A 57,671-nucleotide genomic window follows, 5' to 3' on the forward strand; every position below is an offset into this window, starting at 1 on the left:
GTCCTCATCTTCACCCGCGACGCCGTGCACGCCGGTTTCGGCCTGTGATAGGTCCACAATCCCTACGAAAGAGTAAAGATATTCCGACAAACACCCTGGCGAGGGATAATAACTGGCGATATTTTTGAGCGAAAGCAGGGTCAGCCCTGCCTCTTCGATCATTTCACGGCGCGCGACTTCCTCGACAGGTTCATCCCCATCGCAGCGCCCCGCCACAGGTTCCAGCACCCAAGGGCAACTGTCCCCCCGCACATAGGCGGCGGGGCGGAATTGTTCTACCAGCACCACCTGATCCAACTTGGGATCATAGGGCAACACTGTCACCGCATCCGCCGATCGCATGACCGTACGATCAATCGGGGGTGACATGCCGCCGTCAAAGCGGGGATGGCGCAGGGTCAGATCCTCGACATCGAAATAGCGCGCATAGGGCAAGCTGCGGGATAAATCCTGCACCTGATCGGCGCGAAAGCCCCGCCGTTGTGCAACAGGCACATGGCGTTGGGACTGTTCCGCCCGCACATAGGATCGCGCCCGCATCACCAGGCCCGCACGTACAACAGGTGTGTTTTGGGAGGTGGAATCGCCTAAAATCCGTACAGTATCTGCGGCGACCAATTCCTCGGTCCGTCTGGCTTGGGCAGTAAAGTCTGCTTTGGTGTTTGCAGGGGCAATTAAGGCAAAGGCAGTGCCGTCCTGCAAAGGAACTTGTTTCACGTCACCTAACAGGCCGTTGAAATAACTTACGAAAGGCTCTTGCAAGGGATCTGACACTTTCGCTGAAACGCCATCACATCCCCCCGCATCCGGCACCAAGGCACCCTGTCCGTTGGGCTGAAACCCCGAAATCCGATCATCGCGCCACTCGGCCGTTGGCAGCAAAGCTTGGGCTACGGAACGATCCGTGAGAAAAACACGCATGGATTAGCATTACCGCCAGCGAAAGCTGGCTTGATAGGCTGCAACACCTGACAACAGGCCGCCAATCAACAAGGTCGCGCCCACATTGGGGGTCAGGGCCAGTACCACATATTCAAAGGTGGTTTGAATCCACAGCAAGGGAATTTCAATAGGATCGCGATAGCGGAATTGCCCCAGATTGTTCAACACGAATTGCCCGCCAAAAACCATACCGCAGCCAATCAACAGCATCACCAGCGTGCGCAGCCCGCTCATGGCGCCGGATATGTTACTGTGACCAGGATTGCGCCCGAGTGAATACCAACCCGCGAAAAATCCGACAACCGCGTTGCCCAGTACAAATTTTAACCCGATGGGCATTTCGCTATGTTCTAAGATGAAAACACAGGCCGCGATGGCAGCCGTCAGCGCCAAAGCCAGACCCGCCATCAATTTTGCTGCTGTTGGCATTCCCGCCCCTAGTTATTTTGGTCTTTGCACAGTCACTTGCGTCACATCCGTTGTGCCATAGTGAAAGCCCGAAGCACAACTCGTAAGATAGAAATCCCACATGTTTTTAAACCGTTGGTCGAAGCCCAGCGGCACGATGTCGGGCCATGCGTTGTTAAAGGTCTCATACCAGCGGCGCAGTGTGATGGAGTAGCTTTCGCCGAACTCGCAGGATTTGACATAAGACAACCCAGCCCGCTCGACCTCGGCGCGCAGGGCGTTGGTGCTGGGCAACATGCCCCCCGGAAAGATGTGTTTCTGGATGAAATCCACGGTTTTGCGATATTTCGGGAACAGCTCGTTTGCGATGGTAATAATCTGCAAACTGGCATTTGCACCGGGCTTCAGACGGTCGTGAACCGCGTTGAAATAGGTGGGCCAGTATTTTTCGCCCACGGCCTCAAACATTTCAATCGAAGCGATTCCGTCATAGCTGCCCCGTTCGTCGCGGTAATCGCGCATCACCACCTCCACCCGATCGGCCAGCCCTGCCTTGAACATCCGCTCTTTGGCATAGTCATGTTGTTCTTGGGAAATGGTCAGGCAGGTCATTTTCGCCCCCCGCGTGCCCGCAGCATATTCCGCGAAACCGCCCCAACCACAGCCGATTTCCAGCAGGTGATCGCCCTGTTTCATGCCCATTTCATCACAAAGGGAAGCGTACTTCTGGATTTGCGCCTTTGCCATATCCTCTTGGCCCGTTAGAAACAAAGCGGAAGAATAGGTCATGGTTTCATCCAGCCATTTGGAATAGAAATCATTACCCAAGTCATAGTGGTAGGATATATTCTTGCGGGCCTGTGCTTTGGAGTTGCCCCGCAACCAATGGCGCAGACGCTCGTAATATTGCACCAGAAACCCGCCCGGAAACCCGTGGCCCAATTCTTCGTTATTGGCAAAAACCAGATCCAGAAAGGCCTGCAAATCCGGCGAGGTCCACCAGCCCTCTAGGTAGGCATCCGTGAACCCCATGTCCCCCTCGCGGGCCAGTCGGGTAAAGACGTCCGGGTTCACAATTTCAACCCGCGCAAATGGTCCGGGGTTGGTTGCTTTGATCTGGAACACCCGCCCGTCCGGCAACACCATATCCAACCCGCCATTGCGGATTTTCTGCAACTGCGCAAAAGCCGCCCCAAAATAACGCGGCAGGTCTTTTTGCCCCTCAGTGGATGTAAGCACGTGCATCCAACACTCCTTGTTCTATCACGAAAGCCTAATACAAGGTTTTTTCCCTGCCAAGCCCCCTGTTAACCCCGTATTAACTGCCGCTCTTGGCGTTGGAATATGCCTCCAATGCGCGAAGACGGCCTTCTTTTAGGGTCAGGGCGGGCTCCGGATAGGGTGTGGCCGCCGTAATCTGCCAACTGCGTGGAATAGCTTGATAAAAATCCGCACTCGGGCAGCGGCCTGCAGCATCCAAGCCTTCGCTAAGATACAAATCGCGGTAGCGTCCCTGCCCGTCGAATTTCACCCCTTGTGTTTCGGGATTGAATACGCGGAAATAAGGCGAGGCATCCGGCCCGCAGCCCGCAACCCACTGCCAGCCCATGGCATTGGCGGCAGGGTCCCAGTCGATCAGGGTTTGGGCAAACCAATCCTGCCCGATGCGCCAGTCTGTCAGCAGGTGTTTGGTCAGGTAAGACCCCGCAATCATCCGCAGGCGGTTGTGCATGGTGCCCGTGACAAACAATTCCCGCATGGCGGCATCGACCATAGGCACGCCCGTCATCCCCCGCCGCCAGTTTTCGGCATCAGTATTATCACCGCGCCAGCCAAACCCGTCCCATTCCACCCGCCAGTTGCGGGTCAGCATATGGGGGGTGTGATAGGCCAGATGATAGGCAAACTCGCGCCAGACCAGTTCTTTCAGGAAATGTTCCGCCCCTTGCGCGCCTTCCATCATGGCTTGGCGGGCTGCATGCCACAGCCTGCGGGGGGCGATTTCCCCGTAGGTCAGGTTTTCGGACAGGCGCGAGGTAACTTGTCGGTCCGGAAAATCACGCCCTTCGCGGTAGTCTGTGATGGCGTCCTCTAGAAACTCTGCCAGCCGCGTTTGTGCCGCCGTAGCCCCCACATTTGTGTAAGGCAGCACCACATCCGCGCCGCGGTTCATGGCCGCGCCCATTTGCCAATCTGCCAGTCTATCGCTGGCAGGCCAATGATCGGGCGCAGGCAAAGATGTGGGCGCAGGCAGGCAATCTGCCACGGGATTGTCCCGCACAGCCCGCCAATACGGGGTGTAGACTTTGTAATAGCCGCCGACTTTGGTTTTCACCTGCCAAGGTTCAAACAACAGATGGCCTGCAAAACTTTCTGCCCCGATGCCTAGGTCTTTGAGCGCGGTTTTAACCGCCGTGTCCCGCGTGATGGCATCAGGATCATAAGCCCGAGACCAGACCACGGATTTTGCGCCGGTTTCCCGCACCAAATCCGTCAGAACATCCACTGCCCGCCCCCGCCGCAGGGTCAGGCGGCTGCCCAGACGGCGCAGATCGGCGTCAAGGGCGTCGATCCCCAGCCCCATTCGCCATTTCGGCGCGGCCCCCAGACCGGCAACGGTCTCGTCATGGATAAAAACAGGAAGAACCGGCCCACCAGATGCAATCGCATGGGCCAGCGCGGGATTGTCGGCCAGCCGCATATCGCGCCTGACCCACCAGAGAGTTGTGTAAGTGTCTGTCATATCCGAAAGAATACGCGCGACCCTTTGGTTTAGATCACAAAACCTGATCCAAAGCTGTGATCAATTTATCCACCTCGGCTTTTGAAGTGTAATGCACAAAGCTGACCCGCAAAACCCCGTGATCCGGATCAATCCCCAGCCCTTTCAGGCAGCGTACCCCGTAGAAATCGCCGCCCCCCGCCATAATGCCCAGCGGGGCCAGTTCTTGGGCCAATTGCTCCCCTGATTTTTGCGACAACATCGCCACCGTCGGCGCTTTGGCGCGAGCTTCGCGCGGGCCGATCAGGCGGACAGAGTTCTTATCCCCGAGGTAATCCAGCAAAGGCTGCAACAATTCCACCTCATGGCTGCGCATCAGGTCATGTACTGCCTCGCCCCGTGTGGCCGCGCGGGCGTCCACGCCGCCGTGATGGGCATAAACTGCGTCGATGTAATCGGCGATCCCGGCACAGGCGGCAATTTGGGCGTGATCTGGCCCGGCAGGTGTAAACCGTTTGTAGAGCGCCTCGCCATTGAAATAATGCCCCTGATTGGGCAGTTCCATTCCTAAACCTTCGCGCATCACCATGATGCCTTGGTGGGGGCCATAGGTTTTATAGCTGGAAAACAGATATACATCCGGTCCCAGCGCGCCCACATTGGGCAGGCCGTGGGGCGCATAACTGACCCCGTCTACACAGCTATAAACCCCTGCATCCCGTGCAATGGCGCAGATTTCGCTGACGGGGTTGATTTCACCGACCACGTTGGAACAATGGGGGAAACACAGCAGTTTCACCTTATCGTCCAGCAGCGCGCCCAGCCCGTCCAGCGGCAGGCTGCCGGTTTCAGGATCAACGCACCATTCACGCACCTCGATGCCCCGATCCGCCAGACGCCGCCACGGGCCTGTGTTGGCCTCGTGGTCTTGATTGGTGACGATGATGGCATCGCCTGCTTTCAGCCATTGCCCGAAAGCTTGCGCCAGCACATAGGTGTTCTGGGTGGTTGAGGGGCCAAAGGACAATTCCTTTGTAGCCACGCCCAAAATGGCCGCAAGCCGTGTGCGGGCTTCATCCATTTCTTCACCGCCAAGGCGCGAGGCTTCGTAGGGCGCATAGGGTTGGACTTTGCGTTGGGTGTAAAAGCGGGTCAGACGGTCGATCACCTGTTTGCAGGTATAAGACCCGCCTGCGTTTTCAAAAAACGCCTGTCCTTGCAGCGATGGTTCCGAAAAAGCCGGAAACTGGCTGCGAATGAAATCAATATCCAAGGTCATGTGTCTGCTCCCTATTCCCATGGCACAGCAGTGCCGCACCCACAGTAGAGCGTCAAGCCGCAAGAGGGGCCAATTCCCTGTTGCCAGCATTTGGCAGCACCCCCCGTTTATGCAGGGAACACGCAAACACATAGGAGCATTTGCCATGACCTTTACCCCGCAGAATTTTGTTGTCTGGGCCGAAATCCCCACCACAGATATGAAGCGCGCCATGACCTATTACGCCAAGGTCACGGGGGCCAAGCTGACGCTGGACGATACTGGCCCCAACCCCATCGCGATCTTTCCAACGGATAATCCGGCCCGCGCAGTGGCAGGGCATATTTACCCCGGCACCCCAGCAGCTAAGGGCACAGGCCCAACGATCCATCTAGCGGCTTATGGTGGGTTGGAACAAACCTTGGGCCGTGTGGCGCAAGCGGGTGGCCAAGTGCTGTCAGAGCCGATCAGCATTCCCGCAGGGCGGTTTGCCTATACGATTGACCTTGATGGCAATTCTATCGGCTTTTTCGAAACCCTATGAAGGGGGTAAAACGGCAAAAGCCCCACCAGTTTGGCGGGGCTTTTGTATTTTAATCTGAAAAAGCGGGGATCAGGCGTTTACGTCTACAACAACGCGGCCTTTGACCTGACCTTTCAGGATGTCTTTGCCCAGTTGTGGCAAGTCAGACAGAAGCGCCGGCTGGACCATCGCTTCTAGCTTGTCCATCGGCAGATCGCTGGCAATCCGTTTCCACGCCCGCAGACGGTTTTCATAGGGCTGCATCACGCTGTCGATGCCCAGCAGGTTCACCCCGCGCAGAATGAACGGCAGCACGGTCGCAGGCAACGCAGCGCCCCCCGCCAGACCAACCGCAGACACGGACGCGCCGTATTTCATCTGCCCCAGAACCCGCGCCAGCATATCACCGCCAACCGCATCGACACACCCTGCCCAAGTTTCCTTTTCCAACGGACGTTTGGTGGTTTCGTTCAATTCCTCACGGGCAACAATCTGTGTCGCACCGAGGGATTTCAGGTATTCCGCCGTTTCAGGGCGCCCCGTTACACCCGCAACTTCGTGACCCAAAGCCGCCAGCAGCGCAACGGCCACAGAACCAACGCCCCCCGCAGCCCCCGTGACCAGAACCGGCCCGTCACCCACTTTCAGACCGTGATCTTCTAGCGCCATCACAGACAACATAGACGTCAAACCGGCTGTACCAACCGCCATTGCCTGACGTGTCGTGATACCTTCTGGCAGGGGAACCAACCAATCCGCATTCACCCGCGCCTTTTGGGCATAGCCGCCAAAATGGATCTCGCCCACGCGCCAGCCAGTTAAAACAACCTTGTCGCCCGCAGTGTACCGATCATCATCAGAACTCTCGACAGTGCCAACGAAATCAATCCCCGGAATATGGGGGTAATTGCGCACCAGACCGCCCCCTGATCCAAGGCAAAGCCCGTCTTTATAGTTCACGGTGGAATACTCTACCGCAACGGTCACATTGCCTTCGGGCAAACGGTCCAGATCAATCTGCTGAACTGACGCCGAGGTTTTGCCCTCGTCGTCCTTTTCCACGATAAGTGCGTTAAACATGGTATTCTCCTTATTATAGCCAGAATTTTTCCCTGACAGTTGCTTCGCGCAATCCGTCGGGTGTTTGAACGTGAACCGATGTGTCCGCGTCCCAATGGGTCATGCGCACCATGCCTATGGCGACATTTGTGTTGAAATCGGGCGACCAAGCCGCCGAAGATACCCAACCGACCCGTTTTTCGCCCGCCAGAACCGGCCACCAGCGATCACAACCGCCAACGGCAGGGCCGTCGATGGCGATGGAGCGGATTTGTTGGATCGGGCCTTCTTTGGCCACCCGCAGCAGGGCATCGCGCCCGATGCAGCCGATGGCGGTTTGGGTGTCGCAGAACCGTCCCAGCCCACATTCATGTGGGGTGTTATCGTCGGTCATGTCGTTGCCGTAGGACAGTAAGCCGCCCTCAATCCGCTCGATCAGGTTCGGGCAGCCAGCGTGCACATCCAGATCGCGGCCTGCCTCCATCAAGGCATTCCACAGGGGCATGCCGATGTCGCTGCCCTCGACGTAGATTTCATAGCCACCCTGTTTGGAATAGCCCGAACGCGCGATAACCAGACTGCGGCCCTGAAAATCAAACCAGCCAAAGCGGAAGAAGCGCACATCTTTAACGCTGTCGCCAAACACCCGCGCCATCAAAGTTTCAGCCTGTGGCCCTTGGATCGCAAGCGGCGACACGTCTGGTTCATCCACCAGAACATCCAGCCGCCAGCCGTTGGCGATGCCTTTGACCCAGTATAACAAATCACTGTCAGCGATGGAAATCCACCAACGATCTTCGGCCAGTTTGACCGCCACGGGATCGTTCAGCATCCCGCCGGTTTCATCCACAATCGGCACATAATAACACTGGCCCGCCTGCATGCCGCGCAAATCCCGAGGGGTCAGCATCTGCATCAGCTTGCCCGCATCCGGCCCGCGCAATTCCACCTGCCGCTCGCAGGCTACATCCCAGATCTGCACGGCAGATTTCAGGTGGTGGTAATCCTCTTGGACAGAGCGGAACACCGTAGGCAACAACATGTGGTTGTAAACCGTATAGGCTTTGACGCCAGCCGCTTCGACTCCGTCGGAAAATGGCGTGCGCCGCAAGCGGCGGGACTGTGAAATCAAGGCCATTACATCTGCTCCATATAAAACAAATCCGTATCAGTTGTGGAAACACCCGCGGCGGTCAGCATGGCATGAACCTGCCCGCGGTGGTGGGTTTGGTGGTTGAAAAAATGGGTGAAGACCATCTCTTTGGGCCGCACCACATCAGCCTTCATCAGGCCCGAATACCATGTGATGTCCCCCGCGCATTGCGCCGTATCCATTCCGTTGGCCCAAGCCTCGATCCGCGCGTCCATTGTACGGCGTTCCGCTTGATATTCGGCCCAATCCGAAAACAGCGCCGCACTCGTTGCCCCGCTGCCCTTGGGGGACGGGCCGCCGTCAAAACGCCCCATCCACATTTGATCTGCCCATAATATGTGACTGAGCGTACCCGCAATTGACCCAAAGAACGCGCCGCGATCCAGATGCCGCGCGGCATCGGACAACCCGTCAGCGGCGGGAATCATCCAGCCGTTTTGCCAGGAATTATACCGCGCCATCATGCGCAGCCAGTCAGGGGACAATGCCATCGCTTTCGTCCCTGTCGGGCTTACGGACCGGACCATTCAATCGGGCAGATTTCCGCAGACTTGCCGCCGAAATCCCAAGCCCGACCGTGGTCACGCACCCGAGAGCGCAGGCCAACAGCAGCGATAATATCGGGGCCCATCCAGTATTTGGAATTCTTAATCACCACGGCTTCTTCGGGATTGGCCCCGCCCAAAGTTTCGATTTCGCCGTTGATCTTTTTGCCGATGTTGATGCGACGGCGGCGGCCATCGGTTTCAATTTCCACTTTGGTGCGTTCGGCGTGGATGATGGTGGACACCAGCATGGTGAACAACCCCGTAGTGCCCCCCGCCGCGCCCGAGAAGATTTTCAACAACCCGTCATAGGCTTTCTGCGTGGCCCGTTCATCCACATAGGCGGCAACCTTCCAGTCGCCCTCGGCCATGCGGCCCGGAATATCGGCCAGAAGACCCACATTCAGACCACCAATGTCCTCGCCTTCAAAATGGCCCTCGTCAATGCGAATGGCCATCCATGCGTGGCAATATCCTTCGGTGGGTTTATATTTACCCAAGGACACAACGCAGGGGCAGAACACGTCACAGGAACAGTTCAGAAACAGCTCACCCTTCAGTTTCCAATCGGTGGGTTCCTTGCGGCGGCGCGTGGGCGTCATCCGCTGGTCCAGCTTGTTCATGACCTCTATGCGGTCCGCCGCAGCCCTTGTCTTTTTCGTCGCCATCTGATGGCCTCCCTTTAGTAAATTCCCGCAGCCCGACCCGCCAAAGCAAGCCCCGCTGCAATCAACAATGCCCCCACAGGGCGCATCACGTAATGCGCCACTTGCGGCAGTTTTTCCAAAACCATCAGGACAGTCGCAAGACCCATCCACAACAGGTTCATCGCCCCGCCCGCAAAGCCAAGCGCCATATAGCCCCAGCAGCAGACCACACAATAGGCGCCAAGTCCAAGCCCCATGCGCCAGCCACCTGCCCCACCCGGACGCCAGTTGCCCAGAAAATATTGCATCGGTGCATGGCAGACCCCGTGGCAGACTTCTTTCAGCCAAGTGAACTGGAACCGGCCGACCACGATCAACAGCAGTGAAGTGGCCCAAATAGCGGTGGATTGGCCGAACATATCGAGCCAACCCAGGCGCATCAGCCCCGCCTGCACCAGCGCAATAGCCACCGCAAACCCGACCCAGACAAGGAAATAACCGCCCACCACACCGAACCACCCCGCCCAACTGCCGTTGGCGGATTTGATCAAGGCTTCATAGGTGGTGAGTGTGTGCACAAAGGTCGGCCCCATCATGGCCACCATCATCACCGCCCACATGGGCACCAGCATACGCAGGCTGTCCATCGGCGGCATACCCGCCATATCCATCATCCCAACCCGCGCGCCGTACCAGTTCAGCCCCATCTGCATGGCCATCGCATACATCATCCACCACGACATCAGAATCGCCACAAAAAAGGCAACCCACAGGGTAGATCGGATCAGGTGATGGGAATTCGCCAGCAAATCGCACCTATTTACAGGGTTCATTTTCAGGTCCGGCACTTGTGTCACAGGTGCTTTGGGTTACATTGGGTCTACGGGAAAATCAAATGTCTGACAATTAATTTCTGTAAATGTCTGACAATTAATTTCCACACAGCCTAAATGCGCCTGAAACGGGCCTACAGACCGGAAAAATGATGAAATACGAACTTGATCAGGCACAGGAACTTTCCGCCCAAATCGCACAGGCTATCCGTGACGGAATAATGGAGGGCAGCTTGATTGTCGATCAGCGCCTGCCCTCTGAAAGCGATCTGTGCGAGCAGTTCCAAGTCTCGCGCCCGACTGTGCGGGAGGCGTTGAAACGACTGGCCGCGCAAAACCTGATCCGCACCCAGCGGGGGGCCTCTGGGGGCGCGTTCATCAACCGGCTTAGCTTTGAGGACGCCTATGGCCAGCAGATCACAACCTCGATCCTGTTGCTGTCGATGAATGCGGTCAGTTTTGAAACTGCCTGTGAAGCCCGTTTCGCGCTGGAACGGGCCTGCGTCGCGCTGGCCGCCCAGCGCCGCACCCCCGATCAACTGGCCGCCATGCGCGCCGAAATCCACCGCCAGTCCCAGCCCGGCCTGTCAGACGAAAGTTTCTGCGCGTCCGATGTGGCCTTTCACCGTGCCCTAGTGGATGCAGCGGGCAATCCGGTGATGTCTTATCAATTGGCAGGCGCGGTTGAAGCGATTGAGCCTTTAATGAATATGATCACCTTTACCGCCCGCAAGCGGGAAAAGATCGTGGAATTGCACACCCAGATCGCTGACGCATTAGAGGCGCAGGACGGGGCCGCTACCGAATCCGTTTTGGCAGAACTGGCCGCCCATACGCTGGAACTGGCCCGAGAAGTGGCGGCAATGCGCAAGAACAGGGCGCAATAACCGCGACTATAAGATAAAGTCTCCGCCATTCAGTCCGCCAAAATCGTTGAGGGTGATTTTCATATCCGCAAGCCCATCGCCGTTGCTGTCTATCTGGACAATGGTATCCCCGCCGTCCCTGACAAAATTCACCTCTTTTCCTGCACCAGTGAAGGCCGCTTTATGCAGGAAGGTAAAGGTGCCCTCTAGCTTTGACAGGTCGATCACATCCCTGCCCCGCCCGAAATCGGTGATTTTGTCGATACTCGAGCTCGTGCTGTCCGACGGGCTGTTAAAGGCAAATACATCTGCACCTTTACCCCCTGTCATCACTTCGCGTCCTGCACCGCCAATCAGGGTGTCATGGCCGCCGCCGCCGTTCAGGCGATCACCACCTTTACCGCCCATAAGCAGATCATCACCACTGTTGCCGTTCAAAAGGTCGCGGCCTTTGTCACCGCGCAGCAGATCATTGCCGGCACCCCCAGAAAGAAGGTCATCGCCAGTGCCGCCCAGCGCCTTGTCTTTGCCTTTGCCGCCAAACAGCCTGTCATCCTGCGCTCCGCCAAACAACTGGTCCTTGCCGTTATAGCCAACCAGTTTGTCCGCGCCGTTCCGCCCCAGAATTTCATTCCCCCGTCCATCGCCTTTAAAGCTGTCATCAAAACGGCTGCCCTTGATCTTGTCGAGGAAACTCAGGCTGTCACCTTCCAGATACTGACTGTCGGTTTCACCTGTGCGCATGTTATATGACAGCCCAGTTTCAAAGGCGCTGAAGTCGAGCACGTCTTTGCGCCCAGCACTGCCGTCATAGCTTTGTTGCCCATCCGCCAGCCACATGTTCAAATTGACCTGCCCCGTGCCCCCGACAAAATGTTCCACCCCGTCAAAGCTGCCTTCAAATGTCGGGCTGGTGACAACGTTCAGTTTGATCTGAAAGCGGGCAGCCTCGGCGTCATCCGGGTCTGGTAGGGCGATGGTCAGATCACTGGCCGCATCCGCAAACAGCCGTTCTGTTTCCAGAACGTCCTGGGGCGTCAGCGCAACACCGTCGAACACCCGCGCTTCGGTGTCACCTGTGTCCTGCCATGCAGGGCGATTGACCCGCAATGCAGCGGTATAGCGGTCCTGCGCAAAGTTCAGGTTGATTTCCCCCGCATTGCTGCCCAGCACAAGCGTATCGTGCCCCGTACCGCCAAAGAAACTGTTATCACCTTCATCCAACGAAAAACTATCATCGCCCGCGCCGCCATAAGCGAAATCATTCCCGATCCCCACATTCAGCGCGTCATTTCCATCGCCGCCATACAGCAAATCATCCCCTGCGCCGCCCGTCAGCGCGTTGCGTTCGGATGATCCGGTGATGGTGTCGCCCGCACTGCTGCCAGTGAGGTTTTCAATGTCAAACAGGCGATCTGTGCCATGCGTTCCCGTCACGGTGCCCAATTGCAGATTTGCGGTGATTGCGCCAAAGTTTTCAGCCACCACATCGCCTTTACTGTCATTGGGCGCGGCCGTGGCATAAGACGCGGTGTCTTGCCCTGCACCACCATAAAGCGAATCCGTCCCGCCGCCGCCATGCAACAGGTCATCCCCGTCACCGCCATAAAGCCTGTCGCTGCCTTGCCCGCCAAACAACTGATCCGCGCCACCGCGACCATCAAGCGTGTCAGCCCCTGCAAGACCCAGAAACCGTTCCGATCCCTCGGTGCCGTAAAACTTGTCACTGCGATCCGCGTAGTCATTGCCGATCAACTCTTCAAAGCCTGCCACCTCGGCGTGGATTTCGTTATTTTCACCGTCGGCCACAATCGTGCCTGCCTGCAAATCAACGGTTACAATTTTTGGTGCTCTGGTGTGGCTGCTAAGATCAAAGAAAATGCGGTCATACCCCGCGCCCCCTGTGATTGTGCCTTCAAACCGCTGCACCTGAATATAATCATCATCCGCGCCGCCATTGGCCGTCATGTCATTGCCGCTGCCACCAGTGGCCAGGACCATCGTGTCACTGCCAGCACCACCATATAAATAACCAAAGTCCTTAAGCCGCATGTAATCGTCCCCTGCGCCGCCATAGAGTTCGGCAAAGGTTGAGCCATCGACGGATTGGTCGCGGATCAGAACATCATTGCCGCCGCCGCCGTAAATGGTCATGCGTTCATTGCCCAGCAACTGGACCTCATCCGCCAAATCCCCAAGATGCAGCACATCTATACCGTTCAACGTCCCGCTGAACAGTTGCGAGGCATAGGATTCGTTCAAATCATCCTCAACCCCGAGCGCGCTGCTTTCAGAGGCATCAAAGCCGCGAAAGCTGGACCCGATTGCGCCGACTTTACGCAGATAGAACCGCACATCATCCAGACCGCGGGTATCAAGCGTGTCAAACCCGCCCCCCCCGTCAAAATTAGTGTTATTATAAAGGTTTTCAGGCAAGGTCAGATAAATCAGGTCATCGCCCGCACCGCCGTTCACATCCGGTGCGCCGTTGGAATACAGGATATCATCGCCCCCGCCCCCGTCGATCATCACGCTCAAATCATCGGGGTTGGACGCGCCATACAAAGTGTCCGCCCTGTCAGAGCCGATTACCTTGGATATTCCGATGAAACTATCGGTGGCCAGCACAGTGGTCCCGCTGGCATCCAACCGCTCGACCCGCCCCGTGCCGCCGTAAATCCGCAGGCTGTCGGTCTCGGGCTGGGAATCGCTGCGTTTAAAAGAGCCATAGCTGATCGGACTTGACGAATAGGTCAGCCAGTCACCGCCCTCTCCACCATCAAAGAAATCGCCTTTGCCGTCTATGGGTGTGCCGCCCCCAACCAGTTTGTCAAACCCGTCGCCGCCATAAAGACTGTCCTGACCGAGCCCGCCCGCTAGTACATCCTTGCCGTCACCGCCAAAGATTTGATCGTCGCCGCCCTTACCGTCAATATAGTCATCACCCGTGTTGCCTACCAGTTTGTTGGCGATGTCATTGCCGCGTAATTCCGTATCCCGATTGTCTCGCATGATGACGTTTTCAATGCTGTACAGCGTATCGTGCTCTCGTCCGTCCCATGCATCCCCTGTGGCCAGATCAACCAGCGTCAGGGAGTTGCCACTGGGGTCTGTCGGGAACAACCACGTGTCGTTGCCCGCGCCACCATAGATGACATCCGCCCCCCGTTTGGAAATGAACACGTCATCCCCGTTGCCGCCGTAAAACGTATCGTCAAATTGCGATCCGGTGATCCGGTCATCCCCCCCCAGCCCGTTGATCGTTGTCGCAAAATTACCCGCATAAAGAAAATCATTGCCTTGGGTTCCATCCAACACAGATGAGATCGCGGTTTTTACGTTTTCGATCAGGTCGTCATAGGTGAAATGGTCGGTGCCGAAATAGAAATCCTCTACCCCGAAAACCGTTTCATACCCGTTGGTGCGATAGCTGTTGCTTGGGTTTTGGTGGAAGAATACCAGCCCCGCCAGATCCTCGGTTCGAAAGAAGGAATATTCGGACAGGTCGCCGGAAAACCGCATCCGGTCTTGATCCCCTGCGCCGCCGTAAATCGTGTCATTGCCTGCCGTGGCAAAAATCAGATCGTCGCCGCCGTTGGCTGTAATCGTGTCATTGCCTGCGCGCCCGTTGATCACATCGGCAAATTCGGTGCCTGTCAGGTCATCCGCACCTGCACTGCCAATGATGATCTGGTCGGTTGGTTCATTGCCGAATTCCTCAAACACTTTGTCCAGCAAATCATCCAGCAGCCCGTCCAGATCCAGATCCCAACCGTCCACCGTGATCAAATCACCCAACTGGCCGAATTTCGCGAAAATCGCATCTATTTTGGACTCGATCCCGTTCAGTACGTCTATGTCTGGCAAAGCCTCAGAAATTTTCTCCGCCATAGCGTCCAGCAGGTCATTGATTCCGGTTTTATCCAGAATGAAATTCAGAACCGGCTCCACCGTGATTTTAAAGATGAACCCTACCGCGTCCAGGATGGGTTCAATGGGTTTTAATGCCGAATAGACGATATTAAGCGGGGCTTTCAAAAAACCAAGACTGTCAGAAATTTTGCGGAATTCAAAGGCCACAGACACCAGCGGGTTCAGCCCCGAGGGCTGGAAGGCAGAGGTGAAATCATCCAGCTCGGCCTTGATATCATCATAAGTGCCATTCAACCCTTCGAGCACGTCATTCAGCGGGTCTGTAAAGGTTTCAGCCGTGTCGGACAGGGGTTTCAGCGTGTCCAGATCAGGGCCGTCCAGATCATCCACCGTGTCAAAAGTGTCGATCATCTCTTCGGTGGACTCTTCAACCGCGTCCACTTTGATCGCCACCCGCAAGAGTTTGCTTTCAAGCGCGGACAGTTTCTCTTCGGCTTTTTTCAGCTTTTCAATATATTTGCCCTCTTCGATCTTAACCTTCAGATCATGGGCTTTTTCTTCTAGTTTATCGGCGACGGTTTTGACTTTCTCCAAAACCGATTTGGCCACTTTGGCGACCAGCTTGAAGGGCCCGGCCTGACTCATCACTTTGACAGTCAGCAGCATGGCATCCACCTGTTTGCCAAAATCATCGGCTTGGTCTTCGATCTTCTCCACATATTCCAGCGCCTGACGGGCTAGTTTTACATCACTTTTGATGTCCTTCACTTCAGAGCGGACCTCGATGACATTTTCTTTTGTCTCGGTCAGGTTTTCCTTAAAATCCAGTAGTTCGCTGCCGGCTGCCATGGGACATGCTCCAAATCTGTGGGTCAGGGCACGCGCCCCTGAAAATGCAATTCACTTAAGAGCGCAGAAAATTACGCCTTACGTTAGGTTAGCTTTTCAGGTGTTTTTTGGGTATCAGGTGATCACCCCAATTTTCAAAATGTCAGCGCCTTTGGAGCCGGCAAGATAAATGCGCTCCGCGCGGGAGGTATTTCGGCTCGAAAGAAGCGGAGTGGTAAGGGGTTAATCTTCGGCGGCGCGGCGCAGCATAACGCGGACACAGGTGCCACCGCTCGGGCGTATGTTGGCGTCCAGTTGCAATTCATGTTTTTCCAATAAACCCTGAACAATGGACAGGCCGAGTCCGTGACCCTCTGCACCATTCAGATCATCACCGCGCACGGCCCGCATCAGGACTTTGTGAAACGCATCCGGTGGCAGGCCGACACCAGTGTCGTGAACCTCAAGCCAAAGAGCACCGTCTCGGTGGCGCAAGCCAAACAGAACAGCACCCTTTTCAGTGTATTTTATGGCGTTAGACACCAAATTTGTGACGATCCGCATCAGATCAAGTGCGGGCAATGCGACCGGTTCGGAACTTGGGATCACACGCAGGTCCAGCCCTTTTGCACTGGCATCCGCCTGAAACATTTCATGCACGTTTTGCAGGATTTCCCTCATATTTACGGGGGCTTGGCTATCGTCTTGCACAGATGGTATGCCGCTCTGTGATACGGGGTCCAGTTCTTTTGACACGAGAGTCTCCAAATATCCGAAAGTTTCTTCGATCTGATCGGGGTTCACCGCCCCGTCACCCGCCACTTGCCCGTCCATCAACCGTTGGATGTTCAGTCGCAGCGCGTGGAGCGGTTGGCGCAGATCATGTACCGTATCTGTCAGCCGCTTTTCTGTGTGATCTGCCAGCTTGACCGCCAGCGCGTATTTGTTTTCCAGTGCACGCAACCGGCCCGACATGGCCAGATTGCGCTGTGCTTCTTGCAGGCTGGACTGAAGCGCCTGCCCCTGCGCGTGACGCATTTGATTAAAACGGTCCAGAATAGCCGCCCCCATCAACGCCGCATCCAGCACAAAGACGATGCGCATACTGTCAAATTGCACTTCTTCCGAGATTTCGATGCCAAACCAGTGGCGCGAGGTCATGATCGCGCTGGAAATCACCGCGCCCGTCCAAGCGATCACAAAGAAGCGCACTTCTTTAAAACGGGTCCGCGCAGCGATCAGGCCAGACACGGTGAACAGCACGGCTCCGAATAAGGCCAGCAGCACCAGCAGCTTTTTAATCAGTTGCGTATCCACAACCACCGTTGAGGCCACCAGTATCAGCTCCCCCAAAATAAGCGCCAGTAACAGCTTGTTAAGCACAGGGTGATATTTGCGAGTGGACAGGAACAAACGGGCAAAATTGGCACCGCTTGCGATCAGCCCCGATCCCAGCAGAATAGAGGCATAGCCGTTGAACAGCGGAAGATTGGGCCAGATATATTGAAACGCATTGCCGTCGCCGTGCATGATGAACAACAGCCCAAAGCCGCCATAGGCGCTGTAGGCCGCGAAAATTCCCTGCCGGGTGGCGATAAATGCTGCAAAGGAGATCAAGACAAGAAGCAGTAACATGCCGTAATAGATGAAGTTTTTCGCCGTTTTTCGGGCAGCGAGCGCTGTGAATTCCTGTTCCGAACGCACAGTAAATGACAACTGGCTGGAGCCACCGGACTGGTATTTGATAAAGAACTGATCCGTCTGTGCTGGCGACATTTGAAATCCGACAACCACCTCGGGGTAACGGATCGTACGCGCGCCAAATGGCGAGTCCGGCGTGTGATGTTCTAACAGTCTGGCAGGGCCCGATTGGGGAACTTGATACACATCAAGGATCTTCAAAAAATTCTCGCGAAAATGTAGCCGCCATATTTCGCCCGCTTGCGGCGTGGACTGAACCCTAAACCGCAACCAGATGCTATCCGATGTATATCCAAAATCGGCAGTTTTGGTTAAGATGGGTTTGAATTTTAGCGCAAAATCTGGCGCGGACACCTGTTCGAAAGTCAGCGTTTGTTCGGGATCTAGATAATAGTCCACATGGCCGCGCATCTGTGTGTGTGTCGCGATTTCAGCTACAGTTATGGGTTCACTGGGCTGCGCCTTGGCAGCACCGCTTGCCAGACAAAATGCCAAAAACAAGTAGACGGGGAATAGGATTGAAAATAGCGTTCGGGTCATAATAAAACTTAGCGTAAGGATTTCTTGATATTTTAGCTAGCCGAGTTCTTATCGCAGACGATCACGCCATTACGGTCGGTGGCATGGCGCAGGTTCTTCGCGACCACGGCGGTTTTGATGTGGTGGCCACAACCACCAGCGGGCTAGAGGCGATTGCACTGGCGCGCCGGTTACACCCCGATCTGCTGGTTCTCGATTTTGCCATGCCAGATGCAAATGGGCTTGAAGTGTTCCTCGAAGCGTCGCGCTGGTCCCCTCAAACCCGCACGGCCATTGTGACCGGAACCCCCAACACCGACCTGCTGCACCAATTGCGTGATGCAGGGGTGCATGGGTTGTTTATGAAATCTTCTGCCCCTGCCCTTTTGTGCGATGGATTTTTGCGGATCGTCGCAGGGGAAACCCTGTTCTGCCCTATCTGTGAAGCCCATCTACAAGAAGCCCGCACGCCCCAATACCTGTCCCGCCGCGAGTTGGAGGTGCTTAGCTGCATTGCCAAAGGCCTGACAAATGCCAAATCGGCTGAGCGTCTGGGCATCAGTCCCAAAACCGTAGACAGCCACCGCACTACGTTGATGCGTAAACTCGGCGTGAATTCAACGGCCAGCCTGGTAATCCGCGCCGTACGGGACGGGTTGATCGACGTCTGAAAACCCGTTGCAGGCTTGAATCGCACCGCTCCACAGAAAAACACCGTTCTGGAAAAAACCCAATTGAACCCGCGACCGGAACCCCCTATACCCCCGCTCAGGCACCCGTAGCTCAGCTGGATAGAGCGCTGCCCTCCGAAGGCAGAGGCCACACGTTCGAATCGTGTCGGGTGCACCAATAAAATCTCAAAATTGGTTTATTTGGATGTGTGGTGCATCTCGCGTGTTTGCCCTCCGTTTTTGACCGAACAAGCCATGGAGAACCGTATTTTGCCTTAATACAGAAATGCCATTCCGATCCAGCGTTCAGGACTTTAACTTTTCGAAGGCAAGTAAAACATACAAACATCCTGTCAGACAGCAGTCTTAAAACCAACATACGAACCCGCCTTGCGCATGTAATACAAATACAATCGAGCAGCTTGGACCGTCGAAACAAACTGTCCGCGTTGTGGGGGTGAATTGGGTAGTTTGACCAATTGAAGACCGGAAAATTCGCGCCTTTTGCCTTATTAACGGCAATTGGAATCGCGCCCTTATTGAATTTAAACAAAAAGTCTTGGTGGACAAAATCACCTCAAAAGGTCAAAAATTTCGGATAAAACATTCCGCACAAGTCTGAAGGGATTTCAGGGGCAGGCTAGCGGAAGTATTTTTAAAGGGATATTTTTTATGTGCGTTTTATGTGACATGGGGCTGAGCCCGCAATCCGTTGTTTCAGATCATTTGGCCGCAGACGGGGTAAGCACCGTCACCAACACCGGGGTGCAAAACACGGATGCAATTTTATTCGGCACAAGTTGGAATACGACTTCGCTGACTTATACATTTCCAACCTTAAGCAGTTATTATACCGACAACCCCTATGAGATCAGCCCGGGTTATTTCGACCAAGGTTATGTGTCTAATTTTGTGGCATTTACCGCCAGTATGCAAACTGCAGCGCGCACCGTTTTGGATATGTTTGGCGGAGTTTCAGGTCTGACTTTGACGGAAATCACGCCAAGCACAACAACCCCTGCGGATATTGTGTTTGCCCAAACCAATGACACCAGCATCAACACAGCAAGCGGCCGTTTCCCGGGGTACACAGTCAACGAGGGCCATCAGTGGTATCGTGATAGCAATTATAGCGATACGCCCGTGCGCGGCACCTATACCTGGCACACGATCATTCACGAAACCGGCCATACAATGGGACTGGCTCATGGTCACAATCCAGACAGTATTTCCGGCTCTTTTACCGGTAGATCCCTAACGGCAGATCGTAATTCCAGTGAATTTTCGATCATGACCTATCATACCTATATTGGTGACACTACATCGGGGTCAAACAACGAAACATTTCCTATGCCCAGACGTTAATGATGTATGATATCGCAGCCTTGCAAGAACTTTATGGCGCCAATTATGCCGAAAACAGCGGCGCTAACACCTACCGTTGGGACAGCGATACAGGCGAGATGTTCATTGACGACGTTGGCCAGGGGGCAGCTGGTGCAAACCGTATTTTCATGACCCTTTGGGACGGCGGTGGAATAGATACATTTGATCTGACCAACTATGAAACGGATCTTTCCATTGATCTGGCGCCCGGGGCTTGGTCGGTACTTGATACGGCACAGCTGTCCAATCTGGGTGACGGAAACATGTCTCGGGGCAATGTCTTTAACGCATTGCTTTACAACGATAATGCAGCATCACTTGTTGAAAATGTAAATTCCGGAACCGGCAACGATCTTGTGGTCGGAAACCGTGTTACTAACGTTTTCATCACCTCAGATGGTGATGATACTTTGGTTGGCGGATTTGGGTCTGACACGCTTGATGGCGGCGCTGATGACGATCTTATTTATGGCGACGAAATTGCCAATGCGGGCAGTGGCGTCACCCTTTCGGGATCGGGAACAATACTGACCGACAACAGTTATGACTCAATGGGCTCAGCGCTGGATGTAACGGGCGCTTTTGCACAATCAACCAACGCAAATATACAACATTCCGCAACCAGCCCCCATGTAACCCTACGCTACAGCGATGGGTCTGCAGGCGCAACACAATGGTATTCAGTAACGGTTAATGCAGGGTCCAGCCTGATCTTTGACATGGATGCGACATCAAATTTGGATTCCTTTATCAGCCTTTACGATGCCGGTGGAGTTCGCCTTATTTTCAACGATGACAACTCGGTTGATGTGGGAACTTCTGGCGTCAGGGATTCACTACTTGCGCATGTTGCCGAAACAACTGGCACCTATTTTATAGAGGTCGGCCAGTGGGCCTCCAACACCAGCAGTTCCAGCCTTTTAGCTGGGGCTGGCTATGATTTGCACATCACAGTGATTGATCCGCCGGTTTTGGGCGGGGATGGGGATGGTGGTGTGTTCATCAACGACGATTCCCTGATGGGAGGCAATGGCAATGACACACTTTATGGCGGCGATGGCGACGATTACCTTTTCGGCGGGACCGGCGGAGACACGTTAGACGGCGGAACAGGCAACGATACCGCAAACTATTCAGACAGCAGCGAGCGTGTCATTATACGCTTGTGGAATGGCACGGGCGAAGGAGGCGATGCTCAGGGGGATGTACTCAACAGCATCGAAAACATCACAGGTTCTTCCTACAATGACGTGCTGATCGGTGCCAATGGTGTTGGAAATCTACTCAGCGGCGGCGCGGGCAATGATTATCTGAACAGCTTGAGCGGCAACGACACACTCGATGGCGGAGCGGGCAACGACATTTTTGCTGGCGGTGACGGGGCTGATACAATGTATGGCGGCGCGGATAGTGATACGGTGGATTACTCCGCCAGCAGCGCCCGCGTGACGGTGCGCCTGTGGAACGGTACGGGCGAAGGAGGCGATGCGCAGGGGATGTACTCAGCAGTATCGAAACCGTCACTGGGTCGGCCTACAATGACGTGCTGATCGGTGCCGATAGTGTTGGAAATCTACTCAGCGGCGGCGCGGGCAATGATTATCTGAACAGCTTGAGTGGCAACGACACACTCAGCGGAGGGCTCGGCGCGGATACGCTTGAGGGGAGTTCGGGCGAAGACACCGCTGATTATTCGGACAGCGAGTCGGGTGTAGTCGTGCGCTTGTGGAATGGCACAGGTATCGGCGGCGATGCGCAAGGCGATGTGCTCAGCAACATCGAAAACATCACAGGTTCTTCCTACAATGACGTGCTGATCGGTGCCAATGGTGTTGGAAATCTACTCAGCGGCGGCGCGGGCAATGATTATCTGAACAGCTTGAGCGGCAACGACACACTCGACGGCGGAGCGGGCAACGACATTTTTGCTGGCGGTGACGGGGCTGATACTATGTATGGCGGCGCGGATAGTGATACGGTGGATTACTCCGCCAGCAGCGCCCGCGTGACGGTGCGCCTGTGGAACGGTACGGGCGAAGGAGGCGATGCGCAAGGCGATGTCCTAAACGACATCGAAACAGTGATCGGCTCCTCCCACAATGACCTACTGATTGGAGCGAACGATGCGGGGGATCGGCTAAACGGCGGCGCGGGCAATGATTACCTAAACGGGTTGAGCGGTGACGACACGTTGGACGGCGGGGCTGGCAATGACACGTTAATCGGCAATAGCGGAGGCGATGTTTTCGTCTTTGGCCTTGGTTATGACGGTGACACAATCAGCGTATTCGAAGATGGCGTGGACATGATTGACCTGATTTCTGGCCTTACCTTTGCGGGCCTGACACTATCCTCTATCGCCGGGGGTGTGCGAGCCGCAGTCACTGCAAATGTGGCAGATTACATCGACCTCGGTGGTGTCATCCTTGCGGATATTGATGAAACCGACTTTATCTAACCCGCATTCTTCGGGCTAATTCGGGCAGGTGCATTGCTAAATCTTGGGGGTTTTATCCAGCAATCACCTGCGCGGCTTTGTGAAACGGGTGGTGCAGGTTCGCGTGATGCCCTTTCTAGATAAAGTCGATATCGTCGATTAGGTCTCTTGCGAATACGCCTTTTATGATCAGCCCATCGCCAGAGCCGAAATCCAGCACATAGGCGCCTTTTGATCGGCTGCCAAATTCAGACAGAATATCGGAAACCGATCTATCCCCGTCCCAAAGCCCGCTCTCAAGGCGTAAACTGTCAATGCCCGATTGAAAATCGGTGATGCGGTCCAGACCGTCGTTGACCCGGAAAGAAAAGGTGTCGGCCCCTGCCCCACCTGTCAAAAAATCTGCGCCGCGAAGCCCCCACAGCCTGTCAGCACCTGCGCCGCCATATAAATGATCGCTACCTGCCCCGCCTTTCAAAACATCACGCCCAGTACCACCCAAAAGGCGATCACCCCCTTTGCCGCCGATCAGAACGTCATTGCCGCCTAAACCCTCAACCAGATCGTTGCCATCCTTTGCGTTGATCCGATTGCCTGTGCTTGTCCCCACCAGAACATCAGCCATTTTTGTGGCTTTGTCCCCGCCCAGCGCGTCATCCATGGTGCGCAGGTCGCGATCATGGGCAGCGTAGGGGATAAATCCGTCAGATATGGCGCGGGTTTCAAATTGGGCCAGTTTGGACGGCACATTCAGGTAATCCACTGAAAACACGGGAATATCATTATCGAGGAAATCCTTTTGCAGGATTTTTATCGCGTCGGTGTCGGGTCTGAACCTGTTGTTCTCATCCTTGCCCCCATTAAAATAAACATCCTCAACCGCGATAGCGCCAATGGCGTCTAACAATGCCTGTTTGCGCGGGGCGTTTTCATTCGCCAAAGCGTCCAACAGGAAGGCACCATTTTGCAGGATCACAAAGAAATCAGGATTGGTTTCGCGGGCATGGGCGGTCAGATCCACGATGAAATCAATCATCCTCTGGGCCGCATCCTGTTCGTCATTCTTAGCAGGATCCCCCGCCATGCGTTTGGATTTTGGCACCTCAACGGCCCAGTAGTAATAGGCATCCACAATATCGAGGTAAGCCGCATCAAACCCCTGATCCACAATTCTATCCAGCCAACCGGTGCCAGCTTCGTTAAAGATCACTTCCTGCCAGTCCTCGTCCCAATAGCGCACTTTGCGGCTTTCGGGCCAGTCGGGGTTGGTGGGGCCCAGCCAGTCTGGCGCATTCGCCGTGAGGCCGCTGCGGGCTTTGCCGGTTTCGGTCCAGCTTTTGTCCCAGTGATCGCGAAACTCGGAAGCCTCGCCAATGGATAAATAGGACACCACGACGGATCGCCCGCCTGCCCCGTCTTTGATATCTGAAATCTCTTGCGCGGTGAATGTTGCGCGCCCTGTTCCATCCGCGGAAAAATCCATCACAATCAGATCATGTTCCGCTTTGGCAAGTTCCGCCGCATCCAAACCGCCCTTGCCCTGTAACTGATAGCCCCAGTTTTTAACAATGACGTCACCACTAGAGGTCTTGAAAATCGGCATGATCAGCTCCTGCAAAGGGATTGGAACGCCCCCAAGAAGACAGGGTATTTTGGGGCAAAGTCAATCAGGCGATCACCCTAAAGCCCTGCTAATTTTGCACTGAAACGTTGGTTTCCTGCCGATCCCCCTGCCCGAGCAAGTCAGGCAGGGGGTGTTTTACCTGTTAACCCCGAGGGGTTTTAGGCCGCCCTATGGCCGCTTTACCACTCGCCTGTGTTTTCCATGCTGGCCCAGGGTTCCGCCGGAGCAAGGGCGTCGCCTTCTTGCAGAATCTCGATGGAAATATTGTCAGGGGATTTAACGAAAGCCATGCGTCCGTCGCGTGGTGGGCGATTGATCACAACGCCTTGATCCATCAGCGCCTGACAGGTTTCGTAAATGTTATCAACTTTATAAGCCAGATGGCCCCAACTGCGTCCGGTTTCATAAACCTCTTCGCTGCCCCAGTTATAGGTCAGCTCCAGCTCTGGTGCGTTATGCTCTTTGGCGTGGGCCTCATCTTTAGCGCCTGCCAGAAAAACCAGCGTGAATTTGCCCGCAGGCACCTCGGTACGGCGGGTTTCGACCAGACCCATTTTGTTGCACCAGAAATCAAGCGACTCGTCCAGATCACGGACACGCACCATTGTATGTAGATACCGCATTGTTTTTCTCCTTATGTAGATTGGTTGCCTGCAACCTACAGCGAATTGATCCGGATTCCAGCGAAATCCAAAGTTTCTATCCGGCGTGCAATTCCCTAAGGACAGCTTGATCAGCCTTGGCTTGCATACTATGGTGCACAGCAGATCGAGTCGGGAGAAGCCAGCCTTGCTGGTGCCGAAGGAGCAACCGCCCCGGAAACTCTCAGGCAAAAGGACCGCCGATCTTACACACTCTGGAGAGAGGCGCATTTGCGTCCGCCGAAGGGATAGCGATCTCAGGCAAAAGGAACAGAGGGGGCATCGTGGTACCGCAACAGGCGTGTGCCAAACCGATGCCGGAAATCCGACCGGCTGATGCAACGAGGAGGCCGGATTTGACCGATCTGAAACGCACACCACTATATGATTTGCACGTGAACAACGGCGCAAAAACGGTGCCCTTTGCAGGCTATGACATGCCTGTGCAATATCCGCTGGGCGTGATGAAGGAACACAACCACACCCGCACAGCAGCAGGCCTGTTTGATGTCAGCCATATGGGTCAGGTCATCATTCGCGCCAAATCGGGGCGGATCGAAGACGCGGCTTTGGCGCTGGAAACCCTGATCCCGATGGATGTTCTGGGGCTGAAACCCCAACGCCAGCGCTACGGGATGCTGACCAATGAAGCGGGCGGTATTCTGGACGATTTGATGTTTGCCAATATGGGCGACCATCTGTTTGTTGTGGTGAACGGCGCCTGCAAGGACGCGGATTTTGCCCATATGCAGGCCCATTTGTCTGAAACCTGTGATCTACACATGTTTGACGACCGCGCATTGCTGGCCTTGCAAGGGCCGCAGGCGGAAACTGCACTGTTGCGGCTATTACCTGACGTGACGGATATGTCCTTTATGGATGTGAAAACCCTACCCTATCAAGGCGCTGAATTGTGGATTTCCCGCTCTGGCTATACTGGCGAGGACGGGTTTGAAATCTCGGTTCCGGCCGATCTGGCCACACCGCTGGCCAAAACCCTGCTCGACATGGATGAGGTAGAAGCCATCGGCCTTGGCGCCCGTGACAGCTTGCGGCTTGAAGCGGGGCTGTGTTTGTACGGCAATGACATTGACCTTGAGACCACCCCGATCGAGGCCGCTTTGAACTGGGCGATCCAGAAAGCCCGCCGCAGCGGCGGTGCGCGTGAAGGCGGCTTTCCCGGCGCAGAGGTGATCCTGAACCAGATGGGCAATGGCACCCTACGCAAACGGGTCGGCATCGCCCCCGAAGGCCGCGCGCCCATGCGGGACGGTACGCCGCTGTTTGCCGAATTGAACAGCGATCTTCAGATTGGCAGCATTACATCCGGCGGCTTTGGCCCCACCGTGGGCCGCCCTGTGGCCATGGGCTATGTCACTAGCGATCTGGCCACCACAGACACCACCCTTTTTGCAGAATTGCGCGGCAAACGCTTGCCCGTTACCGTGGCGGCACTGCCTTTCATCCCCGCAAACTTTAAACGCTAACCCATCCAGAACTGACAGGAACAACTCAGATGAAATTCACAGAAGAACACGAATGGCTGCTGGTCGAAGACGATATTGTGGTGGTTGGTATCACCAAACATGCCGCTGACGCCCTTGGCGAGCTGGTGTTTGTCGAGCTGCCCGAAGTGGGCGTTGAGGTTACCAAGGACGAAGACATCGTAGTGATCGAAAGCGTCAAAGCCGCATCTGACATCATGGCCCCGATTGACGGGGAAATCGTCGAAGTGAACAGCGAGTTGTTGGAAAACCCGACTCTGGTGAACGAAGACCCGATGGGCAAGGCGTGGTTTTTCAAGATGAAGCCAGACAATATGGCTGATCTGGATGAAATGATGGACGAAGCCGCTTATAACGCGCTGATCGCCTGATCCCATGACGGTGCTTCGGATCGTTCCCAATATCGCCAGCCAAGACCCTGCCAAAGCGCAGGCGTTTTATGGCGATATTCTGGGAATGGACACATTGATGGATATGGGCTGGATCAGAACCTTTGGCGGGGCTTCCCCTGCCACGCCCCAGATCAGCACCATGCAGCACGGCGGCAATGACACCCCCGTGCCTGCCATTTCCATTGAAGTAGACAATCTGGACACTGTCCTTGACCGCTGCCGTGCGGCGGGGTTTTCCCCGACCTATGGCCCGACAACAGAAGACTGGGGCGTGCGCCGCTTTTTCGTGCACGACCCGTTCGGAACCCTGATCAACATCCTTCAACACAGTTAAGCCCCCTTCCGCGCAAATCCCAACGCGCCGCCCCTCAGAAAAGTCCCGCAAGGAGCCCCTTATGTCGTTCAAAGCCACCGACTATCTGCCCTATGATTTCGCCAACCGCCGCCACATCGGTCCCTCGCCCGTTGAAATGGCGGATATGCTGAAACTGCTGGGCACGGCCTCGCTTGATACGTTGATTGACGAAACCGTTCCCGATGAAATCCGCCGCAAGGAACCCCTGTCATGGGAACGCGCCAAATCGGAACGGGAAGTGCTGTTTCACATGCGCCGCACCGCGGAAAAGAACAAGGTTCTGCACTCACTGATCGGTCAAGGCTATCACGGCACGGTGACCCCGCCCGCGATCCAGCGCAATATCCTTGAAAATCCAGCGTGGTACACCGCGTATACCCCCTATCAGCCCGAAATTTCCCAAGGCCGACTGGAAGCGTTATTGAACTTTCAAACCATGGTCACAGACCTGACCGGTCTTGAAATCGCCAACGCATCCCTTCTGGATGAATCCACCGCCTGTGCCGAAGCGATGACCATGGCGCAGCGGGTTGCCAAATCAAAATCAAAAGCGTTTTTTGTGGATGAAAACTGTCATGCACAAAATATTGCGGTGATCAAAACCCGCGCAGAACCGCTTGATATTGAAGTGATTATTGGCAACCCTGAAACCGACCTTGACGCGGAATCCGTGTTTGGCGCCATATTCCAGTTCCCCGGCACCTATGGCCATATCCGCGACTTTACAGACCAGATTACCGCCCTGCACGCGGCCAAAGCCATCGGGGTTATTTCTGCCGATCCACTGTCCCTGACCTTGTTAAAGGAACCGGGCGCAATGGGGGCGGATATTGCAGTGGGATCGACCCAACGCTTTGGTGTGCCCGAAGGCTACGGCGGACCGCACGCCGCTTATATGGCCACGAAAGAGGCGTATAAACGCGCCATGCCGGGCCGTCTTGTCGGGGTGTCCATTGATGCCCGCGGCAACCGCGCCTATCGCCTTGCGCTGCAAACCCGCGAGCAACATATCCGCCGTGAAAAAGCCACCTCGAACGTCTGTACCGCGCAGGCTTTGCTGGCGGTAATGGCGTCTATGTATGCGGTGTTCCACGGGCCAGAGGGCCTGCAAGCCATTGCCCAGCGTATCCACCGCAAAACCGTGCGGATGGCCGAAGGACTGGAAAGCATGGGGCTAAAGGTAGAACCCGAACACTTCTTTGACACCATCACCGTGGATGTGGGGCACCTGCAATCGGTCATCATGCAGTCAGGCGTGCAACACGGGCTGAATTTCCGCAAAGTGGGTGACACGAAAATCGGCATCACGCTGGATGAACGGGTCCGCCCCGAAACAATCGAGGCGGTTTGGCAATCTTTCGGACTGACCCGCGCGGATGAGGATTTCACACCCCGTTACCGCATCCCCGACGCCATGGTGCGCACGTCCGAATACCTGACCCATCCCGTATTCCACATGAACCGCGCGGAACAGGAAATGACCCGCTACATGCGGCGTTTGGCGGATCGTGATCTGGCGCTGGATCGCGCGATGATCCCGCTGGGCTCTTGTACCATGAAGCTGAATTCGGCGGCGGAAATGATGCCTGTCACTTGGGCCGAGTTTTCGCTGATCCACCCCTTTGCCCCTGCCGATCAGACAGCGGGCTATCAGGAACTGATCGACGATCTGTCTGATAAGCTGTGCCAGATCACCGGCTATGACGCGATTTCCATGCAGCCCAATTCAGGCGCGCAGGGTGAATACGCGGGCCTGCTGACCATCCGTGCCTATCACAAGGCCAATGGCGATGATCACCGCAATATCTGTTTGATCCCAACCTCGGCCCACGGCACAAACCCTGCCTCGGCCCAAATGGTTGGCTATAAGGTTGTGGTGGTGAACTCGGCAGAAAACGGCGATATCGACGTGGCTGATTTCCGCAAAAAGGCCGAGGCCGCGGGCGATAATCTGGCGGCCTGCATGATCACCTATCCGTCCACCCACGGCGTATTTGAAGCCACCGTAACCGAGGTTTGCCAGATCACCCATGATTTCGGCGGTCAGGTCTATATGGACGGTGCCAATATGAACGCCATGGTCGGCGTGTCACAGCCCGGCAAAATCGGCGGCGATGTATCCCACCTGAACCTGCACAAAACCTTTTGCATCCCCCACGGTGGTGGCGGGCCGGGCATGGGGCCAATCGGTGTGAAAACCCACCTGATCCCGCATTTGTCAGGCCATCAGCAACACGACGGCGACACCGCGCAAAATTCCGGTGCGGTGTCAGCGGCACCGTTCGGGTCGCCGTCCCTGTTGCCGATCAGTTGGGCCTATTGCCTGATGATGGGCGGCGAGGGACTTACACAAGCCACCAAAGTGGCGATCCTGTCGGCCAATTACATCGCCAAACGGTTGGAAGGCGCGTTTGACGTGCTTTATAAGGGTCCGAACGGGCGTGTGGCCCATGAATGTATCATCGACACCCGCCCGCTGAAAGACAGCGCAGGCGTGACGGTTGATGACGTGGCCAAACGGCTGATCGACTGCGGGTTCCATTCGCCCACCATGTCTTTCCCTGTGCCGGGCACGCTGATGATCGAGCCGACGGAATCCGAAACCAAGGCGGAACTGGACCGCTTCTGCGATGCCATGCTGGCGATTTATGCCGAAGCAAAAGACATCGAAGAAGGCCGCATTGATCCCAACAACAACCCGCTGAAAAACGCGCCCCACACGGTGGAAGATCTGGTCGGTGATTGGGATCGCCCCTACACACGGGAACAGGCCTGCTATCCCCCCGGTGCGTTCCGTGTGGACAAATACTGGTCGCCTGTGAACCGTGTGGACAACGCTTACGGGGATCGCAATCTGATCTGCGCCTGCCCGCCGATGGAAAGCTATCAGGACGCGGCAGAGTAAGGTCCAGAATAAGGCGACCTGTTAAAACGACCACAGGCGCAAGGGGTGTTGGCTCCTTGCGCTTGTGATACAACACGCGGGTGGAACGCGTGCACCCTTTTGACCCAGCTTTAGAAAATGAAGTTCGAAGCGTCAAAAGTATCCACTGTGAATTCAACATTTGTATAGTCATGCACCAAAATGACGTCGCTGTTGACGATGATCATCACGCCGTCACACCAGTCCATCACATCAATATCCGACATACGGTTTACGCCCGCAAAACCTGACAGATCAATCAGGTCGTTGTTCGGGCGCAGGTCAACCAACTCGTCTACAGTGCCGTCTTCAACGAATTGAAACACATCCGCACCACCGCCACCGATCAGGATATCACGGCCAGCGCCGTCGATGATCAGGTCGTCACCGCTTTGACCGTCGATCACATCATCGCCGTCCATGCCATTGATAATGTCTTCGTCGCGAGTGCCCTTAAGGGTATCTGCCCCTGCACTGCCTTTGATAGCAGCAGCCAGACGGCTCATATCTAGGGTGATTTGGGTAAAGCCGTGGTCGGTTTCTGAACTTACCAGAATAACAACCTCGCCCGCGATCACCTCAACAGCCAGACCAGAGATATTATCCAGCGCAATATCATATGTATCTGCCAAAGAGCCCATATCGCTTAACGCGCCAGAAGCCGCGACTTCCAGAACTGAAATACCATCGTCCGACCCTGCGGCAACGATAAAGCTGCGGCCGTCAAATTCGAAACTTTCAACAAGCGTTGCGTTTTGAAACCGTGTGTCCAGCGTATCAATCAGGTGATCCACCTCGCGCAATTCGCCAGCAGTGTTGATTTTATAAGTGGTCAGGCTGGACGTACCCGCAGACGCCATGACCAGAAAGTCGGAGCCTTCAACAGACACAGTGGTCAAAGCCTGCACACGAGAGAAACCGGAAAAATCGCCCGGCTCTACTTCGTCGACCAAGGACAGCGCGCCGTTCGATTTGATTTTAAAGCTGCTCACCCCCGCATCAAAAGCAGAGGCTGCGAACAAATAGTCGTTTGCACCGATTGTCACATTGGCAAATGCACTGATGTCACCCAGATGACGGGCTGCTGTATCTGCAAATGAAGCCCGCTCGATCAAAGATAACCCGCCGCCCAATGTGTAGCTGGTCACGCCTGAACCGCCGGCAAAAACAAATACCGACCCGTCGATTTCAACCGAATGGGTCAAACCAAAACCAGCCATGCTGCCAGCGCCTGCTGTGGGTGCAAAATCACCCGCTTCGGTCATTTCATAAACAACGGCCTGATCTTCGTAACGGGTGGCTGGAACCAATGCGACTGTATCGCCCATGGTGGCAAAGGTCATGTTCCAAACTGTCTGTGTGCCGGATGTGGATGTAAATGCCTGTGTGTCAATCACATCCCCCACCAGACCATTTGCGAATTTAAACGTAGTCAGAGCGCTATCTGCGGCACTTGCAACTACAACGGTCCAACCGCTGTCCAGATAAACCAGTGCAATATCCGACAGGCCTTGCAGCTTGGTTTTTGATGTATCTTCTATCGTAGCTTCAATTTTGAACGTTAACATTCCAACACCTGATTTTGGGCGCTTGGTCCGTGTGTTCCACCATCTGGACTGCCGCGCGTTTGCTTCAGTCACTGGCGTGAGCTAGAGAATTTAACAGAATCTTACTTGATCAAATTTGAACTTTTCCAACTTTTAGAAAGTCTAAAGTTAACGCGGCTTTTCGGCGCTGTATTTTTACAAAATCACACAACTTCAGTGCCTTAACAAATTGGCGATATTCAAATTGTATTAAAAGTTGCGGTATGGTCGGCACGAAAAAATCGCGGAAAAATTCACAAATCTGCGCGTGGGGATAATTCCAATTTTAGGCAATGCTGGGAAATGACCGCAGCGCATACAAAAAAAGCCCCCCTTAATTCGTTTTCAGAATTAAAGCGGGCTTCTGTCGCAATATTAATCTTTGGACTTGGATCAGGTGTTGAACAAAAAGTGCAGCACGTCCCCGTCAGCCACGATATAGCTTTTGCCCTCGGCGCGCATTTTGCCTTTTTCCTTGGCCCCTTGCTCGCCGCCATTATCGACGAAATCATTATAGGCGATTGTTTCCGCGCGAATGAAACCCCGCTCAAAATCGCCGTGGATCACGCCTGCGGCAGCGGGTGCTGCGGTGCCTGCTGCGATGGTCCAGGCGCGTGCTTCTTTCGGCCCGACAGTGAAATAGGTTTGCAGTTTCAACAGCCCGTAGCCCGCTTTGATCAGGCGCGACAGGCCAGCTTCTTCAAGCCCCATTTCGTCAAGGAACATTTCTGCTTCCTCGCCGTCCAACTGGCTGATCTCTTCCTCGATTGCGGCAGAGATCACCACGCTGGCAGCCCCTTCCCGCTCGGCCATTTCAGCAACCGCCGCAGAATAGGCATTGCCCTTGGCCGCGTTTTCTTCCTCGACGTTACACACATACAGTACAGGTTTGCTGGTCAGCATCTGCAACAGGTTCCAGGCCTTGCGCTCGTCGTCAGCCACATCAACCGTGCGGGCGGGTTGACCTGCTTCAAGTGCGGCCTTGGCGCGGCGCAACAAACTATCAGCCAGAACCGCCTCTTTGTCGCCGCCCTTAATCTTGCGCACCAATCCTGTCAGGCGCTTTTCGATGCTTTCCAGATCGGCCAGCATCAATTCAGTTTCAATGGTCGCCGCATCTTCGACAGGGTTCACACGCCCGTCCACATGGGTGATGTCATCGTTTTCAAAACACCGCAGGACATGGGCAATGGCATCGCATTCACGGATGTTGGCCAGAAACTGGTTGCCCAACCCCTCGCCCTTGCTGGCGCCTTTGACAAGGCCCGCAATATCCACAAACGTCATCCGCGTCGGGATGATCTGTTTGCTGCCTGCAATCGCTGCCAGTTTATCAAGCCGCACATCAGGAACAGAAACTTCGCCCACATTGGGTTCGATTGTACAAAACGGGAAATTCGCCGCCTGTGCCGCCGCAGTTTTTGTCAGCGCATTAAAAAGCGTGGATTTCCCCACGTTCGGCATCCCAACGATTCCAGTCTTAAACCCCATGATCCAGGCCTTTTTCATCAAATTTTACAGTTGCGCCTGCCCTATCACCCCAGCGCTGCACGTCAAGGAAAACCGCATAAAACCGCGCCAAAGCCCTGCAAAAATGCGCTGGCCCCATTGATTTCCGCGCCCCTATGGCGCAAACCACATCAACACTAACAAAGGGCCGCCCCATGTCACGGATCGACGCAAAATTCGCAGACCTCAAAGCCAACGGAAAATCCGCATTTGTGTCATACATCATGGCCGGAGATCCGAATTACAATGCATCGCTAGAAGTGATGAAAGGCCTGCCCGCCGCAGGTGTAGACATCATCGAACTGGGCGTGCCCTTCACCGACCCGATGGCCGATGGCGCAACCATCCAACTGGCTGGCCAGCGCGCGCTTGACGGCGGCATGACGCTTAAGAAAACCCTGCAAATGGCCACCGAGTTTCGCAAAGACAACGACACCACACCCATCGTGTTGATGGGTTATTACAACCCGATTTATCACCACGGCGTGGATCAATTTGTATCAGATGCCAAAGCGGCCGGAATCGACGGGTTGATCGTGGTTGACCTGCCCCCCGAAGAAGACGACGAACTTTGCCTGCCCGCCAATGCCGCTGGCCTGAACTTCATCCGTCTGGCCACCCCCACAACCGATGCGAAACGCCTGCCCAAAGTGCTGCAAAACACATCCGGCTTTATCTATTACGTGGCAATCAACGGCATCACCGGATCAGGGTCTGCCAACGCACAAACCGTTGGCGCCGAAGTCGCGCGCATCAAACAATCCACCGACATCCCCGTTTGCATCGGCTTTGGCATCACCACCCCAGCCGCTGCGCGCGACATGGCGGCAGTGGCAGATGGCGCTGTCGTCGGCTCTGCTATCGTTGAAAAAATCGGCGCAGGCGAACCCGCCGCCGACGTTCTGGCCTTCGTGAAAACACTCGCAAACGGTGTCCACTCCGCCTGATCTCCATTTTCTGGAAATATCCCGGGGTTTAAGGGGCAGCGCCCCTTTGATTCCCCTCTGGCTTGGCGCTTTGTCTTCGGTTACACCAGCCCAAGCCCGAAAACCTGACGCACTTATATCCAAGGCACGTACCCATGGCCCGTATCCTCATCACCTCCGCCATTCCCTATATTAACGGGATCAAACACCTCGGCAATCTGGTCGGCTCGCAACTGCCCGCCGATCTCTATGCACGCTACAACCGCGCGCGGGGCAATGAGGTGATGTTCATCTGCGCCACCGACGAACATGGCACCCCTGCCGAACTGGCCGCCGCCAAAGCTGGTAAACCGGTCGAGGAATACTGCAAAGACATGCACGCGGTGCAATCCGAACTGGCCGAAGGCTTTCGCCTGTCATTTGACCATTACGGACGGTCCTCCTCTCAGCGCAACCACGGGCTGACCCAGCATTTCGCAGGGAAACTGGCCGATGCAGGCCTGATCGAAGAAATCATCGAAACCCAAATCTACTCCAACACCGATGGCCGCTTCCTGCCTGACCGCTATATCGAAGGCACCTGCCCCAACTGCGGCTCCGAAGACGCACGCGGCGATCAGTGTGAAGTCTGCACCAAACAGCTCGACCCGACCGATCTGATCAACCCGCGTTCTGCCATTTCAGGTTCCACCGATCTGGAAGTACGCGAAACAAAACACCTCTACCTGCGCCAATCGACCCTGCGCGATCAACTGGACCAGTGGATCGACAGCAAGACCGACTGGCCCGTGCTGACCACATCCATCGCCAAGAAATGGCTGCACGACGGTGACGGTCTGCGGGATCGCGGCATCACCCGCGATCTGGATTGGGGAATCCCCGTCAAACGAGGCACCGAGGATTGGCCGGGCATGGAAGGCAAAGTCTTTTACGTCTGGTTCGACGCCCCCATCGAATACATCGCAGGCACCGCAGAATGGGCAGACGCAAACGGCAAAACCGACGCGGATTGGGAACGCTGGTGGCGCACCGACAAAGGCGCGGAAGATGTGAAATACGTCCAGTTCATGGGCAAAGACAACGTCCCCTTCCACACCCTGTCCTTCCCCGCCACCATCATGGGATCAGGCGAACCGTGGAAACTGGTGGATTACATCAAATCCTTCAACTACCTGAACTATGATGGCGGGCAGTTTTCCACCTCCAAAGGACGCGGCGTGTTTATGGACCAAGCCCTGTCCATCCTGCCCTCTGACTACTGGCGCTGGTGGTTGCTGTCCCATGTGCCTGAATCATCAGATTCCGAATTCACTTGGGACAATTTCCAAACCTCGGTGAACAAAGACCTCGCCGATGTGCTTGGCAACTTTGTCTCGCGTATCACCAAATTCACCCGTTCGAAATTTGGCGAAGAGATCCCCGCAGGCCCGGCCTATGGCCCAGCCGAACAAGCGGTCATCGACGCGCTGCAAACCCGTCTGAGCGCCTATCAAACCTTCATGGAAACCATGGAAATCCGTAAAGCGGCAAATGAACTGCGCGCCATCTGGACCCTTGGCAACGAATACCTGCAAGACGCCGCCCCGTGGTCCAAATTCAAAGAAGACCCCGAAGCCGCCGCCACATCCGTGCGCTTTGCCCTGAACCTGATCCCGTTTTATGCCGTGCTGTCAGAACCGTTTATCCCGGACGCCGCAGACACTATGCTGACGGCCATGAACGCCCCGTCAAACTGGCCAACAGATGCCGCCAGCGCCCTGTCTGCCCTGCCCGCAGGCCATGCCTTCACAGTCCCTGACGTGATGTTCGCCAAAATCACCGATGATGCGCGCGACGACATGCAGGCGCGTTTTGCAGGCAAATCCTAACCCCTTCAATGTTCCAAAAATACTCATAAAAAAAAGGGGGGCGAAAGCCCCCCTAAACGTTTCCAGCATCAGAACCTGACAATAATCAGGCCCATTCCCAAGGGTTGATAAACCCGCCAAGAACCGCTGACACGGCTTCATCCGTCACAGACCCATCCGATTTTTGCAACTGGGCCACCAAGCCGCGCTTCTTATCCTCGATAACCTGCGCTACAGATGCGCCAACGCCTGCTTCTGCAAGGGCGGCATCATAAATCCGCGTGATCGCCTTGCGCCGCAGGTCGGGCTTAAAGATTTTACCCACTGCGGTTTTTGGCAGCTCGTCCATGATCTCGATGTATTTCGGATGGGCGGCGCGTTCGGGCACATGCTCGGTTGCATAAGCCATCAGATCGGCAACGGTGGCTGTGGCCCCATCAACAAGTTCGACATAGGCACAGGGGATTTCCCCTGAATGGGCGTCAGGCTGGCCAATCGCACCCGCAAAGGCCACGTCTTTATGGCCCGCCAAAGCCTCTTCGATCAGGGCAGGGTCGATGTTGTGACCGCCCCGAATGATCAGGTCTTTGGCGCGCCCTGTTATCCACAGATAGCCATCCGCATCAAACCGCCCCAAATCCCCCGTACGCAGATGGGTGCCGCCCGCAAACAGGCCCACATTTTTGCTGGCATCCGTATAGGTTTCCCCCACCATAACCCCGGGGTTGTTCACACAAATCTCGCCCACTTCATCCAGACCACATTCCTTGGTGATGCTGCCGTCCTCGGCACAATGCAGGATCTTGATGTCGGTATAAGGATAGCGCAGCCCGACAGAGCCGATTTTCTTCTCGCCGTGCTTGGGATTACCCGACACAAGACAGGTGGCCTCGGTCATGCCATAACCTTCGAGGATTTCCACCCCCGTCACGTCCTGAAACCGTCGGAACAGCTCAACCGGCAAAGGTGAAGACCCACACATGGCCCCCTGTAGCGTGGAAATATCCGCATTGACGGGCCGTTGCATCAGCGCAGCCGCGGCAGTGGGAACAGTGACCATATAAGTCGCTTTATAGCGTTCCACCAGCTTCCAGAAATTATCAAACACCCCCTCCCCGCGATAGCCCGCAGGGGTTGGAAAGACGATATGCGCCCCCGAGGTTATCATCGCCGCCCAGAACACATGAGCCGCCATCACGTGGAACATGGGCAGCGGGCAGATCACCACATCGGTTTCTTTCAGCAGCATCAGGCTGCCCAACATGCCGTTGTACAGAATGCCCGAATGTCGATGCTGCGCGATCTTCGGCATGCCTGTGGTGCCGCCAGTGTGGAAATAAGCGCAGAACGGGTCGTTCAGATCCTCATCGAAGGTCAGCTTGTCACCGGACTGACTTGCAAGGGCTGCGTTGAACTCGATCACTTTAGCACTGTGTTTTACGTCCACTTTCGGGCGCACCAACGGCACGATGAATTTCTTCAGCCCTGTCAGATGGGCCAGCAAATCGACCTCAATCACAGTGGTTACATTCGGGGCTTGTGCCACAGCCTGTGCCGCCAATTGCGCTACTTCGGTCTTTGGGAACGCTTTAAGTGTCACCAACACCTTTGCACCTGTTTCGCGCAACAAAGCGGCGATCTGGTCAGGCTTTAGCGTCGGGTTGATCGGCGCAACTATGCCCGCTGTCATCCCCGCCATCATGGTAATCGCTGTTTCATGGGTGGTTGGCAGCAAATAGGCCACCACATCGGTCGGCCCCACCCCAAGCGAGCGGAACAGGTTCGCGGCCTGTGTCACCCTGTGTTTGGTTTCATTCCATGTCAGCGTGATGTTCGGATCGGTCGGGCCAGACAGCAGTTGAAAGCTGACAGCGGGGCGATTGCCCTGACTCTCACAGGTCTGTTCCAGACGCTGGTACACCGTTTTCGCGGTCCAACGGTCTTCGACCGGCATTTCGGATTCAATCGCAACGACGGATGCCAGATCACGTAAGATGGCCATATAATTCTTCCTCCCAGAAAGGCGTTGGTCCGCCTGTATTTTCGGCTCACAGCATGGGGTCAAAATGCCGTTAGGGCAAGCCTTACCAAAGGGAAAATGACGCAAGTTCGTAAGCGAAGGCGAAGCCGCGCCGCCTCATACGAAAAAACCCCGCCAGAACCAGCGGGGTTTTCCGATCAGATCGCCGCGTTCGGGCGATTATGATATTTGTCTACATGTTAAGCCACGGGAATGCGCAGCACTTGGCCCGGGTAAATCTTGTCAGGGTGGCTAAGCATTGGCTTGTTGGCTTCAAAAATCTCATTGTAGCGGTTGCCGTCGCCCAAAGCTTTCTTGGACACAGCCCATAATGTGTCGCCTTTTTCAACGGTGTGGAACACTGGATCGGTGCCCCCTGCACTGTCATCCACCGCGGCCACGCCTTCGACGTTGCCTACGGCCAGGATGACTTTCTCTTTCATTTCCTGACTGACTGCTGTGCCGCCAACAGACACCTTGTCGCCGTCCACTTTGATATCCAGACCCGATGCGTCCAGTCCCAGATCGTTAATTTCTTGCAACAATGCTTCTTCAGCCGGGGCCGCTTCGGCAGCGCCAAATACCGATTTACCGGCCTCTTTTACAAAATTCCAAAGTCCCATCAGTTTCTCCTCAATAGGTCACCAGGCACAAATGCCTGTGCGTATAATTGGGTATCACGGGGTTGAATTCAAGGATTCGCAGGTGTGCAGCAAGTGGGCACAGGTGGCTGTCGGCACCTGCGCCCCCGCTTTTAGTACAACCCGCCAGACGACAAGGACCCGAAGGTTGCTTTCTTGGGGATCACTTTCTTTTCGCCAGTCGATGTGGTGACAACTGTGTCGTTGCCCCCTTCATCGCGGCCATAAAGCTGTAGATCCTCACCCATGGCAAAGCCGCCGTCGATGATGCTGAACACGCCGTACTCGGGCTCTTCGCCCATGCGGAACAGTTCAGCAACCACGTTTGGCCCTGTTGCATCCGGTGACAGACGCGCGCCGGAAAAACGGTCGAACTTGATAAAGCGGGTGTTGGGCGGCACTTCGAAATCGGACGAGCCGTAAAGCTTGATCGCCTTTTTCATAAAGCTGTTAAACACAGGCCCACACATACCCCCACCCGAGGCCCCCCGCCCCAGCGCACGAGGACGGTCATAGCCCATGTAGCACCCCGCCACGATATTGGGGGTGAAACCGATGAACCAAACATCTTTGGCGTCATTGGTGGTGCCGGTTTTCCCCGCCACAGGCACGCCCAGTTTCACGGTTCCGCTGGCGGTGCCCCGTTCCACAACGCCGCGCATCATAGAGGTGAGCTGATAGGCCGTCACCGCATCCATCACCCGTTCCCGATCCGACGTGATCTGCGGGGAAACACCCGGTTCAAGGGCCGCCAGCTTACAGCCTTCGCAAATGCGTTTGTCGTGGCGATAGATGGTTTTGCCCCAGCGGTCCTGTACGCGGTCCACCAAAGTAGGCTCCACCCGTTCACCGCCATTGGCGAACATGGCGTAAGCCGCCACCATTTTGAACAGCGTGGTTTCTTGGGATCCCAGCGCATTGGCAAGGAATTCGCCCATGTCGTCGTAAACACCAAAGCGTTCAGCGTAATCCGCGACCACATTCATGCCCACATCTTGTGCCAGTCGAATGGTCATCAGGTTGCGAGACCGCTCAATCCCCACCCGCAGCGGGGCTGGGCCATAGAACTTGTTGGATGCATTTTTGGGGCGCCACAGACCTTGGGGGGTTTGCACCTCAATCGGGGCGTCGATGATGATTGTCGACGGGCTATAACCGCTATCCAAAGCCGAGGCATAAACGAACGGTTTGAACGAAGACCCCGGCTGACGGGTGGCTTGTGTGGCACGGTTGAACACCGACGCCTGATAGGAAAACCCGCCCTGCATGGCCAGAACGCGGCCCGTATTGGTGTCCATCGCCATGAAACCACCCTGAATGCGGGGGATTTGGCGCAGGCTCCAGCGCACGAACGATCCATCATCGTCTTTGGTGATGGCCCGCACATGGATCACATCCCCAACAGCCAGCAAGTCACTGGGGGTGCGGGCTTTTTTGCCAGCCCGACCATTGCCCAGAACCGGCCGCCAGTTGAATTCTTTCATAGACAGGAAATGCCCGTCCGCGTCTTCGTCCACGCCTTCAATCCCGATACGGGCAGAGGAGTCGGACAAGGCAAGAACCACAGCGGGGTGCCAGCCTTCAATGTCGCGCGGGATGTCAACTTTGGATAAAGCCTCGCGCCAAGCAGGTTCAGATGTCAGCTTTTCAGCCTCTATCTTACCGGAGGGTCCGCGATAAATCCCAAGATTGCGGTCATATTTTTCAAGACCGGAGCGCAGGGAAAGCGCGGCCTCTTTTTGCAACACGGGGTCCATTGTGGCGCGGATCGACAGACCGCCGCCAAAGAATTCATCCTCGCCGAAATCGCCAGACAGTTGGCGACGGATTTCATCGGTAAAGTAATCCCGTGGCGGGCGTTCAGACCGCGTAGAAGCATATTCGCCCGATTGTACCGTTCGCAAATCGCTGTCTCTGGCCAGTTTATAAGCCGCTTGGTCAATATACCCGTTGTCGCGCATCTGCCCCAGAACGTAGTTGCGACGCCCGACCGCCCGTTCCTTTTGACGCACGGGGTGGTAATCACTGGGGGCTTTGGGCAATGCAGCCAGATAAGCGGCTTCGGCCACGGTCAGCTCTTCCAGATTTTTCCCGAAATACGTGTCTGCTGCCGCAGTCACACCATAAGAGTTCTGACCCAGAAAGATTTCGTTCAGATACAATTCAAGGATCTGATCCTTGGACAAACTGGCCTCTAGCCGCGTTGCCAGAATGATTTCTTTGATCTTACGCTCGTAATCCCGCGAACCGTCCAGCAGAAAGTTCTTCATGACCTGCTGCGTGATGGTCGAGGCCCCGCGCAACCGTTGGCCTTTAACCACTTTGTCAAACACCGCTTTGGCGATCCCTTGGGGGTCATAGCCTTTGTGTTCGTAAAAGTGTTTGTCTTCGGCGCTGACGAAGGCCTCTTTGACGATGTCAGGAATTTCGTCCGCAGGGGTGAACATGCGCCGCTCATGGGCGAATTCATCCATCACCTTGCCTTCACCGGAATAAACACGGCTGATTGTGGCAGGTTCGTAGCTGGCCAGCGCCTGATGGTCCGGCAGATCACGGCCATACATCCAGAAGATCGCGCCCACAGCCACAACAACCAGAACAGCACCGATGGTCAGGCCGCTGAAAATCCAACCAAAAAAGTTTAAAATAATACGCAGCACGCGTGCGACTCCCCAACTCTTACACGGCATCTTACCAACCCGTCGAACAGGGGTCAAAGCAGCCATTCCGGTGATTTGGCTTAAAGGCGCTCAAATCTGTCTCTATGACGGGTGATTTAGGGGTTTTCTTGGAAAAATAAAGCGTTTGTTTGTGGCTTATGTGTTTCCACCCCTGATCCGATCCCTGATCCAGTGCGCGTTATCTGGCAATCAGGGGGTTATTGACGCAACAAGCGCCCCTGCGCGGCATCTTCCACGGTCCATGTATCCAAGGCGTTGATAATGCCCGCAACAACCTGTTTGCGCCAGCGTTCGGTCAACAGGTTATTCAAATCGCTTTTATTCGACATGAACCCCAGTTCAACCAACACCGATGGAATATCAGGGGCTTTCAAAACAGTAAAACCCGCGCTCAGATGGGGCCGTTTGCGGATACGCCCAACCGATTGAGCGATGCCGTTCACCAGCATATCGGCCAGCATTTCACTGCGCACACCGGTTTCGCGCTGTGCCATATCCATCAGCACCGCGGCGATCTGGTCGTCTTGTTGGTGCAAATCCACCCCTGCCAGCAGATCCGAGCGGTCATGCTGTTCTGCCAATTGCGCCGCCATAGTAGATGACGCCTGTGAAGAGAGTGTATAAACTGTTGTTCCTGTTGCACTTCCTTCGGCCAGCGCATCTGCGTGAATGGAAATAAACACATCCGCACCATGGGTGCGGGCCACGGAAATACGATCTGGCAAAGACAGGAACACATCCTCAGCACGGGTCAGTTTTGCTTCAAACCGTCCGGACCGGATCAGCGCCTCTTGCAATTCACGGGCAAATTGCAGGACCAGATCTTTTTCTTCATAGCCGTCCCGTTCAGCCCCGCCGTCAACACCACCGTGACCGGGGTCAATCACCACCACGACAGGTCGGTCCCCCAATTGGCGTTCTTTGGGTTCGCCCGCTTTGGTGGCTTTTGGCAAAGCCCAGCCGTCTTCTTCACGTTGTTTTGATCGCAGCGTAAAATCCTGCTGACTGGCAGAGGTCATTTTTACGTCGAGAATCGCTGTTCCGCGTTCTTCGTCCACGCGCATTTCGGTTTTTTCGGGCAAAACCGGAAAAGCCAGATCCAGCACAAGCCGTGACCAGCCAGGGCGAAAAATTCCGAACCGCAGCCCTGTGACCACATCACTTTGATCCACTTTGGCCGCATCAAAACCAGTCCAGTCAATTTCTTTAAAATCAAAAACAATACGCGGCGGATTATCCAGCGTGAACACGCGATACGGGACAGGCTGAGACAGCTGCAACTTAAGGTTTACTGCATCCCCAGAGCCATCTTTGATCGTTGAGCGGTCCATTTCGACCCGCGCCAAAGCCTGCAAATCCTGCGCCATCACAGGGGTAGAATCTGCAAAAAACGCGCCAATGCCCGCTGTACAAAAGGCCGCGCACAGGGCTGCACAAAGAATTGCTCGTGGTTTCGATTTACTGTTCATAGTACCGCTCATTTTACCGTCTTGTCCCTTTTTCAGAGATCGCATTTTGCTGGTTTATCGCCCTGCCTATACCATAGCGCAGCTAAAAACCGATTGTAATTCCTCAATGCACCCCATAAGACTAATTTGTAACAGCGGTTCTCAGAACCCCTGCTTTTAACAGTTTCGCTGACGAAACGCGGTGATGTTCAGGGCCCTAAACGGCGCCCGCTCTCGTGATCGCTTTCATCGGCAAGGCCAACCGGCCACCCGAATTGCGCAGGCAGCGCTGTCACAGCAAAGCCCGCGCCAGAGCTTGGCATCCGACCATAAGGATGCTGGAGATAACCGCGATGAAACGCGTTGACTATGTTGAATACTCGCACGGAGCAGGCTTAACGCCTGTGCCGTTTTTGCGTTTGGACGACAGCAACGCCATGAAAATCGCCTCAATTTACCACGCAAACTCTACATCGGCCCCCCCTGGAAACAGAAGGGACCGCCCCTGTGCGGATGTGCGTGCGAAAGATACACTATGGCTAAAAAGATGCTTATCGATGCCACCCACCCGGAAGAAACCCGGGTCGTGGTGGTTGATGGAAACAAGGTAGAAGAATTCGACTTTGAATCCGAAAACAAACGCCAGCTGGCTGGCAATATATACCTTGCAAAAGTAACACGCGTTGAACCTTCGCTTCAGGCTGCTTTCGTCGATTACGGCGGAAATCGGCATGGTTTTCTAGCGTTTTCGGAAATCCATCCCGATTACTACCAGATCCCTGTAGCAGACCGCGAAAAACTGTTGGCCGAAGAGGCCGAATACGCCAAGGCCATGGCCGAAGAAGAAGCCCGCGAAAAGCCGAAACGCTCGCGCCGGACCTCTCGCTCCAAAAAAACCGAAGCCGCCAGCGATGGCGCGGCCACCACAAAAGATGATGTTATTTCATCAGATGTAATAGAACTGGACGATGATGATTCAGGTCTGGTTGATGTGCCAGAAGCAGGCGGGCAACCCCAGCGCGCTGCGGCGCCTGTTGACGAAACATCGGAGTCTGAAACATCAGCCGAGGTTGAGGCCCCCACAGAAGCCGAAGCACCTGCCGAGGTTGCTCCAACCCAAGAGCCTGTGGTCGAAGCTGTTGAGGCAGAAGCAGAAGCATCCGAAACACCTGTTGTTGCTGAACCAACAGACGCGGCCCCGATTGTTGAGCCGCAGGTTGAATCTGTAGAATCCGCAGAAGAAACAGAAGAAGTCGAAAACGACAGCCACGATGATGTGCGCGCCGAATTCCGCCCGCGCAAACCACGGGCACGGCGCTATAAGATTCAGGAAGTCGTCAAAGTCCGTCAAATCCTGCTGGTTCAGGTTGTTAAAGAAGAGCGCGGCAACAAGGGCGCGGCGCTGACCACTTACCTGTCACTGGCAGGACGGTATTGCGTTCTGATGCCAAACACAGCCCGTGGCGGCGGCATTTCCCGCAAAATCACCAACGCAGCCGACCGCAAGAAACTGAAAGACATCGCAAACGAGATCGAAGTGCCCGAAGGCGCAGGTCTGATCATTCGCACAGCCGGTGCCAAACGCACCAAAACCGAAATCAAACGGGACTATGAATATCTGATGCGCCAATGGGAACAGGTCCGCGACCTGACCCTGAAGTCCATCGCCCCGGCTGGCATCTATGAAGAAGGCGACTTGATCAAACGCTCGATCCGCGACCTGTATAACCGCGACATCGACGAAATCTTTGTGGAAGGCGACGCAGGCTACCGCGTAGCCAAAGAATACATGAAGATGCTGATGCCAAGCCACGCAGCCCGCGTGCGGCACTACTCCGAACCCCTGCCCCTCTTCGCCCGCTATCAGGTCGAATCTTATCTGGACGGCATGTTCAATCCGACTGTGCAGCTGAAATCCGGTGGCTACATCGTGATCGGCATCACCGAAGCGTTGGTCGCCATCGACGTCAACTCTGGCAAATCCACCAAAGAGGGTTCGATCGAGGACACCGCCCTGCGCACCAATCTGGAAGCTGCCGAAGAAGTGGCACGCCAGTTGAAACTGCGCGATCTAGCGGGTCTGATCGTCATCGACTTCATCGACATGGAAGAACGTCGCAACAATTCATCCGTTGAAAAACGCATGAAGGACCGTTTGAAAAACGACCGTGCGCGCATTCAGGTTGGCCGGATTTCCGGCTTTGGCCTGATGGAAATGTCCCGTCAACGTCTTCGCCCGGGCATGTTGGAAGCCACCACATCGCCTTGTGCGGCCTGTCACGGCACCGGCCTGACCCGTTCTGACGACAGCATGGCGCTGTTGATCCTGCGCGAGCTGGAGGATGAAGGCACCCGCAAACGCACCCGCGAGGTTCTGGTGACCGCCCCTGTGGCCATCGCCAACTACCTGTTGAACGAAAAACGCGAACATATCGCCCTGATCGAAGCCCGCTACGGCATGGCGATCCGGATCGAAGCGGATGTGCATTTGATCAGCCCTGATCATAAGATCGAGAAGTTCAAAACCTCGACCCGTCGCATCCCGAAACCACCCGTCCGTGCGGCAGTGACCATCGACAGCGTTGAACCCTTCGAGCTTGAGGAAGAGATCGAAGAAAACATCGACGAAGATGAGGCTGGCGCAAACGCCGAAAGCCAAGGCGCAGCCGAAACCAGTGACGAGCAGCCGAAGAAAAAACGGCGGCGGCGGCGGCGGCGGGGCGGAAAAGACCGCAACGACTCGCAAAATGGCGAAAACGGTGCTGAAAACGGCGCCGATGCAGCCTCCTCTGACGGGGCAACAGACACAGCACCTGAAGCTGGGGCCGACGCTGCAACTGCCAGTGCCAAAGACGCGCCTGCGGAACCGGCCAAAAAGTCCCGCACAACGTCCCGCCGGCGGTCCCCAGCAAAACCAAAGACCGAGGTCGCAGCAGATGCGCCAGCAGTTGTGGACACAGCAGACACCCCCACAGCAGCCGAGGTTGCACCGGATGCGGTCGGCGATGTGGTAGCAGAGCCTACAGCTGAAGCGGCCACAGAAGCAGCCCCTGAGGTCACAGCCGAAGCCGTTGAAGCCGCCCCCGAGGAGAAGCCCGCAAAACCAGCGCGCAAACCCCGCACCCGCAAACCAGCGGCCCCGCGCACCAGTAAGGCAAAAGCTGCAGCAGAAGCCAAAGCAGCCGCTGAAGCCGAAGCCGCAGCAGCGGAACCCGGGACAGAACCAGCCGCAGAACCCGCGCCAGAGCCAGAGGCAAGCACACCTCAGCCGACCGAGGCCCCTGCTCCCTCTCCTGTAGCGGCACCGGACGTTGTTGAAATCCCGATAACAAAAACGCCGCCGCAGCCTGCGCCCGAGCCAAAATTGGTTGCCGCTGCAGACCCAACGCCTGCTCCAGAGCCAGAGGTAAAAGCCGCAGAGCCGGAAGCGCCTCCGGCCAAGCCAAAGCCGAAACGTTCTGGCTGGTGGTCACGGGCGACTGGAAAATAACACAAAAAGGGGCCTTCGCGGCCCCTTTTTTACGCCTTGCCGAAAGCATCGTCCCTGGATCCAGCCCCGACCTATTTGGCGGGGTCTGCATTTCAGGGAGAACCTCCATTGTCCCGCCCCGACTTCTCGGCTAGGCATAGGCAGGCAGCCATTCGCCCCAAGCATAAAACGTAAAGATTTCAAGATGAGCGATCAACAATCCCAACCGCTTAAAGCCGCCATTTACATGACCGGCGCCATGTTCAGCTTTACGCTGATGGCCGTGTCAGGGCGGGAGTTATCCTCCACCCTTGATACCTTTGAAATCATGACCTACCGCTCGGCAATCGGCGTTGTTGTTGTGCTTGGAATAGCCGCGCTTAATGGCACCCTGACTGAAATCTCGCCCAACCGCTTGAAACTGCACGGGTTGCGCAACCTGTGCCATTTTATCGGCCAGAATCTGTGGCTTTACGCGCTGATTTATATCCCGCTGTCCCAACTCTTTGCCTTTGAATTCACCAGCCCCTTGTGGATCGCCATGCTCGCCCCTTTCTTTCTGGGCGAAAAGATGAGCAGCACGCGCATTGTGTCTTTCATTCTTGGCTTTATCGGCATCCTGATTGTCGCCCGCCCGGAAAGCGCGCCTATCACGCTTGCCACAGGGGCCGCTGCTGCCTGCGCCATTATGTTTGCCTTCACCACAATCGCCACAAAAACCCTCAGCCGGACCGAGCCGACCATTTCAATCATGTTCTGGCTGACTGGCATCCAAGGCGTTCTGGGACTGGCCTGTGCGGGCTATGATCTGGACATTACCCTGCCAACACTCGCCCTGATGCCTTGGGTCATCTTCGTTGCTTTGGGCGGCCTAACCGCCCATTACTGTATCACCACAGCGCTGAAACTGGCCCCCGCCACCATCGTAGCCCCACTGGAATTCCTGCGCCTGCCGCTTGTGGCCGTGGTGGCGTATTTCCTTTACGGTGAACCTTTGGTCATGGCGATCTTCATCGGCGCGGCACTGGTCTTTGCCGCGAATTACCTCAATATCCGTGCGGAAAACAAAGCCAACCTCGCCCGTGCAAACGCCACTGCTGTGTAACGCCCCACCGGCTCCATTTTCCCGAAATATCCCCGCCGGAGGCGCAGGTCACAGCACACGTTCCCGTGGCAGCGGATGCGCGCAAGCAAGACCCGACAATCTTGCCCACAGCCTCCATTCGCGCTAACACCGCGCCAGGACTTGCAAAATCCCCCGTCAGGGCGCAGGTAATTACCACCAGAATTACAGACCACAGGCCGAAGACATGCTTTATAAATCCGCACAAGACTGGCTGAACGCCCCGCAAAAACGCGTTATGTTGTTTGGGATGTCCGGCCTTGGAAAAACCTATGTGTCCAACACGTTGCGGGATTCCGGCTGGTTTCACTATTCCGTCGATTACCGCATCGGCACGCGGTACATGGGCGAACATATCGTGGATAACTTCAAAGCCGAGGCGATGAAAAACCCGTTCCTTGCGGATTTGCTGCGCAATGACAGTATTTTCATCGGCTCCAATATCACCTTTGACAATCTCGCGCCCCTGTCCACCTATCTTGGCAAACCGGGCAATCCCGATCTGGGTGGCATCGGCTTCCCCGAATACTCGCGCCGTCAGACCCTGCATGCACAGGCCGAAACCAATGCCCTGTTTGACACGGTGCATTTCATTGAACGGGCCAAGACCATCTATGGCTATGACCACTTTGTCTGTGACACATCAGGGTCCATGGTCGAGGTCATCAACGCAGACAGCCCGATTGATCCGGTGATGACCGAACTTTGCGAACACGTGCTGCCCGTCTGGATCGAAGGCGCTGACTCGCATATTGAAGAACTCGTAAAACGCTTCGCCAAATCCCCGAAACCCATGTATTACCAGCCGGAATTTCTGGAACAGGTCTGGTCGGAATATCTGGCGAATAACGCGCTAAGCGAGCCCGAAGTTGACCCAGATGATTTTATCCGCTGGGGGTATCGAATGTTGTTGGACCATCGCCTCCCGCGGTATCGCAAAATTGCGGATCGCTGGGGTGTCACGGTCTCGGCTGATGACATGGCGATGGTCCGGTCCACCGATGATTTTACGAAACTCATCGCCCGCACCCTTGCCTGACCTTATAAATCACCTAGTTGGTTTCATCTTATGCCTATAACAATCCCATCCACCCTGCCCGCCTTTGACGTCCTTCAATCCGAAGGCGTTATGGTGATGACCGATGACGACGCAGCCCGACAGGACATCCGCCCGCTGCAAATCGGGCTTTTGAACCTGATGCCCAAAAAGATCGCCACGGAAACCCAGTTTGCGCGGTTGATTGGCGCCACGCCTTTGCAGATCGACCTGACGCTGATCCGCATGACCGAACACCAGTCCAAGAACACGTCCCAAGACCATATGGAGGCGTTTTACACCTCGTTTCAGGAAATCAAACACCGCAAGTTTGACGGGCTGGTAATCACCGGCGCGCCCATTGAACACATGCCGTTTCGCGAGGTCAGCTATTGGGATGAAATGGTCGAGGTGATGAACTGGACCCAGACCAATGTGCTGTCGACCTTTGGCGTGTGCTGGGGTGGTATGGCGATGATCAACCACTTCCACGGCGTGGACAAACACATGCTGGACGCCAAGGCCTTTGGCTGCTTCCGCCATCAGCGCGTGGGCAGAGGCTCGCCCTATTTGCGCGGGTTTTCCGATGATCTGGTGATCCCTGTGTCCCGCTGGACAGAGGTCCGTCAGGATGAGTTGGATCAGGCAGGGCTGCAAACCCTGATTACGTCTGATCAGTCAGGCCCATGCCTTGTACAGGATCCTGACCACCGTGCGCTTTATGTGTTCAACCACTTTGAATACGACAGGGACACGCTGAAACAGGAATACGACAGGGATGTGGAAAACGGCACACCTATCAATGTGCCGATGAACTATTACCCCGATGATGACCCGTCCAAACCGCCGATGAACCGCTGGCGCAGTCACGGGCATCTGCTGTACGGCAACTGGATCAACGAGATTTACCAGACCACCCCGTTTGATATGGCAAAAATCGGGACTAAAGCTGGAACAACAACCGCTCCCCAAACGGACACGCCAAAATGATCCGCAAAGTAGCAGCAACGGCGGGGTTGGCATTTGCGCTGACCTCGGGTGTTGCGGCCTATAAAAGCGCGCGCAACGATGCGCGCGCCACCCGCGACTATCCCCCGATCGGCCAGTTCATCAGTATTGATGGCACCAAGGTCCATTACGTGATCGAGGGCGACGGCCCGCCGCTGGTATTAATCCACGGCGCGGGCGGGAACCTGCGGGATTTTACCTTTCAACTGACAGGCAAGCTGGCCAAAACCCATACAGTCATCGCTTTTGACCGCCCGGGTCATGGTTACACCCAGACCTTGAACGATCAGGGTGAAAGCCTGCAAGAACAAGCCGCCCTTTTAAAGGCCGCCACAGATGCGCTTGGCTATCCAGACGCCATCATCGGGGGCTATTCTTATGGCGGCGCAGTCGCCTTGCGATGGGCGCTTGATTATCCAAATGCCACCAAAGGCGTGTTGTTGATGAATGCAGTGTCAAACCCTTGGGTGGTGCCCCCGTCCAAGCTCTACGCCCTTGCGGCGGCACCCGTCACAGGCGCGGTTCTGGGCACGGCCCTGTCTGCCTTTGCACCAAAATCACTGGTCGAGGATACGCTGACATCCATTTTCGCCCCGAAACCCGCGCCGGACGGGTATCTGGATTACATCGGCGCGCCGCTGACCCTGCGCAAAGTCACCCTGCGCGCCAACGGGCGGCAGGTGAACGGCTTGCTGCCCTTCGTCGAAGAACAATCCCTGCGCTATGGCACGTTAACCATGCCGGTGGAAATCATTCACGGCGCCGAGGATAAATCCATCCCGCCGACAATCCACGCCGATGTTCTGGCCAAACAGTTACAAAACGTGACCTATACCAAGGTCGCTGGCGTCGGCCATTCGGTCCACCACTACGCCCATGACGAAATTCTGGCGGCGGTCGGGCGGCTGACCCGCTAGGGGTGCGCAGCTTTCATTTGCCAGAGCGTGGCGCCCTGCATTAGGCTAACGGCACAAAGCCATTGGACCCATTTCAAATATGCCCCCTTTCCATCATGCCCTGCCTGCTGTTTTTCTGTGCCTCAGCACGTCTGTTGCCCATGCACAAAATCCTGCCACCTATGCGTTTTCGGGTGAGGCAATGAATGTCTCGGTCGGTGTGTCGGATAGGGTGGCTTTGGTGATTACAGATAAAGGAGACCGTGAATTCGCCGTTAGTGGCACTTTCGCCAATGGCGCACTCTTTGGCAGCTTTCGCGCCAGCGGCATGGCGCAGGATGGCTGCGCTCCTACCAAGCTGTGCCTGTCCTTCGACGGCGTTCTGGAAAATCTGCAAGACGGTGGCTTTGATGCGGATACAGTGACCAGCCTGTCGCTAACCCTGATGTTTTCACAAAATTTTACCAATGGCATCGGTACATTCCGCACGGGCGTCCTGCCCAGTTACACCCGCGACCAATATGGCACCTTAAGCCTCAGCGCGCGCTAGACCGCATGCACCGCGCCCCGTTGCACTCTGCCTGCGGCGCGGTCATAGTCGGGCAAAGCAGACGAGGATCCCATGGCCAAAAAATCCCTGAACAAACCCTTTGACGGTGCCATCAGCGCCTTTTTCGAAAGCGATGCGCCCGACGCTATCAGGAAGGCAATCGAAAAGGCTAAAAAGGATGAGGTCCTGAACCCCGACTATGCCTATGACACCCGTATGGACAAGGATGACTACGAAGACACGCTTGCGGATTTGCAAGTGGAACTGGTCAAAATGCAGTCTTGGGTGGCTGAAACAGGGGCGCGTGTGGCTGTGGTGTTTGAAGGACGCGATGCAGCGGGCAAAGGCGGCACCATCAAACGGTTCCGTGAAAATATGAACCCGCGCAACGCCAAGGTGGTTGCCCTGTCCAAACCGTCAGATGCAGAGCGCAGCCAGTGGTATTTCCAGCGATATATCAAGCACTTGCCTTCCGCGGGGCAGATCGTTCTGTTCGACCGCAGTTGGTATAATCGCGGTGTGGTGGAAAAGGTGTTCGGCTTTTGCACTGATGCACAGCGGGCCCATTTCTTTGCCCAAGTGAACCCGTTTGAAGCGATGATTTGTGACGACGGGATACTCTTTTCAAAAATCTGGCTGACAGTCGGGCGCGCCGAACAGTTGCGCCGCTTTCTGGACCGTGAAAGTGACCGTCTGAAGCAGTGGAAACTATCGGGAATTGACGTCAAAGGGCTTTATAAATGGGACGAATACACCCAAGCCATTGCCGAAACGTTTCAGGCATCCCATTCCGAACATGCGCCGTGGACGGTGATCCGCTCCGATGACAAACGCCGCACCCGTCTGGCCGCCATCCGCTGCGTTCTGGGGCAAGTGCCTTATGACGGAAAAGATCAAAAACTGGTCGCAACTCCTGATCCAAAAATCACAGGCGGGCCGGATTTTCTGTTGTAAATCAAGCGCGATCCGCGCGAACGCCATGCGCATCCGCTAGGGTTTGCCCCGAACACGCCCCCCAATCGCCGCTTGATCCACCGCCCCCTTGGCGCTATCTCGCAGCAGATCAGTATGAAAAGGCAGCGCAGACTTTGGCCCGTAAAGGATACCATCACGGCAACCTGAAAGAGGCTTTGATCGAGGCAACAATCGCCCTGATCGAGGAAAAAGGCCCCACAGGGTTCACCATGGCCGAGGCTGCAAAACAGGCAAATGTCTCCGCCGCCGCCCCCTATCGCCATTTTTCAGGCCGAGAGGAAATCATCGCCGAAATCGCCCGCCAAGGGTTCGGAATTTTCGCCGACCTGATGGATTTCGCCTATCACAAGGGCCAACCCTCGGCCCTGACCGCATTTGAATCCGTGGGGCGCGCCTATCTGGCCTTTGCCCGCAAATACCCCGGCTATTATATTGCGATGTTTGAAAGCGGCGTGCAGATCAACGCCAACCCCGAACTGGCCACTGTCGCCAACCGTGCCATGAACGTGCTGACCCAAGCCGCCGAAGACCTGTGCCGCCACCTGCCCGCCGAAAAACGCCCCCCCGCCAGCATGATCAGCCACCACATCTGGGCCATGTCCCACGGCGTGGTCGAACTGTTCGCCCGCGGCGAACCCGGCGCCCGCTCCCCGTTTTCCGCCGAAGACCTGCTGGAAAGCGGCATGGGCATCTACCTGCGCGGCCTTGGGGTGCTTGAGCGGGATTAAGTTGGGTGGGCGGGAGTTGGTTGCAGCCCGAAGCGGGCATGGCCATTTGACACATTAGGCTCGAAGCGGTCGTTCGCTGCACTTTGCATAGAGGTTAACACTGCGGGACTTAACTGCCTTTCAGAAACCAACCGCCAAGGTCGGCTTTACCAGTACGGCGGTCTATTGGTCCAGGTTCAGAACGATCTTACCGATGTGCCCCTTCTCGCCGAAGGCGTCCTGAGCGGCATTGATCTCGCGGAGTGGATAGGTTTCGGCGACCAGCGGGGCTATGTCGCCGCGTTCTATCAGTTTGACAAGGTTTCCGAAGACCTCCGGTTCCAGAACAGTGCAACCGAAGAAGCTCAAATCCTTGAGATAGAGCGTGCGCACGTCCAACTCGACAATCGGTCCTGCAATCGCCCCGGCGACGGCGTAGCGGGCGCCGGGGCGCAGTACGTCCAAAAGCGACGGCCATTTCGGGCCGGCGACAAGGTCAATTACCGCATCGACCTGTCCCGCGCCAAGGGCGGACAGGTAATCCGCATCCCGGTCAAGAGTCTGATCCGCGCCGAGAGCTTTCAGTTTGTCGGCCTTGCTGGCGCTCGTGACCGCTACGACCCGTGCACCACGCGCCGACGCCAGTTGCACAGCCGCCGATCCCACTCCGCCGGAAGCCCCTGTCACCAGCACGGTTTCGCCTGACTTGACGGCGGCGCGTGTCAGCATGTTTTCGGCGGTGGAATAGGAGCAAGGGAACGAAGCCAACTCGAGGTCGCTAAGGTTGCTTTCAACGCGGTAAGCGTGCCGCGCTGCGACGCGTGTATACTCGGCAAAGCCGCCATCGCATTCGGACCCGAAATACCAAGGCGTTTTCAAAGTCTCGCCATCAGCCTCGCGGATACAGGGTTCGATCAACACCCGTTCACCGACACGCGCAGAATCGACCTCATCGCCCACGGCGACGATGTGCCCGCACACATCCGCACCCTGAATGCGCGGAAAGGACAACGCCTTGCCCGACCAGCTTGCATCGTCGCTTTCGCTGTCGCCTTTCGAATACCACGCTGTTCGGGTGTTGATGTCAGTATTGTTGACGGCGGCGGCGCTGACCCTGACCACCACATCCCGCGCACCGGGCGTCGGCACGGACAGGTCGTCACGCCATTCCAGTTTCTCGGGTCCGCCGTGTCCGGTCAACATGACGCCGCTCATTTTGGAAGGCAATGACATTGGTGGGCTCCTTTGGGTAGAATGATAACTCTACTTGCTGACGTAGAGGGATCGCTCTACTAAGTCAAGGATGACGGATATTCAGAACCAGATTGATGCCGGGCTGGAGCGCGCTTTTGCAAAACATGGCTTTGCCGAGCCCAACATAGAGACCCTTCGCAAAGCGACGGGGGTAAGCCTTCGCACACTCTATAAATACGTTCCCTCGCGCGACGTGATGATCCTTCGGGCGTTGGAGCATCGGCACTGGCGGTATATGGCGCATCTCTTTCCTGAAACCGAGAACGCGGACCAATTGCCTTTTGCAACCATCGTTGATCGCGTTGCGCAGTGGATGAAGACGGAAACAACGCACGGCTGCCTGTTTCACGCAGCTGTCGCTTCCTCGCCTCAAGATGAAGATCTGCGTAGGCTGCTTAATCGTCATAAGGCAGAGATGGCCGACCGCGCCGCCAACGCGTCAGGGTTGACTGGCCGCGAAGGAGAAATCTCGGTCATTGTAGAGGGATTGATGCAAAGCTGGCCCCTGCGCGGCGAAGAGGCTGTGAGTGCGGCAAAAGCACTGGGCGCGCTCATTTGCGGAGGCGAAGGCCAGCAACTTCATGAATTAAAGAGCCGGAACCAAACTTGATACGGGAGAGCAAAAATGACGCAGAAAGTACTGGAAGACCTTGTCGCGCAGATTCGTGAAGCAGCGGCATCCGAGGATCGCAAATCGGCCATTCGCGCACGGCTGCAAGACAGCCAGACACGTAAGGATCTCTTGGCAGATGCAATCACCGCCTTGGAGGAGGATGAAGTCATGTTTTTCGAAGACGAGACCTGCTCGATATGGACTTGCCGGTATGACCCGAATGTCGTCTTTGCACCGCATGAACATGGCATGGGCGTGCATATTGCCGTCTATCGCGGGACCGAGGTCGAGGTGCTGTATAAACGCGAACCCGGCAAGCTGCGCCACGGCGGCAACACTCTGGTCAAAGCCGGTGACGTCGTGCGACTTGGCCCCGAGGCCATCCATGCGATCACGTCTGATGGTAGTGAACAAAGCATCGCCATCCACGTCTACGAGGGTCCACTGACGCAAATAGAACGCTCGCTCTTCGACTGGACTACCGGTGAGGAGGTGGAGTTCAGCATGGAGAACTTTTACGCCATGGCACGCCGCAAGGCGGATATGGATGAATTCTGCTGACGCAACGTCCATTAGGCCATACTACCGCCCATTTGCGTCGATTAGTCTCCTTTAGATAACGTTCGTTTTTGGCCTCTGGCTTCATAGCAGGCATTCGCCGCAATACAGAAATCCGGTAAAGTGGGCTCGTTGCCGCCATTCGCTGCGGACGGCAGCAAGGTCGGCTCTGGGCCGAGCCCGTGACTTTTTCTGCGCATATTTACCCTTAGCGTTAGGAGGCACAGAGCAAGGTCACGGCCGCTTCTGACCGCCCATTCATCGAATTTTTCAAACGGCATGGCCAACCACTCTCAGCCTACTCGCGCCTCTAACTTCTTTATCCACCTCGCCACCCCTGTCCGACTCCCCCCTTTTCCACTCATTCAATAATTTTCTACACCCAGCTCTTGACTTTCGGCTTGCAGACCCAAAATATGTAAATGTAATTAACATTCACATTACGCAACCCAGAAAGGACACTTCTTATGTCAACGCCCGCAACTTGGTTTTATTCTACTGAAAGCTGGCTCGATGAACGGGGCAAAGGGGCTTGGTTGGCCGCTATGATCCTTGGTTTCATATTTCTTTGGCCCGTTGGGCTGGCAATCCTCTTTTACATGATCTGGAGCAATCGTATGTCGGGTTCTTTTTTCTGCAACCGTTCGTCCAAAAAAATCAGTCGCCGTCGGGCGGATCCGCAGTCCTCTGGCAATCTGGCGTTTGATGCGTATCGCGATGACACGTTGAAACGGCTGGAAGACGAGCAAACCGCCTTTCAATCTTTCCTGCAACGCCTGCGCGACGCCAAGGACAAGACGGAATTCGACCAGTTCATGAACGAGCGGGCCCGCGATGTGGCACCCCCTGCCCCCGCACCCGAAACCGTCTAAGACCGGCTGTTTCATCTCGCACCCCAAGGCCGATCCTTCCTCTTGGCCTGACCGCGCCGCCCTTGTAAAAGGGGGGCGCCCTTTCCATATGAGCCATTATGCAAAACTCTCATCTTCCCGATCCGCGCCTTGATGCGCAATTTTATGACGGTGTTTCAGCCAAGCGGCTGGTGGCCTGGGCCATTGATGTGATCGCCGTTTTAGGCATCTGTCTGGCCTTTATCATTGCCAGCCTTGGCCTGATGGCGTTTATTTTTCCGGTTTTGGCCTTTGTGGCCAACCTTGCCTATCGGGTTTTCTGCATCAGCAAATGGTCTGCCACCCTTGGTATGCGCGTGACCGGAATAGAGGTACGTAATGCCGCGGGTGATCGCCTGACAGGGGCACAGGCGTTTTGGCATACGGGTTTGTTTATATTTGTCTTTATGTCTGGGCTTGGAATCATCGCCAATATCCTGTGTATCTTGCTGAATGAGCGTGGACAGGGTCTGCATGATCTGCTTTTAGGAACGGCAGTGATCAACCGCCCAGCGGAATGATCCCGCCTACGCTAGAATAGCGGGTTGCAAAAACAGACCCACCCGCGCTAGGCTGAATTCCGGACGAATACCCAAGGGACACACATGCGCCATACATTGCCATTGGCACCCCAGTTTTATGTGACCGCGCCACAGCCCTGCCCCTATCTTGACGGGCGGGTGGAGCGTAAGCTGTTTACAGCGTTGCAGGGGGATCATGCCACGGTTTTGAACGATGCGCTGTCCAAACAGGGGTTTCGTCGTTCGCAAAATGTACTGTACCGCCCGTCATGTGCGGATTGTAATGCCTGCTTGTCTGCCCGCATCCGTGTGGCCGATTTCAAGCCGCGCCGCAGTCACCGCCGCATCCTGTCCAAGAACAAGGACCTGTCCCGTCAGGCCACCAGCCCCTGGGCCACAGAAGAACAGTTCGACCTGTTCCGCACCTATCTGAACGCCCGTCACGCGGATGGCGGCATGGCGGATATGGATGTGTTCGAATTCGCCTCTATGATCGAGGAAACACCCGTGCGCAGCCGCGTGGTGGAATACCACAGCCCCGCCACAGGCAAACAGAAACGGGATGCACTGACGGCTGTCTGCCTGACAGATGTGCTCGAGGACGGGCTGTCGCTGGTCTATAGTTTCTTCAATCCGGACCTACACTCCCGTTCGCTTGGCACCTATATGATCCTTGATCATATCGAAATCGCACGCGAAGCCGGCCTGCCCTATGTCTATCTGGGCTATTGGGTGCCAGGCAGCCCCAAGATGCAATATAAAGCCAGCTTTGGCGCGCTTGAGATTTTCATCGGGGGCAGCTGGCAGGCGATGGATAATCCCGAAAGCTTTAAGCTGGACACCCATCCTTTGGCACAAGACCCGATCCCTGAACAAGTGGCGGGAATTAGCCTGCCAGATGCGCTGACCAAAAGCTGACCAAACCTGCGATTCCAGAAATTGATGGCGAAGGCGTGGTTTCCAAGCGAACCAGCGCGCCCGTCTACACGACCTTACCCCGCGACCAAACTTATGTCCTGAAAACACAAAAGCGGCCCCGAAGGACCGCTTTTTATGTTTTGGGTGGCGCGGTTGACGGGGCTCGAACCCGCGACCTCCGGCGTGACAGGCCGGCACTCTAACCAACTGAGCTACAACCGCACTTGGTATTTGCATACCGTGGCGTCTGCCATCCCAAACGTTTCAGTGGCGCGGTTGACGGGGCTCGAACCCGCGACCTCCGGCGTGACAGGCCGGCACTCTAACCAGCTGAGCTACAACCGCGTACTGAATCTGCGCCCCACAACGTAAGGCGTGAGCGGGGTTTTAGGTGTCTATGTTTACCCCGTCAAGCGCTTCTGCACCCCTAATTGTTATATTCTTTCCAAAAGCCTTTCGAGTTTATCACGAAACCCGTTTTACCGCCTTTTTTAACTGGCAAATCCGATAAACTATTGGCCCCGCTCAAAAGTTGAAGTCCCCGCGATATGACAGAGGTTAAACGCGCTACTTACAAGATTAAAACCGGGAATCTAAGGCCGCACCATGCAGCAATCCTGTTCCAAATATGCGGCGGCATTAGGCTGGATACTTTGAACCGGACGAAAGCTGGACCATTTTGCT

General features: G+C 55.7%; 46 protein-coding genes, 3 tRNA genes and 1 riboswitch (1 of these 50 only partly in view). Of the genes, 26 read left to right on the forward strand and 23 right to left on the reverse strand.

Features of this window, described 5'->3' with window-relative positions; translation table 11 throughout:
• The 5 genes from GGE09_RS07725 to GGE09_RS07745 all read right to left on the reverse strand — a co-directional run.
• Positions 1 to 921, reverse strand: the 5' portion of a protein-coding gene (locus GGE09_RS07725) for an NUDIX domain-containing protein (protein WP_309745532.1). The gene continues 141 nt to the left of window position 1, outside the view; only the first 921 of its 1,062 coding nucleotides appear in the window; its start codon is at positions 919 to 921; the stop codon falls past the left edge of the window.
• Between the two features lie 9 nt (positions 922 to 930).
• Positions 931 to 1,371, reverse strand: a complete 441-nt coding sequence (locus GGE09_RS07730) for a TrgA family protein (RefSeq protein ID WP_309745533.1) — start codon at positions 1,369 to 1,371, stop codon at positions 931 to 933.
• Between the two features lie 12 nt (positions 1,372 to 1,383).
• A complete protein-coding gene (locus GGE09_RS07735) occupies positions 1,384 to 2,595 on the reverse strand; it encodes a cyclopropane-fatty-acyl-phospholipid synthase family protein (RefSeq protein ID WP_309745534.1) in 1,212 nt (403 codons plus the stop codon).
• 73 nt (positions 2,596 to 2,668) lie between these two features.
• Positions 2,669 to 4,093 (reverse strand): deoxyribodipyrimidine photo-lyase, encoded by a 1,425-nt coding sequence (locus tag GGE09_RS07740; RefSeq protein ID WP_309745535.1) that lies wholly within the window; start codon positions 4,091 to 4,093, stop codon positions 2,669 to 2,671.
• 34 nt (positions 4,094 to 4,127) lie between these two features.
• Positions 4,128 to 5,351, reverse strand: a complete 1,224-nt coding sequence (locus GGE09_RS07745; RefSeq protein WP_309745536.1) for an aminotransferase class V-fold PLP-dependent enzyme — start codon at positions 5,349 to 5,351, stop codon at positions 4,128 to 4,130.
• A 145-nt stretch (positions 5,352 to 5,496) separates the two neighbouring features.
• On the opposite strand from GGE09_RS07745, the gene GGE09_RS07750 reads away from it, so the two are divergent.
• Complete coding sequence (locus GGE09_RS07750; RefSeq protein WP_309745537.1) at positions 5,497 to 5,874, forward strand: VOC family protein; 378 nt, start codon at positions 5,497 to 5,499, stop codon at positions 5,872 to 5,874.
• 69 nt (positions 5,875 to 5,943) lie between these two features.
• On the opposite strand, the gene acuI is transcribed toward GGE09_RS07750, so the two are convergent.
• The 5 genes from acuI to GGE09_RS07775 are packed head-to-tail and all read right to left on the reverse strand — an operon-like array spanning position 5,944 to position 10,090.
• Positions 5,944 to 6,933 (reverse strand): acryloyl-CoA reductase, encoded by a 990-nt coding sequence (acuI, locus tag GGE09_RS07755; RefSeq protein WP_309745538.1) that lies wholly within the window; start codon positions 6,931 to 6,933, stop codon positions 5,944 to 5,946.
• 13 nt (positions 6,934 to 6,946) lie between these two features.
• Positions 6,947 to 8,050 carry a dimethylsulfoniopropionate demethylase gene (locus GGE09_RS07760; RefSeq protein ID WP_309745539.1) on the reverse strand — a complete coding sequence of 368 codons (1,104 nt, stop codon included), beginning with the start codon at positions 8,048 to 8,050 and terminating at the stop codon, positions 6,947 to 6,949.
• Entirely contained in the window at positions 8,050 to 8,556 is a 507-nt protein-coding gene (locus tag GGE09_RS07765) for a DinB family protein (RefSeq protein WP_309745540.1), read from the reverse strand. Before GGE09_RS07765 ends, GGE09_RS07760 begins: the two co-directional genes overlap by 1 nt.
• Before the next feature lie 20 nt (positions 8,557 to 8,576).
• Positions 8,577 to 9,278 carry a DUF1326 domain-containing protein gene (locus tag GGE09_RS07770; protein ID WP_309745541.1) on the reverse strand — a complete coding sequence of 234 codons (702 nt, stop codon included), beginning with the start codon at positions 9,276 to 9,278 and terminating at the stop codon, positions 8,577 to 8,579.
• 14 nt (positions 9,279 to 9,292) lie between these two features.
• The gene (locus GGE09_RS07775; RefSeq protein WP_309745542.1) at positions 9,293 to 10,090 is read right to left on the reverse strand and encodes a DUF2182 domain-containing protein; all 798 of its coding nucleotides are present in this window, start codon (positions 10,088 to 10,090) and stop codon (positions 9,293 to 9,295) included.
• A 152-nt stretch (positions 10,091 to 10,242) separates the two neighbouring features.
• Here GGE09_RS07775 and GGE09_RS07780 point away from each other — a divergent pair, with 152 nt between their 5' ends.
• Entirely contained in the window at positions 10,243 to 10,977 is a 735-nt protein-coding gene (locus GGE09_RS07780; RefSeq protein ID WP_309745798.1) for an FCD domain-containing protein, read from the forward strand.
• A 6-nt stretch (positions 10,978 to 10,983) separates the two neighbouring features.
• On the opposite strand, the gene GGE09_RS07785 is transcribed toward GGE09_RS07780, so the two are convergent.
• Together GGE09_RS07785 and GGE09_RS07790 are read right to left on the reverse strand one after the other, a co-directional pair.
• Positions 10,984 to 15,678, reverse strand: coding sequence for a M10 family metallopeptidase C-terminal domain-containing protein (locus GGE09_RS07785; RefSeq protein WP_309745543.1), 4,695 nt, complete (start codon positions 15,676 to 15,678; stop codon positions 10,984 to 10,986).
• A 222-nt stretch (positions 15,679 to 15,900) separates the two neighbouring features.
• Complete coding sequence (locus GGE09_RS07790; protein WP_309745544.1) at positions 15,901 to 17,898, reverse strand: sensor histidine kinase; 1,998 nt, start codon at positions 17,896 to 17,898, stop codon at positions 15,901 to 15,903.
• A 50-nt stretch (positions 17,899 to 17,948) separates the two neighbouring features.
• Here GGE09_RS07790 and GGE09_RS07795 point away from each other — a divergent pair, with 50 nt between their 5' ends.
• The 5 genes from GGE09_RS07795 (at position 17,949) to GGE09_RS07815 (ending at position 22,392) form a co-directional block, all read left to right on the forward strand.
• Positions 17,949 to 18,548, forward strand: coding sequence for a response regulator transcription factor (locus GGE09_RS07795; protein WP_309745799.1), 600 nt, complete (start codon positions 17,949 to 17,951; stop codon positions 18,546 to 18,548).
• A 101-nt stretch (positions 18,549 to 18,649) separates the two neighbouring features.
• A tRNA-Arg gene (locus GGE09_RS07800) sits at positions 18,650 to 18,726 on the forward strand.
• Positions 18,727 to 19,220: 494 nt separating this feature from the next.
• Positions 19,221 to 19,913 carry a hypothetical protein gene (locus GGE09_RS07805; protein WP_309745545.1) on the forward strand — a complete coding sequence of 231 codons (693 nt, stop codon included), beginning with the start codon at positions 19,221 to 19,223 and terminating at the stop codon, positions 19,911 to 19,913.
• Positions 19,914 to 19,915: 2 nt separating this feature from the next.
• Positions 19,916 to 21,484: a M10 family metallopeptidase C-terminal domain-containing protein gene (locus GGE09_RS07810; protein ID WP_309745546.1), complete on the forward strand. Its 1,569-nt coding sequence runs from the start codon at positions 19,916 to 19,918 to the stop codon at positions 21,482 to 21,484.
• Positions 21,478 to 22,392 (forward strand): calcium-binding protein, encoded by a 915-nt coding sequence (locus GGE09_RS07815; protein WP_309745547.1) that lies wholly within the window; start codon positions 21,478 to 21,480, stop codon positions 22,390 to 22,392. The genes GGE09_RS07810 and GGE09_RS07815 overlap by 7 nt, the downstream gene beginning before the upstream one ends.
• A gap of 115 nt (positions 22,393 to 22,507) precedes the next feature.
• On the opposite strand, the gene GGE09_RS07820 is transcribed toward GGE09_RS07815, so the two are convergent.
• Together GGE09_RS07820 and GGE09_RS07825 are read right to left on the reverse strand one after the other, a co-directional pair.
• Positions 22,508 to 23,974, reverse strand: coding sequence for an MJ1477/TM1410 family putative glycoside hydrolase (locus GGE09_RS07820; RefSeq protein ID WP_309745548.1), 1,467 nt, complete (start codon positions 23,972 to 23,974; stop codon positions 22,508 to 22,510).
• Between the two features lie 200 nt (positions 23,975 to 24,174).
• Entirely contained in the window at positions 24,175 to 24,618 is a 444-nt protein-coding gene (locus tag GGE09_RS07825) for a VOC family protein (RefSeq protein ID WP_309745549.1), read from the reverse strand.
• A 141-nt stretch (positions 24,619 to 24,759) separates the two neighbouring features.
• Positions 24,760 to 24,846: riboswitch (glycine riboswitch) on the forward strand.
• A 146-nt stretch (positions 24,847 to 24,992) separates the two neighbouring features.
• Here GGE09_RS07825 and gcvT point away from each other — a divergent pair.
• The 4 genes from gcvT (at position 24,993) to gcvP (ending at position 29,793) form a co-directional block, all read left to right on the forward strand.
• Positions 24,993 to 26,123, forward strand: coding sequence for a glycine cleavage system aminomethyltransferase GcvT (gcvT, locus tag GGE09_RS07830; RefSeq protein WP_309745550.1), 1,131 nt, complete (start codon positions 24,993 to 24,995; stop codon positions 26,121 to 26,123).
• Between the two features lie 29 nt (positions 26,124 to 26,152).
• Complete coding sequence (gene gcvH, locus GGE09_RS07835; protein ID WP_309745551.1) at positions 26,153 to 26,512, forward strand: glycine cleavage system protein GcvH; 360 nt, start codon at positions 26,153 to 26,155, stop codon at positions 26,510 to 26,512.
• A 4-nt stretch (positions 26,513 to 26,516) separates the two neighbouring features.
• On the forward strand, positions 26,517 to 26,867 hold the full coding sequence (locus GGE09_RS07840; RefSeq protein ID WP_309745552.1) for a VOC family protein: 351 nt from the start codon (positions 26,517 to 26,519) through the stop codon (positions 26,865 to 26,867).
• A gap of 61 nt (positions 26,868 to 26,928) precedes the next feature.
• A complete protein-coding gene (gcvP, locus tag GGE09_RS07845) occupies positions 26,929 to 29,793 on the forward strand; it encodes an aminomethyl-transferring glycine dehydrogenase (RefSeq protein ID WP_309745553.1) in 2,865 nt (954 codons plus the stop codon).
• Positions 29,794 to 29,903: 110 nt separating this feature from the next.
• Here gcvP and GGE09_RS07850 read toward each other — a convergent pair whose 3' ends face one another.
• Both GGE09_RS07850 and ychF read right to left on the reverse strand, forming a co-directional pair.
• Positions 29,904 to 31,379: a hypothetical protein gene (locus GGE09_RS07850; RefSeq protein ID WP_309745554.1), complete on the reverse strand. Its 1,476-nt coding sequence runs from the start codon at positions 31,377 to 31,379 to the stop codon at positions 29,904 to 29,906.
• A gap of 411 nt (positions 31,380 to 31,790) precedes the next feature.
• Positions 31,791 to 32,888, reverse strand: coding sequence for a redox-regulated ATPase YchF (gene ychF / locus GGE09_RS07855; RefSeq protein WP_309745555.1), 1,098 nt, complete (start codon positions 32,886 to 32,888; stop codon positions 31,791 to 31,793).
• 173 nt (positions 32,889 to 33,061) lie between these two features.
• Here ychF and trpA point away from each other — a divergent pair, with 173 nt between their 5' ends.
• Together trpA and metG are read left to right on the forward strand one after the other, a co-directional pair.
• On the forward strand, positions 33,062 to 33,853 hold the full coding sequence (gene trpA / locus GGE09_RS07860) for a tryptophan synthase subunit alpha (RefSeq protein WP_309745556.1): 792 nt from the start codon (positions 33,062 to 33,064) through the stop codon (positions 33,851 to 33,853).
• A 134-nt stretch (positions 33,854 to 33,987) separates the two neighbouring features.
• A complete protein-coding gene (gene metG, locus GGE09_RS07865) occupies positions 33,988 to 35,700 on the forward strand; it encodes a methionine--tRNA ligase (RefSeq protein WP_309745557.1) in 1,713 nt (570 codons plus the stop codon).
• An 85-nt stretch (positions 35,701 to 35,785) separates the two neighbouring features.
• Here the strand turns inward: metG and GGE09_RS07870 are convergent, their stop codons facing one another.
• The 4 genes from GGE09_RS07870 to GGE09_RS07885 all read right to left on the reverse strand — a co-directional run bounded on the left by GGE09_RS07870 (position 35,786) and on the right by GGE09_RS07885 (position 42,490).
• Positions 35,786 to 37,681, reverse strand: coding sequence for an acyl-CoA synthetase (locus tag GGE09_RS07870; RefSeq protein WP_309745558.1), 1,896 nt, complete (start codon positions 37,679 to 37,681; stop codon positions 35,786 to 35,788).
• A gap of 218 nt (positions 37,682 to 37,899) precedes the next feature.
• Positions 37,900 to 38,322 (reverse strand): peptidoglycan-binding protein LysM, encoded by a 423-nt coding sequence (gene lysM, locus GGE09_RS07875; protein WP_309745559.1) that lies wholly within the window; start codon positions 38,320 to 38,322, stop codon positions 37,900 to 37,902.
• Between the two features lie 131 nt (positions 38,323 to 38,453).
• Entirely contained in the window at positions 38,454 to 41,000 is a 2,547-nt protein-coding gene (locus GGE09_RS07880) for a penicillin-binding protein 1A (protein WP_309745560.1), read from the reverse strand.
• A gap of 218 nt (positions 41,001 to 41,218) precedes the next feature.
• A complete protein-coding gene (locus GGE09_RS07885) occupies positions 41,219 to 42,490 on the reverse strand; it encodes an N-acetylmuramoyl-L-alanine amidase (RefSeq protein WP_309745561.1) in 1,272 nt (423 codons plus the stop codon).
• A gap of 514 nt (positions 42,491 to 43,004) precedes the next feature.
• Between GGE09_RS07885 and GGE09_RS07890 the strand changes: the two genes are divergently transcribed.
• The 8 genes from GGE09_RS07890 (at position 43,005) to GGE09_RS07925 (ending at position 52,254) form a co-directional block, all read left to right on the forward strand.
• Positions 43,005 to 45,959, forward strand: a complete 2,955-nt coding sequence (locus tag GGE09_RS07890) for an Rne/Rng family ribonuclease (protein ID WP_309745562.1) — start codon at positions 43,005 to 43,007, stop codon at positions 45,957 to 45,959.
• Between the two features lie 184 nt (positions 45,960 to 46,143).
• Positions 46,144 to 47,043 carry a DMT family transporter gene (locus GGE09_RS07895; protein WP_309745563.1) on the forward strand — a complete coding sequence of 300 codons (900 nt, stop codon included), beginning with the start codon at positions 46,144 to 46,146 and terminating at the stop codon, positions 47,041 to 47,043.
• Between the two features lie 205 nt (positions 47,044 to 47,248).
• Positions 47,249 to 48,100 (forward strand): ATPase, encoded by an 852-nt coding sequence (locus tag GGE09_RS07900; RefSeq protein ID WP_309745564.1) that lies wholly within the window; start codon positions 47,249 to 47,251, stop codon positions 48,098 to 48,100.
• A gap of 30 nt (positions 48,101 to 48,130) precedes the next feature.
• Complete coding sequence (metA, locus tag GGE09_RS07905; RefSeq protein ID WP_309745565.1) at positions 48,131 to 49,087, forward strand: homoserine O-succinyltransferase; 957 nt, start codon at positions 48,131 to 48,133, stop codon at positions 49,085 to 49,087.
• Entirely contained in the window at positions 49,084 to 50,022 is a 939-nt protein-coding gene (locus GGE09_RS07910) for an alpha/beta hydrolase (RefSeq protein WP_309745566.1), read from the forward strand. The genes metA and GGE09_RS07910 overlap by 4 nt, the downstream gene beginning before the upstream one ends.
• Before the next feature lie 79 nt (positions 50,023 to 50,101).
• Entirely contained in the window at positions 50,102 to 50,551 is a 450-nt protein-coding gene (locus GGE09_RS07915) for a hypothetical protein (RefSeq protein ID WP_309745567.1), read from the forward strand.
• A gap of 87 nt (positions 50,552 to 50,638) precedes the next feature.
• Positions 50,639 to 51,505, forward strand: a complete 867-nt coding sequence (ppk2, locus tag GGE09_RS07920) for a polyphosphate kinase 2 (protein ID WP_309745800.1) — start codon at positions 50,639 to 50,641, stop codon at positions 51,503 to 51,505.
• 134 nt (positions 51,506 to 51,639) lie between these two features.
• Positions 51,640 to 52,254 (forward strand): TetR/AcrR family transcriptional regulator, encoded by a 615-nt coding sequence (locus GGE09_RS07925; RefSeq protein ID WP_309745568.1) that lies wholly within the window; start codon positions 51,640 to 51,642, stop codon positions 52,252 to 52,254.
• A gap of 162 nt (positions 52,255 to 52,416) precedes the next feature.
• Here the strand turns inward: GGE09_RS07925 and GGE09_RS07930 are convergent, their stop codons facing one another.
• Positions 52,417 to 53,466 carry an alcohol dehydrogenase family protein gene (locus GGE09_RS07930; RefSeq protein ID WP_309745569.1) on the reverse strand — a complete coding sequence of 350 codons (1,050 nt, stop codon included), beginning with the start codon at positions 53,464 to 53,466 and terminating at the stop codon, positions 52,417 to 52,419.
• 70 nt (positions 53,467 to 53,536) lie between these two features.
• Here GGE09_RS07930 and GGE09_RS07935 point away from each other — a divergent pair, with 70 nt between their 5' ends.
• The 5 genes from GGE09_RS07935 (at position 53,537) to GGE09_RS07955 (ending at position 56,987) form a co-directional block, all read left to right on the forward strand.
• Positions 53,537 to 54,097, forward strand: a complete 561-nt coding sequence (locus GGE09_RS07935) for a TetR/AcrR family transcriptional regulator (RefSeq protein ID WP_309745570.1) — start codon at positions 53,537 to 53,539, stop codon at positions 54,095 to 54,097.
• 15 nt (positions 54,098 to 54,112) lie between these two features.
• Positions 54,113 to 54,661, forward strand: a complete 549-nt coding sequence (locus tag GGE09_RS07940) for a hypothetical protein (RefSeq protein ID WP_309745571.1) — start codon at positions 54,113 to 54,115, stop codon at positions 54,659 to 54,661.
• 464 nt (positions 54,662 to 55,125) lie between these two features.
• A complete protein-coding gene (locus tag GGE09_RS07945) occupies positions 55,126 to 55,530 on the forward strand; it encodes a DUF2852 domain-containing protein (RefSeq protein ID WP_309745572.1) in 405 nt (134 codons plus the stop codon).
• A gap of 98 nt (positions 55,531 to 55,628) precedes the next feature.
• Positions 55,629 to 56,069 (forward strand): RDD family protein, encoded by a 441-nt coding sequence (locus GGE09_RS07950; RefSeq protein WP_309745573.1) that lies wholly within the window; start codon positions 55,629 to 55,631, stop codon positions 56,067 to 56,069.
• Positions 56,070 to 56,153: 84 nt separating this feature from the next.
• Positions 56,154 to 56,987, forward strand: a complete 834-nt coding sequence (locus GGE09_RS07955) for an arginyltransferase (RefSeq protein ID WP_309745574.1) — start codon at positions 56,154 to 56,156, stop codon at positions 56,985 to 56,987.
• A 145-nt stretch (positions 56,988 to 57,132) separates the two neighbouring features.
• On the opposite strand, the gene GGE09_RS07960 is transcribed toward GGE09_RS07955, so the two are convergent.
• Together GGE09_RS07960 and GGE09_RS07965 are read right to left on the reverse strand one after the other, a co-directional pair.
• Positions 57,133 to 57,209, reverse strand: a tRNA-Asp gene (locus GGE09_RS07960).
• A gap of 46 nt (positions 57,210 to 57,255) precedes the next feature.
• Positions 57,256 to 57,332 (reverse strand) — tRNA-Asp (locus GGE09_RS07965).
• Between the last annotated feature and the right edge of the window lie 339 nt (positions 57,333 to 57,671).

The sequence above is a fragment of the Roseobacter sp. N2S genome (assembly GCF_031454055.1).
In the GTDB taxonomy this organism is placed as follows: Bacteria; Pseudomonadota; Alphaproteobacteria; order Rhodobacterales; family Rhodobacteraceae; genus Amylibacter.

Coding starts and splice junctions, on each gene's coding strand:
- GGE09_RS07730 (WP_309745533.1), bottom strand. CDS start 1,371: ATGCCAACAGCAGCAAAATTGATGGCGGGTCTGGCTTTGGCGCTGACG.
- GGE09_RS07735 (WP_309745534.1), bottom strand. CDS start 2,595: ATGCACGTGCTTACATCCACTGAGGGGCAAAAAGACCTGCCGCGTTAT.
- GGE09_RS07740 (WP_309745535.1), bottom strand. CDS start 4,093: ATGACAGACACTTACACAACTCTCTGGTGGGTCAGGCGCGATATGCGG.
- GGE09_RS07745 (WP_309745536.1), bottom strand. CDS start 5,351: ATGACCTTGGATATTGATTTCATTCGCAGCCAGTTTCCGGCTTTTTCG.
- GGE09_RS07750 (WP_309745537.1), top strand. CDS start 5,497: ATGACCTTTACCCCGCAGAATTTTGTTGTCTGGGCCGAAATCCCCACC.
- acuI (WP_309745538.1), bottom strand. CDS start 6,933: ATGTTTAACGCACTTATCGTGGAAAAGGACGACGAGGGCAAAACCTCG.
- GGE09_RS07760 (WP_309745539.1), bottom strand. CDS start 8,050: ATGGCCTTGATTTCACAGTCCCGCCGCTTGCGGCGCACGCCATTTTCC.
- GGE09_RS07765 (WP_309745540.1), bottom strand. CDS start 8,556: ATGGCATTGTCCCCTGACTGGCTGCGCATGATGGCGCGGTATAATTCC.
- GGE09_RS07770 (WP_309745541.1), bottom strand. CDS start 9,278: ATGGCGACGAAAAAGACAAGGGCTGCGGCGGACCGCATAGAGGTCATG.
- GGE09_RS07775 (WP_309745542.1), bottom strand. CDS start 10,090: ATGAACCCTGTAAATAGGTGCGATTTGCTGGCGAATTCCCATCACCTG.
- GGE09_RS07780 (WP_309745798.1), top strand. CDS start 10,243: ATGAAATACGAACTTGATCAGGCACAGGAACTTTCCGCCCAAATCGCA.
- GGE09_RS07785 (WP_309745543.1), bottom strand. CDS start 15,678: ATGGCAGCCGGCAGCGAACTACTGGATTTTAAGGAAAACCTGACCGAG.
- GGE09_RS07790 (WP_309745544.1), bottom strand. CDS start 17,898: ATGACCCGAACGCTATTTTCAATCCTATTCCCCGTCTACTTGTTTTTG.
- GGE09_RS07805 (WP_309745545.1), top strand. CDS start 19,221: ATGTGCGTTTTATGTGACATGGGGCTGAGCCCGCAATCCGTTGTTTCA.
- GGE09_RS07810 (WP_309745546.1), top strand. CDS start 19,916: ATGTATGATATCGCAGCCTTGCAAGAACTTTATGGCGCCAATTATGCC.
- GGE09_RS07820 (WP_309745548.1), bottom strand. CDS start 23,974: ATGCCGATTTTCAAGACCTCTAGTGGTGACGTCATTGTTAAAAACTGG.
- GGE09_RS07825 (WP_309745549.1), bottom strand. CDS start 24,618: ATGCGGTATCTACATACAATGGTGCGTGTCCGTGATCTGGACGAGTCG.
- gcvH (WP_309745551.1), top strand. CDS start 26,153: ATGAAATTCACAGAAGAACACGAATGGCTGCTGGTCGAAGACGATATT.
- GGE09_RS07840 (WP_309745552.1), top strand. CDS start 26,517: ATGACGGTGCTTCGGATCGTTCCCAATATCGCCAGCCAAGACCCTGCC.
- gcvP (WP_309745553.1), top strand. CDS start 26,929: ATGTCGTTCAAAGCCACCGACTATCTGCCCTATGATTTCGCCAACCGC.
- GGE09_RS07850 (WP_309745554.1), bottom strand. CDS start 31,379: ATGTTAACGTTCAAAATTGAAGCTACGATAGAAGATACATCAAAAACC.
- ychF (WP_309745555.1), bottom strand. CDS start 32,888: ATGGGGTTTAAGACTGGAATCGTTGGGATGCCGAACGTGGGGAAATCC.
- trpA (WP_309745556.1), top strand. CDS start 33,062: ATGTCACGGATCGACGCAAAATTCGCAGACCTCAAAGCCAACGGAAAA.
- metG (WP_309745557.1), top strand. CDS start 33,988: ATGGCCCGTATCCTCATCACCTCCGCCATTCCCTATATTAACGGGATC.
- GGE09_RS07870 (WP_309745558.1), bottom strand. CDS start 37,681: ATGGCCATCTTACGTGATCTGGCATCCGTCGTTGCGATTGAATCCGAA.
- lysM (WP_309745559.1), bottom strand. CDS start 38,322: ATGGGACTTTGGAATTTTGTAAAAGAGGCCGGTAAATCGGTATTTGGC.
- GGE09_RS07885 (WP_309745561.1), bottom strand. CDS start 42,490: ATGAACAGTAAATCGAAACCACGAGCAATTCTTTGTGCAGCCCTGTGC.
- GGE09_RS07890 (WP_309745562.1), top strand. CDS start 43,005: ATGGCTAAAAAGATGCTTATCGATGCCACCCACCCGGAAGAAACCCGG.
- GGE09_RS07895 (WP_309745563.1), top strand. CDS start 46,144: ATGAGCGATCAACAATCCCAACCGCTTAAAGCCGCCATTTACATGACC.
- GGE09_RS07900 (WP_309745564.1), top strand. CDS start 47,249: ATGCTTTATAAATCCGCACAAGACTGGCTGAACGCCCCGCAAAAACGC.
- metA (WP_309745565.1), top strand. CDS start 48,131: ATGCCTATAACAATCCCATCCACCCTGCCCGCCTTTGACGTCCTTCAA.
- GGE09_RS07910 (WP_309745566.1), top strand. CDS start 49,084: ATGATCCGCAAAGTAGCAGCAACGGCGGGGTTGGCATTTGCGCTGACC.
- GGE09_RS07915 (WP_309745567.1), top strand. CDS start 50,102: ATGCCCCCTTTCCATCATGCCCTGCCTGCTGTTTTTCTGTGCCTCAGC.
- GGE09_RS07930 (WP_309745569.1), bottom strand. CDS start 53,466: ATGTCATTGCCTTCCAAAATGAGCGGCGTCATGTTGACCGGACACGGC.
- GGE09_RS07935 (WP_309745570.1), top strand. CDS start 53,537: ATGACGGATATTCAGAACCAGATTGATGCCGGGCTGGAGCGCGCTTTT.
- GGE09_RS07940 (WP_309745571.1), top strand. CDS start 54,113: ATGACGCAGAAAGTACTGGAAGACCTTGTCGCGCAGATTCGTGAAGCA.
- GGE09_RS07945 (WP_309745572.1), top strand. CDS start 55,126: ATGTCAACGCCCGCAACTTGGTTTTATTCTACTGAAAGCTGGCTCGAT.
- GGE09_RS07950 (WP_309745573.1), top strand. CDS start 55,629: ATGCAAAACTCTCATCTTCCCGATCCGCGCCTTGATGCGCAATTTTAT.
- GGE09_RS07955 (WP_309745574.1), top strand. CDS start 56,154: ATGCGCCATACATTGCCATTGGCACCCCAGTTTTATGTGACCGCGCCA.